Here is a 57,671-nt window from a genome sequence, read left to right on the forward strand (position 1 = left end):
AGCGGATGGCTGATACATCGAATGCTTTCACCAAATAAAATTCGGCACTGACATTCATCGACACACTGTTGAGTTCTCAAAGAACACGCACACACCATTCACGTCCGAGATGATCTCGTCGGTGTCCGGGGCAACCGTTCCAGCTTAGATCGGATGTTCAGGCTCAGTCAAACTGGCCTTCGATCCGCGGTTAAGACACAACCGAAGTAGTGTCCGAACCAGATTGTGTAGCGCGCGTCCGCTTCGCTCAGGCCTTGCGGTCTGGGCTGGCGTCCGTGTCGCTCTGACTTGGACAAAGTTACGCCCCGGATAACAACGCGTCAAATCCCCAGGTCGTTCGGACACAATCGGTGTGAACAGCCTGGTCGCGCTCGATGGATTGCCCCTCGAGCGGATGTCCAAACCAAATTACATCAATGTGACTCCGGCCACTGGCCGATCCTGGATTCAGCGAGCCACGCGTGCTCCCGCAAAGTTCCGCTTCCCGCGCCGGACCACCAACCATTGTCCGTGCAAGAGGTCGTCGCTCGACGGTGTCCAGTTCTCGTCGGCGATCTTGACGTTGTTCACCGCTGCCCCGCCCTCTTTGACCGCCCGTCGCGCAGCACCCTTGCTCTCGCTCAACCCTGTCGCGACAAGGAGGTCGACGATCGTGTTCGGAGCACCCACCTCGATGTCGGCCACAGATGCCTCGTGCAACGCCGCTGCCAGAGTGCTCTCGTCGAGGTCGGTGAGCTCGGCCCGCCCGAACAGTGCTTGGCTGGCGAGTTCGACCGAGCGAGTCGCCTCTTCGCCGTGAACTAGAGTCGTCATCTCTGCTGCCAGTCGCTTCTGAGCTTCTCGCGCGTGCGGTCGCTCCTCGGTTGCTGTCTCCAATTCGGCCAGTTCGTCCTGGGACAGGAAGGTGAACCAGCGCAGGTACTTGACCACATCGGCGTCACCGGTGTTCACGAAGTACTGGTACCAGGCGTACGGGCTGGTCATCTCGGGGTCCAACCAGAGACTGCCACCACCGGTGGACTTACCGAACTTCTTGCCGTCCGACGACGTGACCAGGGGAACGGTCAGCGCGTGAACCTGTTCGGCGTCCTGCCGACGGTTCAGTTCCACGCCGGCGATGATGTTGCCCCACTGATCCGAGCCACCGATCTGCAGACTGCAGCCGTACTCCCGGCGCAGCTGGACGTAGTCGTTGGCCTGCAACAGCATGTAGCTGAACTCGGTGTACGACATGCCGTCGCCCTCGAGCCGAGTCTTGACCGTCTCCCGCGCGAGCATGACGTTGATCGAGAAGTGTTTGCCGACGTCTCGGAGGAAGTCGATGGTGGACAGCTCCCCTGTCCAGGACAGGTTGTTGACCACCACGCCACCGGTAGGGCCGTCGTCCAGGTCTACGAACCGTTCGAGCTGCCCCCGGATACGCGACGCCCATTCGGTGACCACCTCACGGGAGTTCATGGTCCGCTCCCCCACATCGCGAGGATCACCGATCAGTCCGGTTGCGCCGCCCGCCAGAATGATCGGCCGATGACCGGCCCGCTGGAACCGCTTCAAGGCGAGCAGCGGAACGAGGTGGCCGGCGTGGAGCGAGGGTCCGGTCGGGTCGAAACCGGAGTACAACGTGATCGGCCCGTCCGAGGTGGCCTTCTTCAGTGCTTCCACGTCGGTGGACTGCGCGATCAGTCCGCGCCAGGTCAATTCGTCGATGATGTTCTCGCTCACGACGTCGATCTTCCCGCATGCACTTGCCGCCGCCTCGTTCAGCCCTCACGCAAGCCGGGCTGGGGAGCGCGGGGACTGCGCCGGTAGTTCGACACTGCAGGCGAGGCCGGTAGCCAGAAACGCCACGGTCTGTCTGCTGCCACGCTCACACCCACGCGTGGACCGACTTTCAACGCCTCGTCGCCCAGCGGATGTTCGAGCAGCTCGAGGGTGATCGGTGACGACGCGTCGAACAGATCGGTCCCGTTGTCGGCAAGTCCCACTCCGAGTGCTCGTCCGAGATTGCCGGGCCCTCGAGCCCACCCGGCCTCGACCCGCGCTGTTCGCGACTTTCCGCCACCGCGCCTGCCGTCGACGAGGTCGTGACCTGCAACTACCTGACCGGCTCGAAGCAGGACGGCAGCGGCCGTCCCGTCCGGCCCGCAACTGACGTTCATGCACAGGTGCATGCCGTAACTCAGGTAGACGTACAGCCGACCCGCCGGACCGAACATCACGGCATTTCGGGGTGTCGGACCACGGAAAGAATGCGCAGCGGGATCGGGCCACGGACCGTCGACCGGACCGCCGTATGCCTCGACCTCCACGATGCGTACCGACACCGCGCCTGCATGGACGGTGGCCCCGAGGACACGTCGGGCTGCGTCGTCCGGCTCTCCGATTTCCAAGTCAGCAGCGTTCACCCGTCCCATGATGCTGAACCCTTGACCTCGAGGCATCGACGGGGCTATGACTGCATCGATCGATGAAAGTCTGGAGGCCGACATGGCGTTCACCGGGCAACATGCCGTCGAGATCACAGGGTTGACGGTTCGCCGCGGCAACCGAACGGTGCTGCACAATCTGTCCCTGACGATTCCGCGGGCTGCCATCACCGGCCTCCTCGGCCCATCGGGCTGCGGAAAGACCACGTTGATGCGCGCCATCGTCGGCACGCAGATCGTTGCCGGCGGAACCGTGACAGTGCTCGGATGCCCAGCCGGCTCCACCTCCCTGCGCCGCACCGTCGGGTACGTGACGCAGGCACCGAGCGTGTACCGAGACCTCACCGTTCGCGAGAACGTGCAGTACTTCGGGTCGCTCTACGGTCGCCGCCACTCCGAGGTGGCGTCCGCCATCGCGGCTGTCGGACTCACCGACCATGCGGCGTCGCGGGCGGGTGAGCTCTCCGGTGGCCAACTGAGCCGGGTCTCCCTGGCCAGCGCGCTGGTCGCCGAACCCGAACTCATCGTCCTCGACGAGCCGACGGTCGGGTTGGATCCCGTCCTTCGCTCGGAACTGTGGTCACGATTCGCCGCAATCGCAGCGGTAGGTACGACAGTGCTGGTCTCGAGCCACGTGATGGAGGAGGCAGAACACTGCAGCCAGCTCGTACTGATGCGCGACGGTGCCGTCCTGGACCGATCGAGCCCCGAAGCGCTACTGGCGCGGACGAAGGAAACGAACCTCGACCGCGCATTCCTCTCGCTCATCAGATCCACGGAACAGACATCGTGAACGCACGAATCTACGCAGCGGGTACGGGTCGAATCCTGCGCCAGCTCAGAGCCGATCACCGATCGGTGGCCATGGTCCTGCTCGTGCCGTCTCTACTGATTGTGTTGCTGTATTTCCTGTACCGAGACGTCCCGGCTCCGCCGAACCAACAATCGTCGTTCGATCGAATTGCGATCACGATGCTCGGCATTCTGCCGTTCGTCGTCATGTTTCTGCTCACGTCGATCTCGATGCAGCGTGAACGCAGCACGGGAACACTCGAACGCCTGCTGACCACACCGATGTCCAAGATGGACCTGCTTGCGAGTTACGGCTCGGCGTTCTCGCTCGCCGCTGTAGGGCAGGCGCTGCTCGCGTGCGCACTCGCATTCGGATTGCTCGGGCTCGACATCGAAGGCTCGATCGGGTGGGTTCTGGTGATCGCGGTACTCGGGGCGATGCTCGGAGTGGCGATCGGGCTGTTGTGCAGCGCTTTCGCACGTACCGAATTTCAAGCGGTCCAGTTCATGCCGGTCGTCGTGATCCCGCAGCTCTTCCTCTGCGGGCTCCTGGTGGCCCGCGATCAGATGCCGAGTTGGCTCGGTGCAGTCAGCAACCTTCTGCCGCTGAGCTACCTGGTGGACGCCCTGCAGGAGATATCCGTCCACCCCGATGCAACCAAGCGCATGGGGGCCGACATCGCCGTGGTCGTGATGTTCACCGTGGCAGCGCTGACCGGTGCGGCCGCGACATTGCGTCGGCGTACACCATGAACGAGGTGGTCTAGGACGTGGCGCGCGCCAGAATCGACTCGTGCTCGGCGTCGTCGACATCGCGCGCATCGTCGGCGAGCAACACCGGAATGCCGTTCTCTATCGGATATGCGCGACGCAGTCGCGGGTTGTAGAGCAATTCGTCCTCGACGAGCAGGAGCGGGCCCTTGTCCACAGGGCACGCGAGGATGGAGAGCAGTGTCGAGTCGATTGCCACAGGTGTCCTTCTGTCTGCTCCGACCGAGTCGGAGTGATGGTCTTCGTTCACGCTACCGAACGCCGATTGTTTCCGTCGTCGGGGCCGCCGGCCGTTCCTTCATGTCAGGAAGACTTCTCGGCGGTGGCCTGACGTCCCACGAAGCGTTCTGCCACAACAGCTTTCGTCAGTCGTCGGTAGCTGTTCGACTCCGGATCGTAGTACCACGATCGTGCGCTCGGAGTAGGAATTCCTGCCTGTTTCAATGCAGACGCGTTGGGTCGATAGGCGCGACCGACCGGGATGTCGGACACAACGTGGACGATCGCCGGACGCTCGTCCGGCAGAAGAACTCCCAGAGCATCGGTGAGAGCGCGAGCGGTGATCACCGCTTCCGGCTGCAGGGACACAGCGCACACTGCGACCTCGATAGCCGACGCTTCCATGCGGATCGACCGTGGCCCGTCGACGGCAACACGAACCCCGTAGACCACGGCCGAACCGACCTGGTCGAGATCGCCGACGGCGTCGACGATCGGCTGGGTGTACACCGGCCCCCGCGCCGAGCGCACCACAGTGTCCTTACGATCGATGAGCCAGTAATCGCCGTCGGAATCACGCCGGAACAGGTTCTCGGTGGGTATCCACGCGTCGGTGGGCTCGAAGACCCCACGCATGACATGGCTGGTCGCCTCTCCGTCACCGCTCGGGCGGCCCAGGAGCAGTCCGATCTCGTTGTCGCGGCACTGCCGCACGAATCCGTCGTCGTCCTCTTCGAGTCGACCGGTGATCGGGTCGTACGCCGCCAGAGCCACTCGCGCACTGCCGGGCAGAGGACGTCCCTTCGATCCGATCTTCGTCCCGGCGACATTGGCCAGAATGACATCGTTCTCGGTGGAGGCATAGAACTCGAGGACTCGCGCCGGGGTGAACTTCGCCAGCGTGCGACGCCACAATCCCACCGGCATACCGGAGCCGATGAACAGCCGAACCGGGTGACCGGTGTCGACCGGGAAGCGCCCCTCGTCGACGATCTGCTGCATCATCGTCCACGTGTAGCTGACGACGGTAACGCCGTAGCGGTACACCTCTTCCCTGAAGCGCTCGGGATCGAGACCACGGGAAAGAGCGATCCTCGATCCGCCGGCAAGCGCGCCGCCGATGGTCACGAGTATGCCCGCCGAATGATGCAGCGGTGCAAGGCAATACACGGTATCGCCGGGACCGAGAGCGGCCGTTGTCGCGGTACCGAAGGCGGACAGCGCCCAGCGGTGGTTGGTGATGTATCGCGGTTCGAGACCACGATCGGTCGTAGTGAACAGAATCATCGCCAGTTCGCGAGCGCGACCGGGATCCGGCTCGAACCAGGCGGGGAGTCGGACGGCGTCGGGGTCGATGGCTTCGAGGTCGATCACCTCGTAGCCGTCCGGAACCTCGAGTCGCCGCGTCTCACCACCGCCGAGCACTAGCACGTTGGGCGCAACCGGAACGGCCGCTGCGGCATTCTCCGGATCGGCGATCACAGTGTCGACGTCCACGGTGCGTAACGCGGCAGTGAGGTCGCTACCCGGCTGCAGCAACACCGGAACAGCGCCGATGCGCGACAGAGCCGCGATGGCGGCGAGGGCACTCGGCCTGGTCTCCATCAGCACACCGATGCGCGATGCCGGCCGTACACCGACACTGATCAGACCTCGAACCACGTTGTCGATACGCACGTTGACGGCGTCGTAGGTGTGCACACGGTCGTCGAAGAGGAAGCACTCGCCGAGCGGGGACTTTCTTCCCTGCTCAGCGATCAAGCGGCCCAACGAGACCCGACTGTGCGGCTGCATCTGCCCCAGCCGCGCCAGTCGCGGAAGGGTGCGCACGGCCTCGGTCGAGATCTCACGAGTGCCGCGCACAGCACCGGTCGCAGCCGAGGCCAATCCGCGTCCCACACCGACTCCCACTTCGGCGATGGAGGCAGCGGTATGGATGAGCCTGTTGGTGATCGACACTCCGCTGTCGCTGTCCGAGTGCTCCTCGTGTTCCATGACGCGAACTGCCTCGGGCTTCGGTCCGAGGTTCTCGCGCCACCGAATCCAGTTTCCGGTGGTCGGCCATGTCTGCGCAGCTGCCGTACTACCCACCACGAGACCGAAATGACCTGCACGCAAAGTGGTTTCGAATACCTGAGCACGAGGTGCGGCACGCCGGATTCCGCGGACCGCCAACGGCTGTCCGATGTCGTCCACCTCGCCGACGAACGCCAGCACCGGCACCGTCAACTCGGCAAGCGTCAACAGCCTGTCCTTGATGACGAAGCCGCCGGTCATCATGCGGTTGTGCACGACGAATTGCTTGAGCAACTCGGCCACGGCGGGCCCGGACCACGCCACCCAGCCGTCCATCGCCAGGAAGCGGCGCTGCGGCTCCCGAGGCAACAGTGCTTCCCGATCGTGCAACTGTCGCAGGAAATCCAAACGAGACCGCACGGTCTTCGCCGGGTCGAGTAGCTGGAATCCCGTCCGCGCCATCCACCCCGACACGGCCAAGCGCGTGAATACATGATCGGCGAGAAACTCCGCGCCCCGAGTGGCGACACCCGCCGGGATACCCAACGGCAAGCCGGCCAAGGTGTCGACCGGAGCCCCGAACGTGATGAGGCTGGCCAGGTTTCGTCCACCTCGATAGGCGGCAGCTTGGTAGCAGAACATGCCTCCCTGCGAGTATCCGCCGAGGTGAACGTCGCGGCCGGTGTGCTCGTGCACCTTGTCCACGACCTCGCTGATGGCGACGACGTGATCGGCCAGAGTACGGCTCCACCCGCCCTCTTCGGTATCGGGCGAACCGAAATCGACCACCCACGGGTCCATGCCCATGCCGTGCAGGATGCCGGCCGCACCTTGATCGGTGGTGACGTCGTACACGTCCGCGGAGACCATCATCGGCGGAATCAGCACCACCGGAGGACTGTCCACGGGAACGTCGTCGGGGAAGTAACGCCGCAACCGATACATCGGTTCACGGTCCATCACCCGAAAAGGTGACGGATCCACCTCGGTCTCGAGACCACCCAGTCGGATGACCTCGAGCCCGTTCTGGGCCGTTGCGATAGCACGCCGCAGTGGACCACGTACCGCGTCTGCATTCAGTCCCACAAATACACTCCTGCGTTCGGCCCCGACGGAACGACCGACATCGGTCTTCGCGTGACGAAAGCTTCTCACATCACACTCGTGGAATACGGCGAGGATGTCGACTAGTGCCGCAACACCGGCACCTCGGCCCACGCGCGCAACGTCGACGCAGTCGCCCGCACACCACCGAGTTGATGCGCCACCTGAACTGCCGCGGTGCCGCCGCGAGCATCACGCGACGAAATGGAACCCTCCACGGTGAGCACCTCGCGTACTGCCGGAGTGAGCGCCGGATCGATCGACGCGAGCTCGTCGTCGGTCAGATCCACCAGCCCCACGCCCCGCGCTTCTGCCGCGCGCACGCAGGCTCCCGCTGCCTCGTGGGCGACCCGGAACGCAATCCCTTGCCGCACCATCCATTCGGCGATATCGGTCGCGAGTGTGAACCCGGCCGGCGCGAGCTCGGCCATGCGATCGGTGTGGAACTCCAATGTCGCCGTCAAACCGGTGAGAGCCGGGAGCAGCAACTCGAGCTGTGCAACCGAATCGAAGACCGGCTCCTTATCTTCCTGAAGATCTCGGTTGTACGCCAACGGTTGTGCCTTGAGGGTGGCCAACAGGCCGGTCAGATTTCCGATCAGGCGGCCCGTCTTGCCACGAGTCAATTCGGCGACGTCGGGATTCTTCTTCTGCGGCATGATCGAGCTGCCCGTCGACCATGCATCTGCAAGAGTCACGTAACCGTATTCGGGTGTGCTCCACGAGATGACCTCCTCGGCGAACCGAGACAGGTCCACCGCCGTCATCGCCAACACGAACGCGGCTTCCGCCGCGAAATCACGCGAGGACGTGGCGTCGATCGAGTTCTCGGCGGACGAATCGAAGCCGAGTTCGGCGGCGATCTTCTCGGGGCTCAGACCGAGCGAGGAGCCGGCCAGAGCGCCGGAACCGTAGGGCGACACCGCCGCTCGCCTGTCGAAGTCCGCGAACCGCTGGACATCACGCAGCAGCGGATGAGTATGTGCGAGCAGATGATGCGCCAACAACACCGGCTGCGCCGCCTGCGAATGAGTCTTGCCTGGCATGACCGCGGTGGGGTGAGCCGCGGCCTGGGTCGCCAGTGCGTCCACGACGTCGAGAACACCGACCGCCACCCGACGGACGGCGTCGCGCAACCACATTCGAAACAGAGTCGCGACCTGGTCGTTGCGTGAGCGGCCGGCACGCAGGCGGCCACCCACCTCGGGTCCGACCCGATCGATCAATCCGCGTTCGAGAGCGCCGTGCACATCCTCGTCCGACTCGGCCGCGACGAACTCACCGGACGCCACGTCGTCGGCCAGCCGCTGCAAACCGTCGAGCATGGTCTCGAGATCCTGCGGGGTCAACAGTCCGGCACCGTTCAGAACCCGGGCGTGGGCCATGGACGCGCGAATGTCGTAGGGCGCGAGAACCCAGTCGAAGTGTGTCGATTTGCTCAGGGCTGCCATGGCAGCCGCCGGTCCGGAGGCGAAGCGCCCGCCCCACAGCGAGCCTTCGTTGGTTCCGTGTGCGTTGCTCGACGTGGTCACAGGCCCAGGTCCCGCTTCGCTGCGATCTTGGAGGAGAGCCCGTGCAGCTGCACGAATCCCTTGGCCGCGGACTGGTCGAACGTGTCGCCCTCGTCGTAGGTGGCGAGATTGAAGTCGTACAACGACTCCCCGCTGCGACGGCCGTTGACGATGATTCCGCCCGCGTGCAGGACCAGGCGAATTTCGCCCGAGACGTGTTCCTGCGTGTGCTGAACGAACGTGTCGAGCGCACCCTTGAGCGGCGAGTACCACAGGCCGTCGTAGACCAGCTCGGCCCACTTCTGGTCGGTATGACGCTTGTAGCGGCCGAGTTCGCGCTCGAGGGTCACGTGCTCGAGTTCTTCGTGCGCACGGATCAGCACCATCGCACCGGGGGCCTCGTAGATCTCACGGCTCTTGATGCCGACGAGGCGATCCTCGACGACGTCCAATCGGCCGACACCCTGAGCGCCCGCACGGGTGTTGAGTTCTTGGATCGCACCGAGCACCGACACCGGACGGCCGTCGATGGCGACCGGGCGACCCTTGTCGAACGTGAGGATCAGTTCGTCGGGCGCCTGGAAGTTGACCGTCGGATCCTCGGTGTAGTCGTACACATCCTTCGTCGGCGCGTTCCACAGATCTTCCAGGAAGCCGGTCTCCACTGCCCGTCCCCACACGTTCTGGTCGATGGAGAACGGCGACTTGGTGGTGACGTTGATCGGAATGTCGTTCTCCTCGGCGAACGCGATCGCCTTCTCCCGGGTCCACGCGTAATCGCGTACCGGTGCCAGCACTTCGAGCTCCGGAGCGAGCGTGTTGAAGCCGACCTCGAACCGGACCTGGTCGTTGCCCTTGCCCGTGCACCCGTGCGCGACGACGGTTCCGCCGTGCGCACGTGCGTTCTCCACCAGATGCTTGACGATCAGCGGGCGGCTGATGGCCGAGACCAACGGATACCGATCCATGTACAGCGCGTTGGATTGCACCGTCGGCAGGCAGTACTCGTCGGCGAACTCGTCCCTGGCGTCGACGACGACCGATTCGACTGCGCCGCAGTCCAATGCGCGCTGGCGGACGACATTCATGTCCTCACCGCCCTGGCCGAGGTCGATGGCAACAGCGACGACCTCCTTGCCGGTCTCCCGTCCGATCCAGCTGATGGCGACAGAGGTGTCGAGTCCGCCGGAGTAGGCGAGGATGACGCGTTCGGCCATGGTGATGACGCTCCTTCGTGGTTCGTGTGGTGCAGTGCGGAGTGACCGGATCTCAGTTTCCGCGTCGAGCGAGCTTTTCTATCTTGTCGGCGATCTCGCCGCCGGTGGTCGGTTCACGAGCGATGAGCAGAATCGTGTCATCACCGGCGATCGTTCCCACGACTTCCGGCAATGCAGCACGATCGAGCGCGCTGGCCAGGTAATGCGCAGCTCCGGGCGGTGTCCGCAGAACTGCCTGGTTTCCGCTGTGATCGGTAGACACCAACAGCTCCCCCAACAGCCGCAGGAGACGGTCGGTTCCGCCCGACACCCCGCGCACCGGGCTGCCGTCCTCGGGGACCACGTACACCCCGACGCCGCCGTCGGGAGCGCGCAACTTCACCGCACCCAACTCTTCGAGGTCACGCGACAGCGTCGCCTGGGTGGTGTCGATCCCCTCGGCGGCGAGCAACGACGCCAACTGCGGTTGACTGCGCACCTGATGCGTGGCCAGCAACGCGATGATCCGCGCCTGTCTGCCCGCGCGGGTCGACGCGGTCAGCGGAACCGCAGTGACGTCGTCACTCACGGTCGCCGAGCCTGCTCGAGGAGCCAGACCAGCAGTGCTTTCTGCGCGTGCAGACGGTTCTCGGCCTCGTCCCAGACGACACTGTGCGGACCGTCGAGCACCTCGTCGGTGATTTCCTCGCCGCGGTGGGCAGGAAGGCAATGCAGCACGACGGCGTCGGATTTCGCCTTCGACAGCAGCTCGGAGTCGATGCGGTAGGGCCGGAACGGAGCGACTCGATCGAGTCCGTCGTTCTCCTGACCCATCGATGTCCATGTATCGGTGACGAGAGCATCGGCACCGTCGGCGGCCTCGTCGGGGTCTTCGGTGACCGTGATGGACGCTCCGGTCTCCTCGGCGCGCGCACGTGCGGCATCGAGGACGTAACCGAGAGGTGCGAATTCCTTCGGAGCGGCAATTCTGACATCGAGTCCCGCGGTCACTCCGCCGATGAGAAGCGAATGTGCCATGTTGTTGGCACCGTCGCCGAAGTACGCCAGCGTCCGTCCGGTCAGGTTTCCCTTGTGCTCGATCAGCGTCTGCAGATCGGCGAGGACCTGGCAGGGATGGAATTCGTTGGACAGTGCATTGACGATGGGAATCGTTGCACCTGTTGCCATCTGCTCCAGCCGCTTCTGCCCGAACGTACGCCAGACGACTGCCTCGACGTAGCGGGAGAGCACGCGGCCGGTGTCCTGCAGAGTCTCCTCGCGTCCCAGTTGAGTGTCGCTTCCGGTGACCACAACGGCGTGGCCGCCCAACTGCGCAATGCCCAACTCGAACGAGAACCGAGTTCTGGTGGAGTTCTTCTCGAAGATCACACCGACACCCTTCGGCCCCTCGAGCGGCCGCTTGGAGAACGGAGCCCGCTTGATCTCGGCCGCGAGCGCCAGAATTTCGCCCTGCTGCTGCGGGGTGATGTCGTCGTCGCGAAGGAAGTGCTGAACGGTCATGGCTGGTGTGCCTCCTGTGCTGCGTCGAGAATTGCCGGTAGTGCCGAGACGAACGACGCGGCCTGCTCTTCGGTGATGATCAGCGGCGGTGCGAGCCGCAATACGTCTGGTTGCGCTGCATTGATCAGGAAGCCTGCGTCACGGGCCGCTGCCTCGGCTGCAGGCGCAACCGCGGCCGTGAGCACCACTCCGAGCAGAAGCCCGGAGCCCCGAACATGGCTGACGAGAGGGTGTTCGAGAGCCTCGATGGAATGAGCGATGGTCTTGCCGAGGCTGTCGGCGTGCGAAACGAGGTCGTCGGCGGCAATGGTCCGCAACACCGCCAACGCAGCAGCGGCGCAGACCGGGTTGCCGCCGAAGGTGGTGCCGTGCTTGCCCGGATGCAACAACTCTCCCGCCGCCCCGATGCCGATGCAGGCTCCGATGGGCAGACCCCCGCCCAGCCCCTTGGCCAAGGTGATCACGTCGGGCACGATGCCGACCGACTGGTGGGAGTAGAACCAGCCCGTGCGGCCGATACCGGTCTGCACCTCGTCGAGGACCAACAGCGCGCCGTGCTTCGCCGTGATCTCACGTGCGGCAACGAGATACCCGTCCGGAGGAACGACCACGCCGCCCTCCCCCATGATGGGTTCGAGAAACACTGCGGCGGTGTCGGAATCGACGGCTGCCTCGAGCGCGGCGATGTCTCCGTAGGGCACGTGCTGGACACCGGCAGGCATGGGTTCGAACGGAATTCGCTTGTCGGCTTGTCCGGTGAGCGCCAGTGCACCCATCGTCCGTCCGTGAAAGGCCTTCTCGGCGGCAATGATGTGGGGACGACCGGTCAGACGCGCGATCTTGAACGCCGCCTCGTTGGCCTCGGTACCCGAGTTGCAGAAGAACACTCGTCCCGTCGCACCCGCACCCAGGTGTGCGAGCAATTGCTCGGCCAGTTCGATACCCGGTTCCGTCGCATACAGATTCGACGTATGACCCAGAGTGGAGAGCTGAGCAGTGACCGCCTCGATCACCGCAGGATGAGCGTGGCCCAGGATATTGACGGCGATACCGGCCAGCAGGTCGAGGTACTGCTTGCCGTCGGCGTCGGTCACCACAGCGCCTTCGCCTCGAACGAGCGCTACTCGCGGCACACCGTAGTTGTCCATCAGCGACGTGGACCACCGCTGCTGTAGATCGACCGTGGACTGCGTGCCGGTCATGACGTGACTCCTGACGTAGACGAGTGATCGGGGGTGACCATGGTGCCGATCCCCTCACCGGTGAACAGCTCCACGAGAACCGAATGTTCGACGCGACCGTCGATGACGTGCGCCGACGGCACGCCGGTACGAACGACCCGCAGGCACGCTTCCATCTTCGGAACCATCCCGGCATCGAGCGTGGGCAGCAAGGCGTCGAGTTCCGACGCGTCGATTCGAGAGGTCAGCGAGCTGCGATCGGGCCACGCCGTGTAGAGACCCTCGACATCGGTGAGCACGACCAACTTCTCGGCCCCGATCGCACTGGCGAGAGCAGCAGCAGCGGTATCGGCGTTGATGTTGTGCACCACGCCGTCACTGTCGGGTGCGATGGTGGAGACCACCGGAATGCGTCCTGCGGCAATCAGATCGAAGATCGCCTTCGGATCTACCGAGGTGACGTCGCCCACCAGACCGATATCGGTATCGACGCCGTCGACCAGGACCGAACGACGCGTCGCGGTGAACAGGTGCGCGTCCTCCCCCGAGATTCCGACGGCATAGGGCCCGTGACTGTTGATCAAGCCGACGAGTTCACGGCCGACCTGCCCGAACAGCACCATCCGAACGATGTCCATGACTTCCGGTGTGGTGACCCGGAATCCGCCGCGGAACTCACCCGTCAGGCCGAGTCGGGTGAGCATGGCCGAAATCTGCGGGCCTCCGCCATGTACGACGACGGGGTGAATTCCGACGGTGCGGAGAAACACCATGTCGGCGGCGAATGCTCGTTTGAGATCGTCGTCGATCATGGCGTTCCCGCCATACTTCACCACGACGATCTTGCCCGAGAAACGCTGGAGCCAGGGCAGTGCCTCGGCGAGCGTGAACGCCTTCTGCGCTGCGGTCAATGGTGTTGCGGCAGCGGTCATGACGAGTACGCCGAATTCTCTTCGACGTAGGCGTGGGACAGATCCGTCGTTCTGATCGTGGCCGTACCGGACCCGAGTCCGAGGTCGATGGTCACGGCAATATCGACTCCGGACAGGTCGACCTCGCGCGCACCCGGAGCGCCGACGCCGTCGATGCACACCGGATTGCCGTTGAACGACACGGCAATCCGATCCGGATCGAGTTCGATCGGTGCGATACCGATTGCCGCCAGTACACGACCCCAGTTGGGATCCGAACCGAACAGAGCTGTCTTGGTGAGACTGTCCCTGGCGACCGTCCTCGCACCGACGAGAGCCTCGTCCTCGGACACTGCACCGGAGACGGTGATCTTCACTCGCTTGGTGACGCCCTCGGCATCGGCCATCATCTGGTCGGCGAGGTCGTCACACACCGCCAGAACAGCAGCGTCGAGGTCCTCCTGCGAAGGGCTCACACCGCTCGCCCCAGAGGAGAGCAGCAGTACCGTGTCGTTGGTGGAGGACGCACCGTCGACGTCGAGCCGGTCGTACGACAGCCGGGTCGCCGCACGCAACGCCTTGTCCAGCTGTTCCGAAGTGGCGACGGCGTCGGTGGTGATGACACTGAGCATCGTGGCCAACGACGGTGCGAGCATGCCCGCGCCCTTGGCCATCCCACCCACATTCCACTTGTCTGCGTGATGAACCGCGGCCTGCTTCGGCACGGTATCGGTGGTCATGATCGCGTAGGCGGCATCGGTGCCTCCGGAGATACCGCCGGCCAGTTCGTGCACCACCTCGGTCACCCCGGGCAGCAGCTTGTCCATCGGCAACCGGTCGCCGATGAGACCCGTCGAGCACACGGCAACGTCGATCGCCCCTGTTTCCGAACCCCAGTTGCTCAACACGGACGCGACCTCCTCCGCCGTCCGATGCGCGTCCTGGAAACCGGGTGCACCGGTACAAGCGTTGGCACCGCCCGAGTTCAACACCACCGCGCGAAGCCGACCGGTGGTGAGCACCTGCTGCGACCACAGCACCGGCGCGGCCTTGACCTTGTTGCGGGTGAAGACGCCCGCTGCCGTGAAGTCCGGGCCCTCGTTGAACACCAGAGCCAGATCGGACCTGCCACTTGCCTTGATACCCGCGGGAATCCCGGCCGCACGGAATCCGGCGGGAGACGTCACGCCCTGGGAACGCACCAGCTTCCCCGCGATCGAGGCGACCGCGTCCGTCTCGCTCTTCAGGCCGGTCATGGAGCAACTCCTACGGTAGAGAGACCGTCGGTCTCGTCGATTCCCAACGCCAGATTCATCGATTGCACTGCTGCACCGGCTGTTCCCTTGGCCAGGTTGTCGATGGCCGCGATGACGACCAGCAAACCGGCGTCTGCATCGACGGACACACTCATCTGCACAGCGTTCGATCCGATGACCGAACCGGTCTGCGGCAGCCGCCCGGCCGGAAGAACATGAACGAAGGGCTCCGCGGCATAGGCCTTCTCGTACACCTCGACGGCCTGAGCCTCGGTAGCGGTGGTCACGGCCGTACAGGTGGCCAGAATGCCACGCGGCATCGGCGCGAGTACCGGAGTGAACGACACCGACACGTCGGTACCGGCCACCGCCGACAGATTCTGCACGATCTCCGGAGTGTGCCGGTGCGCGCCTGCTACCGCGTATGCGCGAACCGAGCCCATCACCTCGGAGCCCAGCAGGTCGGCCTTGGGTGCCCGGCCCGCACCGGACGTGCCGGTGACCGCAACGATGTTGACCCGTGGCTCGATGATTCCGGCGGCAACTGCCGGGGCCAGGGCAAGACTCGACACCGTCGGATAGCACCCGGGCACGGCGATACGCGTGGCCCCGACCAGGAGCTCGCGGTGCCCCGGTAGCTCTGGGAGCCCGTACGGCCAAGTCCCCGCATGCGGAGACTTGTAGTACTTCTCCCAGGCTGCCGAGTCGTTGAGGCGAAAATCGGCACCGCAGTCGATGATCACCACGGATTCGGGCAACCGAAGCGCGAGTTCGGCGGATTTACCGTGCGGCAACCCGAGGAAGATCACGTCGTGCCCGGCAAGTTCGTCGACCGTCGTGGGGCCGAGAACACGGTCGGCAAGCGGCAACAGGTGGGGATGGAACTCACCCAGTGTCGCGCCTGCATTGCCGCCCGCAGTCAGCGCTCCGATGACCAACGAGCCGTCGCGTACGGCCGGGTGGCCGAGCAGCAGGCGAAGGATCTCACCACCGGCGTAGCCACTGGCACCTGCCACCGCGATGCGCTTCGGCGTTGCCTCCGAAATAGTCATGCGGTTTATTATGCAGCATCATGCAAGCTCATTCATCGGCGGGCCGGAAACGCTAGCTGTTGCCCATCGATCTACGGATTTCGTCGAGCTTCTTTCGGCCGGCTTCCTGCCGATCGTTCCACTGTTTGTCCAGGTCCTGACCGGCTCTCGATTCCCGGTCCAGCTCCTCCGCCCCGACAGCCGTACCCGAGCGGTGCTCCACCTTTTCTCGCACCCCGTCCCAGGTCGGCACCCCGGAGTCGGTGAAGTCGCCCGTAATAGCACCGCCGACATAACCCCCACCCCCGCCGACTGGCAGGTCGTCGACCAATTCCGCATCGATGACGCCCGGCACCGTTCCGCCCAACGGAGCTCCCGGTGGTGGATCGCCGAGCGGCTGGTCGATACGAGGTTTCGTCACCTGCGGAACATCCACATCGGGAACGGTTCCCGGCGGGACGCCGCGATCCGGCCCGGCGGGCTCGGGTTCCGCCGTCCCCAACTCGGCCGCCAGAGCAGATGCCGCCGCTGCCACCGGAGCCAACCGAGGTCGGCCGACAACCGCCGCGAGAACCTCGTTCAACACCTGCAGATCCGAGGCCGTGCCCTGCGTGTCGGATTCACTCATCGGCCGCTCCCGTCGTCGTACCCGTCATGACACCACGCTACGCACAACACCGGCCGCGCCGTCGACGGTTCAGCTACGCAGCTGGGCACCGACCGCTGTGGACGCCGCAGCCACGGCTGCGTCGCGAGCCGCCGTCGCCTGATCCTCGGTCAGGGTGCCGTCCGTACCGCGGAACCGGAGGGCGAACGCCAACGACTTACGCCCCTCGCCGACCTGCTCACCCTCGTAGACGTCGAACAGTCGGATGGACTCGAGCAGTTCTCCACCGCCGATCGTCAGCGCAGCCTCGACGGACGCAGCGGGCACGGACGCGTCGACCACGACAGCGACGTCCTGCAACACGGCCGGGTACGGCGATACCTCGGGGGCCGGAAGCGATTCGACGACGGGCAGAGCACTCAAACTCAGCTCCACCGCGCACGTACGCGGCGGCAAACCGGCTCGCTCGAGCACGGCCGGATGCAGTTCGCCTGCATGCCCGACGACCTCACCGTCGAGAAGAACCTCGGCGCACCGGCCCGGATGCCAGGGAAGGTGTTGTGCGGCACGAAGATCGACGTGCACACCGGACGCCGCGGCAACCGTGCGCACAGCGGCGAACGCGTCCGCGGCCTCGGCTGCTCGGCCCGGACCCCAGGGCCCAGAGGGCTCACGCTGACCGGCGAGCACCACGCCCACGTGTACCGGCTGTGCGGGGAGGGACCCACGGAGCATCGCGATCTGATCGTCGGTCGGTCGCCGATCGACCGGCAACGCGTCCACTGCAGCGGTGGCGTCGTGCCGGAGAACGACCTGGGCGATTCCGAACAAAGACACGTCCCGCTGACCGCGGGCGATATTCCTGCTCAGCATTTCGAGCAGACCGGGAAGCACGGTCGTCGCAAGCTCGGGGCGGTCGGCCTCGAGCGGGTTCAACACCGACGTCGTCGCTCGGCGCGGGTCGTCCGCGTCGAGGCCCCACGTGTCGAAGATTCCCTTGGGCAGGAACACCGGCGGAAGAACCTCGACGTAGCCGGCGAACGCAAGGGCCTTGCCGACTGCCCGCCGACGCTTCTGCTCGACGGTGAGGCCGCGCCCACCGGGAGCGGACGGCAGAATCGACGGGATCTTCTCGAGCCCTTCGAGCCGCAGCACCTCTTCGACCAGATCGGCGCGCTGCACCAAGTCGGGTCGCCACGAGGGAGGATCGACGACCAGTTGTCCGTGGCCGCCACCGTCGACATCCACCTCGACGGTGCAGCCGATCTGAGCGAGCCGTCGAGCAGCGGTCCCGTCGGGGTACTGCACACCCGCGATCCGATCGGGCAGGTCGAAGTCCATCGTCACCGACGGGAACCGGGCAGCCTCGCCGATGTCGGTCAGCACCGGCTCGATACGGCCACCGGCGATCTCGACGAGCAACTGTGCGGCCCGATCGAGCGCCGCAACCGGGAGCGCCGAATCCACAGTCCGCTCGAATCGCTTGCTCGCCTCGCTCGACAGCTTGTGGCGACGGCCGGTTCGGAACACCGCGAGCGGATCGAACGATGCTGCTTCGAGAACGACGTCGCTGGTCGAGTCGTCGACCTCGGTGGACGCCCCGCCCATGACGCCGGCCAACGAGATGGCTCCCGTTCCGTCGGCGATGACCACGTCTTCCGCATCGAGCGAGCGCTCGACGCCGTCGAGCGTCGTGAGCGTCTCCCCCGCATTCGCGCGCCGCACGACGAGATCACCGTCGAGCTTGCTCGCGTCGAAAGCATGCAACGGCTGGCCGAGCTCGTGGAGCACGTAGTTGGTCACGTCCACGGCCACCGAGATCGGTCGCACCCCGGCCAGCAGCAGTCTCCGCTGCATCCACCAGGGAGTGACGGCAGCAGAATCGATACCCACGACCTTCCGCAGAGCGAACCGAGAAGTACCGGACTCGGGCTCGACAGTCACGGGCCAGGCGTCGCCGGTGACCTCGGTGGGCATCGTGCGCGCCGGATCCACATACGGAAGATCGAAGCTGCACGCCAACTCACGGGCCAGGCCGCGCACCGAGAAGGCGTATCCGCGATCCGGTGTCACGTTCAGCTCGATCACCGAGTCATCCAGGCCCAGAACGACTTTGGCATCGTCTCCGGGCTGCGCAGTACCTTCAGGTAGTACCAGGATCCCGGAGTGGTCCCGGCCGAGACCGAGCTCGAGCGTCGAGCAGATCATTCCGTTGGAGTTGCGGCCGTACGTCTTGCGCGACGCGATGGCGAATCCACCGGGCAGAACGCTGCCGGGCAGAGCCGCGACGATCAGGTCCCCCTCGGCGAAATTGCGTGCTCCACAGACGATCTCCTGAGGCTCGTCGGCCCCCACGTTCACGAGGCAGAACCGAATGGGCTTCTTGAATTCGGTCAGTTCCTCGATCGACTCGACCCGACCCACCACGAGTGGCCCCGTCACGTTGTCCAACGAGACCAGCTCCTCGACCTCGAAACCGACGCGTACGAAACCCTCGTCGAGCTCGTCGGGCGAGACGGACCAGTCGGGAGTACCCGCGTGCAGGACCTCGGTCAACCAGGAATGTGGGACTCGCACGTGTGCTCAGCTCTTTCTTGTATCCGAGATGAAGTGGGGCTGGAGAGTAGCGGCGTCAGGCCTGAACACCGAAGGGCAGAGTGAACCTGATGTCCCCCTCGACGATGTCCCGCATGTCCGGGATGTCGTTGCGGAACTGCAGAGTTCGCTCGAGACCCATGCCGAACGCGAAACCGGTGTACACCTCCGGGTCGATGCCGCTGGCCTGCAACACCTTCGGGTTGACCATTCCGCAGCCACCCCATTCGACCCAACCGGCTCCACCCTTCTTCTTGGGGAACCACACATCGACCTCCGCAGAGGGTTCGGTGAACGGAAAGTAGTTGGGCCGCATCCGAGTACGCGTATCGCTGCCGAACAGAGCCTGCGCGAACGCGTCCAGCGTTCCGCGCAGATGCGCCATCGTCAGGCCCTTGTCGATCGCGAGCCCCTCGACCTGATGAAAGACCGGAGTGTGCGTCGTGTCGAGCTCGTCGGTACGGAACGTTCGGCCAGGACAGACGACGTAGATCGGCACCTCGCGAGAGAGCATCGATCGCACCTGCACCGGCGACGTGTGCGTACGCAGTACCTGCCGCGAGCCCTCCGGCGCGATGTGGAACGTGTCCTGCATCGTGCGAGCCGGGTGATCGGGCAGGAAGTTCAACGCGTCGAAGTTGAAGTGCTCGGTTTCCACCTCGGGGCCCTCTTCGACCTCCCAGCCCATTCCGACGAAGACGTCGGCAACCTGCTCGGAGATGATCGTGATGGGATGGCGCGCTCCGACGGGTGCCCGGTCGGTCGGCAGCGTCACGTCGATCGTCTCGGCCACGAGAATTGCCGCATCGCGCTCCGCCGACAGCACTGCGCGGCGCTCGTCGAAGGACTTCTGCACCCGGTCTCGTGCCACCTTGACGCGCTTGCCCGCGTCCGCCTTCTGGTCACCGGGAAGAGCTCCGAGGGCGCGCTGAGCCAACGCCAGTGGCGCCTTTCCACCCACGTGATCGATTTTGACCTTCGTGAGCGCATCGAGGTCCGACGCGTCGGCGAACGCCTGCTCGGCCGAGTCCACCGCAGCGTCGAGTGCGGACCCTTCGAGAACGCTCGGATCTACCGGCTCGGGCCCGGACTCTTTCTTCGCCACGACAGATGCACTCCTCGAATAATGGTCGGTCTGCACGAGGCAGAGTGGTAACGATCCTAGGCGACCGTATTCACGGGTTCGCCGACCGTCGTCGAACACGGGCGCTCGCGTAGAGACACAGTGCCGCGGCGGTCGCCAGGTTCAGACTCTCCGCCCGACCGTGGATGGGAATTCTGATCCGGTGATCGGCAGCTTGGGCAACGGGGAGGGACAAACCGTGGGCCTCGTTGCCGAACAACCACGCAGTCGGCTGCTGGAGCAGCTCGTCTGCGTCGTCCAGGTCGACTTCGCCGTCGGCGGCGGTCGCCACGACCGTCAGTCCTGCACGGCGCAGTGCGTCGACGCCGCCCTCGATCGAGCGCTCCCGCGCGATGGGGAGATGGAAGACGCTGCCGGCCGAGGCCCGCACGCATTTGCCGTTGTGAGGATCGACGGAGTCGCCGAGCAGGACCACAGAATCGGCCCCCGCGGCGTCGGCAACACGAATGATCGTGCCGGCATTACCAGGCTCGGCCATTTCCACAGGAACGGCCACCAGCCGCGGTGTCCCGGCCAACGCACGGCCGATCGGGACGTCGACCAACTCGGTGACTGCGATCAGGCCCTGCGGAGTGACAGTGTCGGACAACGCCTTCGCGGCCCGATCGGTGATCGGAAACACCCGTGCTCCAGCGGCCTCGACGGAGGCGATGAGGCTCTCGTGTCGGTCGAAGGCGTCCGCGGTGAAGAACAGCTCTCGGACCGAACCGAACCGCGCAGCCTCGGACACAGCATTGAAGCCCTCGGCAAGGAACAGTCCCGCCTTCTTGCGCTCTGCAGCGCGAGCGAGCTTTACGGCCGAAACGACCCGCGGAGTTCGCTCGGTCAGCGAATCCACGGGTCGTTTCGGAGTTGAATCGTCGTGCGGCGACTCGCTCAGGCTGCTTCTCCAGCAGGAGCGTTGACATCGGCAGGCAATGCAGCCTTGGCGATGGCGACCAAGCCGGCGAATGCCTCGGCATCGGACACAGCGAGCTCGGCGAGGATCTTGCGGTCCACCTCGACGCCCGCGGCCTTCAGGCCCTGGACGAATCGGTTGTAGGTGATGTCGTTGGCCCGCGCTGCAGCGTTGATTCGCGTGATCCACAGCTTGCGGAAGTCACCCTTGCGCGCGCGGCGGTCCCGGTACGCGTAGGTGAGCGAGTGGAGCTGCTGCTCCTTGGCCTTGGTGTACAGACGTGAGCGCTGTCCGCGGTAGCCCTTGGACGCTTCGAGAATCGAACGGCGCTTCTTCTGGGCGTTGACGGCCCTTTTTACGCGTGCCACTGGTGAATCCTGTCGATCTGGGGGCGTGTGAAACCCCGAATGGTAATGGGATGAAGCCGACCGAAATCAGTCGGCGGCGGGCCGGATCAGATGCCGAGCAGGCGCTTGATCCGAGGCACGTCGGCCTTCTTGACAACGGCGACGCCATCGAGGCGACGAGTCACCTTGGTGGGCTTGTGCTCGAGCAGGTGGCGACGGCCGGCCTTCTGGCGCAGGATCTTGCCGCTGCCGGACACCTTGAATCGCTTCTTGGCACCACTGTGCGTCTTCTGCTTGGGCATGAAATCCTCTGTTCTGTATTAGCTCTTCGGTGATGCATGGCACAGACACGCAGCGCCTCGGCACGGACTGCGCACCGAGGCGGGTGCGGGACTGTCTTACTGGTAGAGCGCGAAGCTCAGTTGGTCTGGGCCGGAGTAGCCGGAGCTGCTGCGGCCGGTGCTTCGGCAGCCGGAGCTGCAGCGGCGGGCTGTTCCGGCGCGGGGGCCGGTGCGCGTTGCGCAGGCGGCGCGGCAGCGCTTTCCTGAGCCTTCACGCGAGTCTTGGCACCCTTGTGCGGAGCCAGGACCATGGTCATGTTGCGGCCGTCCTGCTTGGCCGACGTCTCCACGAAACCGAGTTCCGCGACGTCGGCACCCAGGCGCTGCAACAAACGGAAACCGAGCTCGGGACGCGACTGCTCGCGACCACGGAACATGATGGTGACCTTGACCTTCGAGCCGGCTTCGAGGAAGCGAACCACGTTGCGCTTCTTGGTCTCGTAGTCGTGCGCGTCGATCTTGGGGCGGAGCTTCTGCTCCTTGATGACGGTGAGCGTTTGGTTCTTGCGCGATTCGCGCGCCTTCTGCGCAGCCTCGTACTTGAACTTCCCGTAGTCCATGATCTTGCAGACCGGCGGACGTGCGTCGGGAGCTACTTCGACAAGATCGAGGTCGGCTTCGAGAGCCAAGCGGAGTGCATCTTCAACACGCACGATCCCCACCTGTTCACCGCCTGGTCCGACAAGACGGACCTCGGGAACTCGGATGCGATCGTTGATGCGGGTCTCAGTGCTGATGGGGCCTCCTAGGTAGTGCGGTGTGGTGTGTAACCCGACCGCCTGCCACTTACACAGCCCGTCGCCCTCGAACCTCGACATCACGCTCGGCGAACCAACACCGAAAACGAAAAAACCCTGCAGCCGGTCTGTACCGACAGCAGGGCCCGATGTCGACCGGTCGATCCGTACGACATAGCGCGTCGTACAGTCTCCTCACGAGGAGGAAGCACTGGGGAATCCCAACTGGGAGACCGTCGTGCGACCGGACCGGAAGCCATCCTTTCGGATCACATACCGGTGGGAGTCGGGCTCCACTTGCTGCCTTCATGCGGTGAACTCCATCGAGGAGCGCACGCCGAAGACGGTCGTCGAGTCAGACTACCAGCAGAAGCCCGAAACCGACAATCGCGTCGATCGATCGCGCCGAGTCGACACCCGATCCCACTGACAACACCCGCGGCGTGGGATTCTCGTAGGTATGACCAGTTCATCCACGCCCGCCGAACCCGCAGGCACCGACCCCACCGGTATCGAGCAAGAAGTCCGGGAACTCGCCGAGGTTCCCGCGGTCGAGGTCATCAGCCGCGCAGCGGTGATGCTGATGAGTTCTGCGGCCGAGAAGCTGGGTCTGTCCGAGCCCGATCGCGCGGAGAGCCCCTACCTCGATCTCGATGAGGCCCGACGCGTCATCACCGCACTCGCCGGCTTGGTCACCGCGTCGGTCGAGTATCTCGGTCCGCACGCCGGACCGATTCGCGACGGCCTGCAGGCATTGCAACGCGCGTTCCGGGAAGCCTCCGCACACCCGGACGAGCCGGGACTCGGCCCCGGTGAGAAGTACACCGGCCCGGTGCACTGAACGAGCGCACCCCACCCCCACCGACAGACGACGAAGCCGCATCCGGCAATCCGGATGCGGCTTCGTCGTCGACGTGTTCGCGTCAGACCGCAGCGACCTTACGAGCCCGACGCTTCTTCGGGGCCGCCTTCGGCGTGGACGCCACTACCTCACGGGAGAGCGCCTCCTGCAGGAATTTTCCGGTGTAGCTTTCGGGCACCGCTGCTACGGCTTCCGGATTACCCTGTGCCACAACCGTTCCGCCGCCCGAACCGCCTTCGGGCCCCATGTCGATTACCCAGTCGGAGACCTTGATGACATCGAGATTGTGCTCGATGACGATGACGGTGTTCCCCTTGTCGACCAGTCCGTTCACCACGCCGAGCAATTTCCGGATGTCCTCGAAGTGCAGGCCCGTGGTCGGCTCGTCGAGGATGTAGACCGTGCGGCCGGTCGATCGCTTCTGCAACTCGGCTGCGAGTTTCACACGCTGAGCTTCGCCGCCGGACAAGGTCGTTGCCGGTTGCCCCAGGCGGACGTAGCCGAGGCCGACCTCGACGAGGGTCTTGAGATACCGGTGAATCGACGTGATGGCCTCGAAGAAGTCGGCAGCCTCCTCGATCGGCATGTCCAGAACCTCGGCGATGGTCTTGCCCTTGTAATGCACCTCGAGCGTCTCACGGTTGTAGCGAGCGCCCTCGCACACCTCGCACGGGACGTAGACGTCGGGCAGGAAGTTCATCTCGATCTTCAACGTGCCGTCTCCCGAGCACGCCTCGCACCGACCACCCTTGACGTTGAACGAGAATCGTCCGGGTTGATACCCACGAACCTTGGCCTCGGTGGTGGCCGCGAACAACGTACGGATCTTGTCGAAGACCCCGGTGTACGTCGCAGCATTGGACCGGGGCGTGCGGCCGATCGGCGACTGGTCGACGCGAACCAGCTTGTCCAGTTGGTCCAGACCGTTGATCCGGGTGTGCCGACCGGGAACCTGCCGGGCACCGTTGAGCTTGTTGGCCATCACGGTCGCAAGGATGTCGTTGACCAGAGTCGACTTGCCCGAGCCGGAGACACCGGTGACCGACGTCAGAACACCGAGGGGGAAGCTGACGTCGATTCCCTGGAGGTTGTGTTCACGGGCACCCACGACGGTGACCTGTCGCTTCTTGTCGACCACCCGACGGGTGTCCGGCAGCGGGATCTCCATGCGACCCGACAGATACGCACCCGTGAGCGATTCGTCGTTGGTGAGGAGGTCCGCGTAGGAACCGCTGTGCACGACGCGTCCGCCGTGCTCACCGGCCAACGGTCCGATATCGACGACCCAGTCCGAGGTACGGATGGTGTCCTCGTCGTGCTCGACGACGATCAATGTGTTGCCGAGATCGCGCAGTCTCGTCAGCGTGTCGATGAGCCGGCGGTTGTCCCGTTGATGCAGTCCGATGGACGGCTCGTCCAGTACGTAGAGCACGCCGACGAGGCCGGAGCCGATCTGCGTGGCGAGCCGGATACGTTGCGCCTCGCCGCCGGACAGCGAGCCCGCGGTGCGCGCCAACGACAGGTATTCGAGACCCACGTCCAGCAGGAAGCCGAGTCGAGCCTGAACCTCCTTGAGGACCTGGCCTGCAATCGCTTCCTCGCGTCGCCCCAGAGTGAGGCTGTTGAGGAAGTCGGCCGTGTCGGCGATGGACAGTTCACACACCTCGGCGATCGACTTCGGCCCGAAATCACCTGCCGCGATGGTGACCGACAGAATTTCTGGACGCAGCCTGGCTCCGTTGCAGGTAGGACACGGAACGTCGCGCATGTAGCCGTCGTACCGTTCCTTCATCTGTTCGGATTCGGTCTGCTCGAGGCGGCGGTGCAGGAAGGGCATGACGCCCTCGAACTCGGCGTAGTACGACCGGGTGCGGCCGTACCGGTTCTTGTACTTCACGTGCACCTGGTGGTCGCTGCCCTCCAGGACAGCTCGCTTGACCTTTGCCGGCAGCTTGTTCCACGGAGCGTGCAGATCGAAGCCCATGGCGTCGGCGAGTCCGGACAGCAAGCGGCCGAAGTACTCCGACGTCTGGCCCATGGACCACGGCGCGATGGCCCCGTCGGCCAGACTCAGATCACCGTCGGGCACCACCAGCTCGGGATCGACCTCCTTGCGCACGCCGAGCCCGACACAGTCGGGGCAGGCACCGTAAGGCGAGTTGAACGAGAACGATCGCGGTTCGAGGTCGTCGATGGACAGCGGGTGGCCGTTGGGACACGCGAGCTTCTCCGAGAAACGACGCTCCCGATCGGGGGCGTTCTCCTCACGGTCGACGAAGTCGAGAACCACGATCCCGTCTGCCAGCCGCAGTGCGGTTTCCACCGAGTCGGTGAGCCGCTGCTTCGAACTGGACTTGACGGTGAGCCGGTCGACGACGACCTCGATGTCGTGCTTTTCCTGCTTCTTCAACACCGGTGGGCTACTGAGCTGGTGGACGACACCGTCGACGCGCACACGTGAGTAGCCCTGAGTGTTGAGCGAGTCGAACAGGTCGACGAACTCGCCCTTACGGGTTCGGACCACCGGCGCTAGGACCTGGAATTTCAGGCCCTCCTCCATGTCGAGAACCTGATCGACGATCTGCTGTGGAGTCTGCTTGGCGATCTGCTCGCCGCACACCGGGCAGTGCGCAGTGCCCGCCCTGGCGTAAAGCAACCGTAGGTAGTCGTAGACCTCGGTGATGGTGCCCACGGTCGAGCGTGGGTTGCGGTTGGTCGACTTCTGGTCGATCGAGACCGCGGGCGACAGGCCTTCGATGAAGTCGACGTCGGGCTTGTCCATCTGACCGAGGAACTGCCGTGCGTATGCGGACAGCGACTCCACGTAGCGACGCTGGCCTTCGGCGAAGATCGTGTCGAAGGCGAGAGACGACTTGCCCGAACCGGACAAACCGGTGAACACGATCAGCGCGTCCCGGGGCAGGTCGATATCGACCCCCCTCAAGTTGTGCTCCCGTGCACCTCGCACTATCAGGCGATCCGCCACTGTGTTCCCTTCTTTTCTCACGAGCACGTCGAGCCGTGTTGCTGCTCGACGCAGCATTGTCCGACGTCGAGTCGATGATGACGCGTGGTGCCGATGCACCGATCACATGCCGTGTAGCCGAGGACTCCACGTCGAAAACCTGTCGAGGTGAGCGACGAACCTCACCTCGTAGCAATGGTAGGTCCAGGTACCGACACACTTTTCCACGAGCGTGACCCCGGCGCTCCCGTCGTTGCTGCCGACGGTAGCGTCCTCGAAATGGACGAGCACCTCATGGTCATCGACGACAATTACACCGGCGTCGTTGCACAGGGTTCACCCCCGCAGCGGCGGACGATCCCCGGAGCCACGATCACCAAGATGTCGGTCGGCCCCATGGACAACAACACTTACCTGGTCGTCTGTTCCGCAACGGGCCATTCCCTGCTGATAGACGCCGCCAACGAGGCGGACCGCATCTCACTGCTTCTCGACGAGAACGCACCGACCCTGTCTCTGATCGTCACCACCCATCAGCATGCCGACCACTGGCAGGCGCTGGCCGATATCGCCGGTGGCACCGACTCGCCCACCGCGGCCCACGAGCTGGACGCAGAACCGCTGCCGGTAGCTCCGGACCGTCTTCTGGCCGACCACGACACGGTGTCGGTGGGTGAGCTCACCTTCGATGTGGTGCATCTGACCGGTCACACTCCGGGCTCGATAGCACTCGCGCTGACCGATGCCGAGGGCAAGACGACGCACCTCTTCACCGGCGATTCTCTGTTCCCCGGCGGCGTCGGCAAAACCAACGGCCCCGAGGACTTCACCCACCTCCTCGACGACGTGAGCGCCAAATTGTTCGACCGCTACGCCGACGACACCATCGTCTACCCCGGGCACGGCAAGGACACCACCCTCGGTGACGAGCGGCCGCACCTGGCGGAATGGCGCGAACGCGGCTGGTGACGCCGCGCGTGCTTGAGACCGTGAAACACGGGGTATGAAGAGTGTGACAAAAGTGCACGCACCGGTGACTTCGAACTATTTTCGGTGCGAGTCCGCACGTACAACCGCCATGACACGAGAAACTACGCAGGAGGCTGTCAATGCTGGTCCGCCGTATCGCCCGTCCGCTGATGTCTACGATTTTCATCTCCGGGGGCGTCGATGCACTTCGTAATCCCGCCGGCAGGGCGAAGGCAGCCGCTCCGCTGATCGAGCAGAGCAAGGATGCTCTGCCGAACGAGGTCACCGCGAACGTGCCGACCGATCCCGAGACGTTGGTTCGGATCAACGGCGGTATCCAGGTCGCCGGCGGCATTCTGTTGGCCACCGGCAAGGCACCGCGCATCGCATCGCTCGCTCTGGCCGGAAGCCTCGTTCCGACGACACTGGCCGGACACGCGTTCTGGAACGAAACCGACCCGGAGACCAAGGCTGCGCAACGCATCCACTTCTTCAAGAACCTCAGCCTGCTCGGCGGATTGCTGATCGCGGCCGTCGACACCGAGGGCAAGCCCTCCGTCGCGTGGCGCAGCAAGCGGGCGGCACGCCGCGCACAGGAATCTGTGGTCTCAGCGCTGCCCGGTCACACCACTCACGACACCGGCGAACGCGTCAAGGAAATTGCCTCGATCGCAGCGAGCCGCGGTGCCGACCTGGCCGACGCCGCACAGCCGAAGCTGGCCAAGCTCGCCGACGCTGCACAGCCGAAGCTGGCCAAGTTCGCCGACATCGCCGGCGAGAAGGGCTCGGAGCTGGCAGAGGTCGCGCAGCCCGCTCTGAACCGGTGGGCTCACATCGCCGCCGACAAGGGTTCGGAGCTGGCCGAGGAAGCCGAGAAGCGGGGCTCGAAGCTGGCCGAGCTTGCTGCCGACCGCGGAAGCGATCTGGCCGAAGAAGCGCAGAAGCGTGGATCGAAGCTCGCCGACAAGGCCGCGCACCGCAGCTCGGATTGGGCCGAGCTCGCTCAGAAGCGGGGCTCGAAGTTGGTCGACGTCGCTGCCGACCGTCGCAGTGAACTGGCCGAGGTGGCACAGAAGCGCGGAGCAAAGCTCGCCGATCTCGCTGCCGAGAAGGGATCCGTTCTGGCCGAAGAGGCTCAGAAGCGCGGCGCCACGTGGGCCGACATCGCGTCGGATCGGGTCGACACCCTCGGCAAGCGCGCTCGTAAGCGGGCCGAGAAGCAGAACAAGGAACTCGAAAAGGCAACCGAGCAGGCTCGGGCCAAGCTCGAGAATCGAGTTGCCAAGGCGCAGAAGAACTTGGACAAGAAGCTCCAGCAGTACGCGAAGTAGGTCTACCCACGACGCTCGACGTCGTTCGCGCACGGCCCTGTCCCAGAACTCGCGGTTCTGCGACAGGGCCGTTCTGCGGCGTAGACTGCTCTGGCTGATTTCGAGGCGATATTTTCGCCTCGGCCGAACTCCCGAGGAGAACCTTTGCCGGACGACGGCCACCCATCGAACGATCCCGGTGCACCCATCGAGGAAGACCTCGAACAGGCGCATCTGACGCGGTTGTACACGCAGCTCGATGCACTGCGCGAGTATGCCGCAAACCGACTTCGCGCCGTGCTGCTCGAGACCGGCGGAACACCGCAGGCCCGAAGCGAGCGCGAATCCTTCAACCAGATGTACACCGAGGACATCGCCAAGTACGACGCAGCCGAGAACGGACTCTGCTTCGGACGCATCGACCTCGATCCGGACACCCTCGATCCGAAAGTCGACGACCGCCCCGAGCGTTACATCGGCCGTGTCGGAATCCTCGACGACAAGAACGATTACGAGACACTACTGCTGGACTGGCGAGCTCCCATGGCCCGTCCGTTCTATCTGGCGACACCGGCAGCTCCCGAAAACGTGTTGCGCCGCAGGCACATCCGTACCCGCGGACGCAAGGTGACCGCCATCGCCGACGAGTTCCTGGACCTCGATTCCGCGCAGTCGTCCAACGATGCCGCTGTTGCGGGTGGCGTCGCCAGCGAGGGTGCGCTGCTGTCCGCGCTCGATGCGGCGCGAACCGGTCAGATGAACGACATCGTCGAAACGATCCAGAGCGAGCAGGACGCGATCATCCGCTCACAGCATCGCAGTGTGCTGGTGGTGCAGGGCGGACCGGGCACCGGCAAGACGGCCGTGGCACTGCACCGAGCAGCGTATCTGCTGTACACGTACCGTCAACAGCTCGGCAAGAGCGGTGTCCTGATCATCGGGCCCAACGCCACGTTCCTCGACTACATCGGCCAGGTGCTGCCGTCGCTGGGCGAAACCGGGGTACTGCTGTCGACGATCGGCGATCTGTACCCCGGAGTCCGTGCGCAGCGCGAGGATTCGGCTCTGGCCACCGAGGTCAAGGGCAGACTGTCGATGGTCGACGTACTGACGCAGGCAGTGCGTGATCGCCAGGAGGTGCCCGCACAGCCGCGCCGGCTGAAGTTCGACACCTACGACATCACCCTCGATCGAAAGATAGTCACGCGTGCCCGCGGCCGCGCCCGGTCCTCCCGGCGACCACACAACTTGGCTCGACCTCTGTTCGTGTCCTCGGTCATCGACCAGTTGGCCAATCAGCTGGCCGCGAAATTCGGCCAGAACGTGGTGGACGGATCGAGCTTGCTCAGCGCCGACGACATTGCGGACATGCGGGACGAGATGCGCGAGGACCACGACGTGATGGCTGCGATAGACGAGTTGTGGCCGGATCTGTCACCCCAGCAGGTTCTTCGAGACCTGTTCGCATCGCCGGAGAAGATCGCATCGGCCGCACCTGCGCTCGGCGAGTCGGAGCGCGAGTCGCTGCTGCGCCGCGGCCACGGCTTCTCGTCCGCGGATGCCCCGCTGCTCGACGAGCTCGCCGAGCTGCTCGGCGTCGACGATGCTGCCGAACGTGAGCAGGCCCAGCGTCAATGGCGTGGCCAGATCGCCGATGCCCAGGGCGCGCTGGACATCCTGACCGGGTCTGCACCACAGGACCTCGAAGACGAACTGGACCCGGAGATTCTGATGGCCTACGACCTGATCGACGCCGATCAGCTTGCGCGACGCCAGAATTCGGGTCAGCGACTCACCACCGCCGAACGCGCAGCCGGCGACCGTACCTGGACCTACGGGCACGTGATCGTGGACGAGGCACAAGAGCTGTCGGCGATGGCGTGGCGAATGGTGATGCGGCGCATCCCCAATCGGTGGATGACACTGGTGGGTGACACCGCGCAGACCGGTGACCCGGCCGGAACCACGTCCTGGGGATCGGTGCTCGAACCCTATGTGGCTCAACGCTGGAAGCTCACCGAACTGACGGTCAACTACCGAACGCCGTCGGAGATCATGACGGTGGCGCACGACGTGCTCGCGGCGATCGATCCGGAGCAGTCCGAACCGCGATCCATTCGCAGCACCGGCGTCGAGCCGTGGGCTCAACGCGTAGCCGCAGCAGATCTGGTGACGACGGTCGAGAAGCGAGTGGCCGACCACCCTCGTCCCGGCCTGAGCGCAGTGCTCGTTCCCTCCGAACTGGTCTCCCAACTGCAGCACCTGGCGTCGGATGTGGTGACCGTGTCGACGGTCAAGGACGCGAAAGGGCTCGAGTTCGACTCGGTGCTCATCGTCGAGCCGAGCGCGATCGTTGCGGAGTCCGTCAAGGGTATGAACGACCTCTACGTGGCCCTGACCCGAGCAACCCAGCGACTCGGCGTCGTCCATGTGGATCCTCTGCCCCAGGAGCTCGGGGCCCTGCAGCCCTTCGACGCCGAGGTCTGACGAGAACAGTCCGACGAGAACAATCGGCCCGCCCCGTCATCGTCGACGGGGCGGGCCGATTGTCGTACTACGAGAAAATCAGCGGACGGTATGGACGATCAGCACGTCACAGGTCGACTTGCGGGCCGCGTCGGACGGAACCGAACCGAGCAAGCGACCGGTCAGCGAGTTCAGCCCACGGTTGCCGACGACGAGTAGATCGCCCTTGACCTCGTCCACGAGTGCCAGGAGGGACTCGACGGGCGCTCCGACGATCGGCTTCTCCTCGATGTTCTTCGCGCCGGCCTTGGTGGCGTGCTCTCGGGCGGTGCGCAGGATTTCGCGCGTCGGTGCCGAACCGGTGATCTGGTAGGCGTCCTCGCGGAGTGCGTCGGCGGCGGCAGAGGTGTCTTTCGGATCGGCCGGGTAGTAAGCACACGCGATCACCAGGGTGGCATCGGCATCTCCCGCCAGAGCCGCGGCCTTCTCCACTGCCCGCAGTGACGATTCGGAGCCATCGGTTCCGACGACGACGGTGCGGTAGGCGCTCATTCATTCCTCCATTTGTCGGTCACACACAGATGTGACACTTCTGGTCGAACTGGATTGGTGCAAGTCACAGGACCGAAAGACGTGGTCCGGGGACTAATGCGCTGACAGTAGCCGGAAGTCGACGATCGGCACGTGAACTTGGGGAACAACACGATCCGCGCCACTCACATACATTGGTTTGCATGCCGATCCCCCGCCCGCCGTTGTCGAGACGGGCCCTCGCTCTCGGTGCCGTCGCGATCTCGATCGTGATCGTGGCCGCCCTCGCATTCGCATTCCTCCCCCAGGGACGCGAAGCCGACACTGCTACGCGTGACGCGCGCATCACGCTACCGGACAGCCCCGGTTCGACGGAGACCGTCGACCTCGACACCCGGCTCTACATTCCCGAGTCCACCCCCGCTCCGGCTGTGTTGCTCGCGCACGGCTTCGGCGGCAGCAAGGACTCGGTCGACGGCGAAGCTCGTGATCTCGCCGCGCGCGGATACGTGGTTCTCGCCTACACCGCGCGCGGCTTCGGTGACAGCACGGGTTCCATCTCCATCAACGACCCCGATCGCGAGGTCGCCGATGCCCGCGGCCTGATCGACTGGCTGGCCGAACAGCCCGAAGTACAGCTCGACGCTCCTGGTGATCCCCACGTCGGCGTGGCAGGCGGGTCGTACGGCGGGGCACTGGCCCTCAGCGCAGGCGGAACAGACCCGCGTGTGGACTCGGTGGCCGCTGCCATCACCTGGAACGACCTGGGCCAGGCCCTGTTCCCCAACTTCGGCGTCACCTCGTCCGCAGGTCGAGAAGCGCTCGGAAACATCGATTCCCCGGCCGGTGCCGAATACGGCGGACCCGGCGTCCTCAAACGTGGATGGGCCGGGGTCTTCTTCGGAGCGGGGGCCTCCAGCGCTGCGCCCGGCAGTTCCACGGACGGTAACGGTGGTGGTAACGATGGCGGTGGCGCATCCGCATGCGGCAGATTCGCCCAGGAATTCTGCGACGCCTACGCACAATCCGCAGTGACCGGCATCCCCAGCCAGCCGCTGCTCGATCTGCTGACTGCCCACTCGCCCGTCGCGGTCGCGTCGAACATCACGGCTCCGACGCTTCTCCTACAGGGCACCCAAGACACTCTGTTCGGTCTCGACCAGGCCGACGCGACGGCTCGGCAGATCGCAGCCGCAGGCGGTGACGTGACCGTTCGGTGGTTCGACGGTGGGCACGATGCCGGTGGAACGAACGGTGCGTCGGATCGAGCCGTCGCGGACTTCTTCGACCGGACTCTGCGCGGCACCCCCGATCCCGCGACCTCCGAGAGCGCGCCGTTCGTGTATTCGACGCAGCGCGCAGCCGATGAGCGAGGAGGAGAACGCAATCGTCGGATGACGGCTCCCGACTACCCAGGCCTGACCCCGAACTCCGAACCCACACAGACGAATACGGTGACCTTCACCCCCGCCTCGGACGACGGGACGATCATTCGTCCGCCCGGCGCGTCACCGTCCGCCATCTCGACGGTCCCCGGTCTGGGTTCGGTGTTGTCGACACTCGGATCGACCGGAGCCGGTGCAGCGCTGACTGCGGACCTTCCGGGCCAGTCCGCGATTTTCACCAGCGAGCCCGTCGACTCGTCACTGACCATCACCGGCGCGCCGAGAGTCGATCTCCGGGTGGCGTCCCTCGCCGGGCCCGGCCAGGCTGTGCTGTTCGCGAAACTGTACGACGTCGCCCCGAACGGCACACGGACCCTTCCCGGCGGCGCAGTGTCGGCCATCCGACTGCCCGACACCGGGAGCATCGATCCCGTCGACGTCACCGTCGCCCTCCCTGGAATCAGCTATACCGTCCAGCAAGGTCATCGTCTCGAACTGAGCGTCTCCACCACCGATCAGGCCTACGCCGTCCCGCTGGAGCCCGCACAGTTCAGCGTGACCATGGCGAACACGTCCGTCGCGTTGCCGACGGTTCCCGCGGTGGCGAGCGCGAACAGCACGGTACCCGTCGCTCCACTGATCGGAATCGGCGTGGTCGTCCTGGTGGTCGGATGCATCGTCGTGGCGACGATCGTGCGAACCAGACGCCGCACGGTGGCCGAGGTCGACGAGGCTCTGGTCGACACTCCCCTGGTGATCACCGATCTGGCCAAGACGTACTCGAACGGGTTCCGCGCCGTGGACGGCGTCAGCTTCGAGGTGAAACAGGGTCAGGTACTCGGACTGCTAGGACCGAACGGTGCCGGAAAGACCACCACGTTGCGCATGCTGATGGGCCTGATCACCCCCACCGGCGGCGACATCCGAGTCTTCGGTCACAAGGTCACACCCGGTGCCCCGGTGTTGTCGCGGCTCGGCTCCTTCGTCGAGGGTTCCGGCTTCCTTCCGCATCTGACCGGCACCCAGAACCTGCGGCTGTACTGGGAGGCGACTGGGCGACCGATCGAAGACGCTCACCTCGACGAGGCACTCGAGATCGCAGACCTCGGCGCAGCGATCGAACGCAAGGTCAAGTCCTACAGCCAAGGCATGCGTCAGCGCCTCGCCATTGCACAGGCCATGCTGGGTCTACCCGATCTCATGGTGTTGGACGAACCGACCAACGGCCTCGACCCGCCACAGATCCGAACCATGCGTGACGTGCTGATCAACTACGCGAAGACGGGGCGCACCGTGTTGGTCTCGAGCCACCTCCTCGCCGAAGTGGAACAGACGTGCACGCACGTCGTGGTCATGAACCGTGGCTCCGTGATCAGCTCGGGCACCGTCCGCGAGCTGACAGCGGCCGGTGGGCAGACCGAGATCAGGGTCGACGACGCCGGCCGCGCCCAGTCGGTACTCGACGCCGCCGGCCATGACGGCGCGGTGATCGTCGACGACGGCACGGTGACCGTCGACCTGACCGACGCCGATTCCGCCGTCGTCATCAGAGAACTCGTTACGGCGGGGGTGTCGGTCCGCGGCTTTTCCCAGTCCACCCGACTCGAGGACGTGTTCCTCGACCTCGTTCATCGAGATACCCCAGGCACAGTCGTTCACGAGACCGACTCCAGCGAGGATCGCTCATGAGTACAACGCACGCAGACGGCCGCGCAGCGGGCTACAGCGGCGGCCGCACCCTGCCGTTTCGTACCGAACTGCGTCGACAGTTGGGCCGGCGACGCACTCAGCTCGCCATCGGTTTCCTTGCCCTGCTACCGGTGATCCTTGTCGTCGCCTTCACCGTGGGCAGCTCCAGCGCCGACTCCGACGCCGGCGGACTCATCGAGCTCGGCACGCGAGGCGGCATGAACTTCACCGTCTTCGCACTGTTCATGTCCGTCGGATTTCTGCTCATCGTCGTGGTGGCGCTGTTCTTCGGCGACTCCGTTGCGAGCGAGGCCTCGTGGTCGAGCCTGCGCTACCTGCTCGCCATCCCGGTTCCTCGAAGCCGACTGTTGACCCAGAAGGCACTCGTCTCGGCCACGCTGTCCAGCGCCGCCATTCTGGTGCTGGTCGGAGTGTCCCTGCTGATCGGGACGGTGATGTACGGCGCCGAATCACTGGTCACGCCGCTGGGTGAAGGACTGTCGTACGGCACTTCCCTGGTGCGACTACTGATTGCGGTCGCCTACATCGGCATCAATCTGCTGTGGGTAGCGGGTCTCGCCATGTTGCTGTCGGTGCTCACCGACGCCCCTCTCGGGGCCGTCGGCGGCGCGGTGATGACGTCGATTCTGATGCAGATCCTCGATCAGATCACGGCATTGGGGTCGCTGCGCAACTATCTGCCCGGGCACTACGCGAACTCGTGGATCGACGCCTTCGGCACGAACATCGACTGGAACGACATGGTGGTCGGATCGTTCTCGGCCATCACCTACGCGGCGGTCTTCGGGCTGATCGCGTGGAGACGATTCGCCACCAAGGACATCACCAGCTGAGGCGGCCTACTTCTTTTTGATCGCTGGCCCGAAGACGCCCTCGGGAATGGTGCCCTGGCCGACGATCGACTCACGCCACGGCGTCGCGAGCGAAACCAACCGAGCTGCACCGTCCTCGCCGAGGGCGGCCCACGGCGCGACGGCGAGGTCGTTGGTGATGTCCTCGACCAACGTGCGGAGATCTTTCCCGTCCTGAGTCAAAGCGCCGTCGGCCGTCAACAATTCACGATCGGCCAAGGACGCCACGGCTTCGTTCCACTGCTCGGTCGACCATCCACGACGCTTGCGCGCGAATTCCTTCTCGAAGCCGTACCCGGTGGCGGTGTGGGTGATCAGCGCGTCCAGGCCGTTCAACCCCGCCGTCTGCAGCGCGGCAATGTGACCGTCGCCGCGGTACTCACGGATCAGGGTGAGCGCGTGCCACAACACGAGGTGCGGCGCTTGAGGCCAGTCGAGTTCGGCGTAGGCGGCGTACAGCGGCCGACCGTCGTCTCCTGGGATTCCACGCGCAGCGATCGATGCGAGGTCGGCAGCTTCGGCCATATCCGGGGACGCCAACGTCTCGGAGCCCAACAGACGCTCGAATGCGGTGTCGAGTGTGGCGTAACGGATTGCCATGATCTCGTCGGGAGAGGCGATGGCCCAGGCTGCCGGAACCAGCGGGCTGATCAGATCGCGGTTGAAGTTGTAGAACGTGGCTGTCACGACACCTGCACCGACCGGCCCGAGAGGTGCTGCACGACCGGCGAAATAGCAGGCCCGTGGCGGTAACCCAGCGGCAACGAGAGCGTCCTGCGTCTCCGGCAGGAAGTAGGTCATCGAGTGGATCAGTTCGAGTGCACGAGAGGTGCGGCCGGCGGTGGTTGCGTCCATCACTGAACCGTAACCGAACCATTTCGGATCGTTCCGCAGGCTCGACTCGCACCACCCGCTCGACCTATTTGAGGCCGGCCGCGTCCATGCCGCGGAGCTCCTTCTTCAGGTCCTGGATCTCGTCGCGCAGTCGACCGGCCAGCTCGAACTTCAACTCGCGGGCAGCGTTCATCATCTGATCGGTCATGTTCTTGATCAGGTCCGCCAACTCGGCGCGCGGCATCGACGAGACATCCTGCCCCTCGTACACGCCGGAGCTGACCGACCTGCCTGCTTCGCCCTGCGCTCGCCGACCACGGCTGGCGTTCCGACCCGAGCCACCCACTTCGACGGCCGTGTCGGTGTCCTCTGCCTCCTGATACACCTGATCGAGAATGTCGGCGATCTTCTTGCGCAGCGGTTGCGGATCGACTCCCCGCTCCTTGTTGTAGGCGATCTGCTTCTCGCGCCGACGTTCGGTCTCTTCGATCGCGTACGTCATGGAGTCGGTCATCTTGTCGGCGTACATGTGCACTTCACCGGACACGTTTCGAGCGGCGCGGCCGATCGTCTGAATGAGGCTGGTGCCGCTGCGAAGGAATCCCTCCTTGTCCGCGTCGAGAATGGCGACCAATGACACCTCGGGAAGGTCGAGGCCCTCCCGGAGGAGGTTGATGCCGACCAGGACGTCGTACTCACCCAGCCGAAGCTGCCGCAGCAGCTCGACTCGGCGCAAGGTATCGATGTCGGAGTGCAGGTACCGGACGCGGATGCCCAGCTCGAGCAGATAGTCGGTCAGGTCCTCCGACATCTTCTTGGTCAAAGTGGTGACGAGAACTCGTTCGTCCTTCTCGGCACGCTCGCGAATTTGGTGGACGAGGTCGTCGATCTGCCCCTTGGTCGGTTTTATGACGACCTTCGGATCGACGAGGCCGGTAGGACGGATGACCTGCTCGACGAATTCGCCGCCGGTCTGCCCCAGTTCGTACTTGCCGGGAGTAGCGGACAGGTAGACGGTCTGGCCGATCCTCTGTGTGAACTCTTCCCACGTCAGCGGCCGGTTGTCCGTCGCAGACGGCAACCGGAACCCGAAATCGACCAGGTTCCGCTTGCGCGACATGTCGCCTTCGTACATCGCGCCGATCTGTGGGACGGTGACGTGGGATTCGTCGATGACGAGTAGGAAGTCCTCGGGGAAGTAGTCGATCAGGGTCGCGGGTGCGGTGCCGGCCCCGCGACCGTCTATGTGCCGCGAGTAGTTCTCGATGCCGGAGCAGAAGCCGACCTGCTTGATCATTTCCAGGTCGTATTGCGTGCGCATCCGAAGCCGCTGCGCCTCGAGCAGCTTTCCCTTGCCTTCGAGCTCCGCCAGGCGCGCCTCGAGCTCGGCCTCGATGTCCTTGACCGCCCGTTCCATGCGCTCCGGCCCGGCGACGTAATGGGTGGCCGGGAAGATGCGTACCGAATCGACTTGGCGAACGATGTCGCCCGTCAGCGGATGCAGGTAGTACAGCGCCTCGATCTCGTCTCCGAAGAACTCGATGCGAATAGCGAGCTCCTCGTACGACGGAATGATCTCCACGGTATCGCCGCGGACTCGGAACGATCCGCGGGTGAACGCCATGTCGTTGCGCGTGTACTGCACGTCGACCAGAAGCCGGAGCAGCGCATCACGCTGGACCTCGACGTTGACCTCGAGCTCGATCGACCGATCGACGTACGACTGCGGGGTACCGAGACCGTAGATGCACGACACCGACGCCACCACGACCACGTCTCGGCGAGAGAGCAGGGATGCCGTCGCCGAGTGCCGCAGACGCTCGACGTCGTCGTTGATGGACGAGTCCTTTTCGATATAAGTATCGGTCTGCGCGATGTACGCCTCGGGCTGGTAGTAGTCGTAGTACGACACGAAGTACTCGACTGCGTTGTTGGGCAACATGTCTCGTAGCTCGTTCGCCAACTGCGCTGCGAGAGTTTTGTTCGGTGCCATCACCAGGGTGGGGCGCTGCAGTTTCTCGATCAGCCAGGCGGTGGTGGCAGATTTACCGGTACCGGTGGCACCGAGAAGCACGACGTCCTTCTCGTCCGCCTTGATCCGACGTTCGAGTTCGGCGATGGCGGTCGGCTGATCACCGGCCGGAACGTGTTCGCTGACGACCTCGAACGCCGGTCCGGTGCGCTCGATCGCTCCCACCGGACGGTGTTCGGAGTGCGCGACAACGGGATGTTCGGATGCAAACGCCATTACACAAGCGTAGACGCGACCACCGACAAGTTCCGTCGGAGAGACCTCGGAGGTCTGTTCCCGGTAGCTTCTACAGGCATGGTCGCTCACACGTCAGCCGGTGCGCACACCGTCGTTCATGCCCCGAAACACGAAACGTTCGACCTGGTCGCGAAGACCAACGTCGACCCCAAAGGGTTCGTTCGCGTGGTCGACGAATACCGCGTCGAGCCGTGGGGGCTGTACATGGCCCGGCCATCCGACCATGCCCACTTCGACTACCTGGAGTCCTGGCTACTGCCTGCTCTCGGGCTCCGGGCCTCGGTGTTCCATTATCTGCCCGCGCACGCCAGAGACCAGGACTACTACGTCGACATCGGCGAGTACACGGCCGGGGCCAGCCGATGGACCTCGGTCGATCACTATCTCGACCTCAGTGTTCGCACCGGCCGCGACTACGACCTGCTGGACGTCGACGAGCTGTTCGACGCGCGCGTGGCGCAGCATCTGGACACCCCGACGGCCGAGCGGGCGCTGTCCCGATCGATCGCGGCCATCGAAGGACTGACGCGGCACGATTACGACCTGAACGCCTGGCTCGCGTCCGTCGGCATGCCGACGGAATGGAACGGCAAACCGGCCTGAACCGCGCAGCTCTGCCTCAGGCAGTCCAGTTCGTCTCCTCCGCCCACTGCCACGCCCGCCGATACGCCACGTCGAACCACGGTGCCTTTGCGTTCTCGTATGCCTCGATCGCCGAGCGGTAGTCGGTGATTCCGGCGGCGGCTTCGGAAGCACGCCGCTTGATCGCGGCGTATTCCGTCGCGACAGCCGCGTCCGCCCGGAGCCAGTCACGGAACAACAGGGCGAACGTCTGGTTTGGCCAACCGTCGACTCGAACATGGACGTTGGCCGGTCGGCCGGGGTCTGCGTTGCCGTGAAAACGCTTGCCCCACACGGCCGGATCGGCCTCACCACCCACTCCGTACGCGGGCTTCGGATCGTCGAAGTCACTGGACTCGACTCCGGGGAACCCGGCGACGCGCAACTGTTCGCCGACCGAATCTGCGTCGGCCAGCGAGCGCACCGTGATCTGGATGTCGAGCACGTCCTTGGCATCGAGTCCGGGTACCGCCGTCGATCCGACGTGGTCGATCCGAACAGCCTTGTCCCCACACGCGAGAGCAAGGCGCGCGATCATTCGCCGCGCCTGGGATTCCCAGGCCGGGTCTGCAGTCACGAGTTCCGGATGCGTCCGGGCGACAATGCCCTCTCTGAGGTTGCGCTCGAAGGGAATCACGCGCTCGTTCCACAAGTTTCGTACCTGATCGTCGACGCTGCCGGGCGCACCCGTGTTGTCTATCCACACATCTGCCGCCGCTCGGCGCGCATCGTCGGTCGCCTGCGCGGCGATGCGCGCGCGGGCATCGGCCTCGGGCATGTTTCGTTGGCCGGTCAGCCGACGTACTCGTTCCTCGGCGTCGACCCAGACGACGACGACCAGATGGAAGAACGGAGCCATCGAGCCTTCGACGAGAAGTGGAATATCGTGCACCACCACGGCATCCGCTGCCGCACCCTCGATGATCTCGGTAGTGCGCTGTCCGACCAATGGATGCACGATGGCGTTGAGCTTCTTTCGCGACTCCTCGTCGCCGAAAGCCTTGGCGGCCAAGGCCGGCCGATCGAGTGACCCGTCGGGTGCCAGTATCTCGGTACCGAAGGTGTCCGTCAGTTGTTGCAGCCCAGGCGTTCCCGGCTCCACCACTTCGCGGGCAAGTACGTCCGAGTCGACGAGCACTCCCCCGAGTTCGGTCAGCACTTTCGCCACGGTCGATTTGCCGGCACCAATTCCGCCGGTCAGTCCCAGTCTCAGCATGCGTCCAGTCTGACACTCGAACACGCCGAAGCCCACCAGCCCCAAATGCACCGGTTTTGCAAGCCTGTCGGTTATCTTCGACGAGCGCGACCTCGATGTGCCGACCCACCGCCAGCGAAAAGGACACCCATGCAAAGCAATCAGATCCAACCGGGTCGGCACCGCCTCGGCATGGATGCAGGCGTTCATTGCATTCTCATTCCAGAAGTTGCCTCGGCGCTGGCCGACCACCGGCGTAACTGGTTCACCAACCTCCTGACCCCTGCCCGCCACAGCTTCGCCACGATGCGTAAGCGCACGGCGAGCGTCGGCCAGTGGAGTCCAGCCACCGCCGCGTAGTTCGCACTCCCCCTCAACCTTGGACCCGGTTCACCAGAACCGGGTCCATTGTCGTTCCCGTTGCACCTGCGTATTCGAACGAGAAAGCCCCGGTTCTCACAGGGAGAACCGGGGCCGAGGTCACACCCTCACGGGTGGACTACTTCTATCAGGCGTTGCCCGACAGCTTCTCGCGAAGTGCAGCGAGCTGCGCATCGCTGGCCAGCGATCCACCGGTCGAGGCGGGAGCCGACGCTGCGGGAGCATCGCCTTCTGCATCGGCGGGAGCCTGACCCGACTCGGAGGAGTAGTTGGTGTTGGCGGCTTCGGCAGCTTCGTCCTTGGCCGTCTTCTCCATCTGAGCGGTGTGCATCTTGTGGCGACGCTCGGCCTCGGCGTAGCGACCTTCCCACTCTTCACGCTGCTTCTCGTAACCTTCGAGCCATTCGTTGGTCTCGGAGTCGAAGCCCTCGGGGAAGATGTAGTTGCCACCCTCGTCGTACGAGTCGGCCATGCCGTACTTGGACGGATCGAACTCTTCTGCGTAGTCCTCGTTGGCCTGCTTGAGGCTCAACGAAATCCGGCGACGCTCGAGATCGATGTCGATGACCTTGACGAGTGCGTCGTCGCCGACACCCACGACCTGGTCCGGAACCTCCACGTGGCGCTCGGCCAGCTCGGAGATGTGCACGAGGCCCTCGATGCCCTCTTCGACGCGAACGAACGCACCGAACGGAACGAGCTTGGTGACCTTGCCGGGCACGATCTGGCCGATCGCGTGGGTGCGAGCGAACTGGCGCCACGGATCTTCCTGCGTTGCCTTGAGCGACAGCGACACACGCTCGCGGTCCAGGTCGACGTCGAGAACCTCGACGGTGACCTCGGTGCCGACCTCGACAACCTCGGACGGGTGATCGATGTGCTTCCAGGACAGCTCGGAGACGTGCACCAGGCCGTCGACGCCACCCAGGTCCACGAAGGCACCGAAGTTGACGATGGAGGACACGACGCCCTTGCGGACCTGGCCCTTCTGCAGCTGGTGCAGGAACTCGCTGCGGACCTCGGACTGGGTCTGCTCGAGCCATGCGCGACGCGACAGGACCACGTTGTTGCGGTTCTTGTCGAGCTCGATGATCTTGGCCTCGATCTCCTTGCCGACGTACGGCTGGAGGTCGCGGACGCGACGCATCTCGACGAGCGAGGCGGGGAGGAAGCCACGGAGACCGATGTCGAGGATGAGTCCACCCTTGACGACCTCGATGACGGTGCCCTTGACGGCCTCGTCCTTCTCCTTGAGCTCCTCGATCGTGCCCCAAGCGCGCTCGTACTGAGCTCGCTTCTTGGACAGGATCAGACGGCCTTCCTTGTCCTCCTTGGTGAGGACGAGTGCTTCGATCTCATCTCCCACGGAGACGACCTCGTTGGGGTCGACATCGTGCTTGATGGAGAGCTCGCGGGAAGGGATGACGCCTTCGGTCTTGTAACCGATGTCGAGTAGAACCTCGTCACGATCGACCTTGACGATGGTGCCCTCGACGATGTCACCATCGTTGAAGTACTTGATCGTGGCGTCGATGGCGGCGAGAAAATCCTCTGCGGAGCCGATATCGTTGACGGCTACCTGCGGTGAGGTTGTGGTTGAGGGCATGTGTTGAGTTGCTCCGGACGGGTTGGGTATCGGTTGATGGATGTTCGGTCGGACTTGTGAAACGTGTGCAGCACGAGCATCTTCCGCGGATCCGTTGCCGGCTCCGCACGCGTCGACGCCGGGCAAACCCGACCTGGGCGCAGCATGAACACACTCGCGTTGAACAGGGTACGCGATGCCGCAGTACCAGCACAAACCCGGTTAGAGTCGGCGTGTGACCAATCCTTCCGCACCGCTGTCCACCCCCGGCCGCGGCCGAATCGATTCGGTCGCGAGCGACCGCGCGAGTCGAACCTGGTGGGATTCGGATGCCGACAACTATCACCGTACGCACGGCGCGTTTCTGGGCGCGTCGACCGAATCCGGAGAGTTCGTCTGGTGCCCGGAGGGACTGCACGAGGGCGACGCGCATCTGCTGGGTGACGTCGCGGGCAAGGACATTCTCGAGGTGGGCTGCGGGAGCGCACCCTGCGCCCGCTGGCTCGGGACTCAGGGGGCGCGCGCCATCGGCCTCGACATCTCGATGGGCATGTTGCAGCGCGGCGTCGACGCGATGACCGCGGGCGGGTCGACGGTTCCGCTGGTGCAGGCCAGTGCCGAGTCCCTACCGTTCGCCGACGAGGGGTTCGACATCGTGTGCTCGGCCTTCGGTGCGGTTCCGTTCGTCGCGGACTCCGCCAACGTGATGAAGGAAGTGGCGCGGGTACTGCGGCCGGGCGGCATCTGGGTGTTCGCGGTCAACCATCCGATGCGCTGGGTGTTCCCCGACGATCCCGGGGTGGGCGGCCTGACCGCGACGATTCCGTACTTCGATCGAACCCCGTACGTCGAGTACGACGCCGACGGGACCCCCAACTACGTCGAGCATCACCGCACGATCGGTGATCGCGTGCGCGAGCTGGTCGCCGCAGGTCTCGAGGTTCGCGACATCGTCGAACCGGATTGGCCGGAGTGGCTCGACCGCGAGTGGGGTCAGTGGAGCCCACTGCGCGGCCAGCTGTTTCCCGGCACCGCGATCTTCAGTAGTCGAAAACCGCGGTGAGTCCGTAGTCGATCAGCGCCGGTGCACCCTGGCTTCGACGGTCTCGGTGAAGGCGCTGGTCGACGCCTGACCGCCGAGGTCCGCTGTCGCGACCCCGGATTCGACGGTGTCGTCTACGGCGTGCCGAATCCGGCCGGCTGCGGCGGCGAGCCGTACGTCCCCGTGCCGATCGGCGAGCCACTCGAGCAGCATCGCGGCCGACAGGAACAGTGCCGTCGGGTTGGCGCGATTCCTGCCTGCGATATCCGGGGCGGATCCATGGGAGGCCTGCGCCATGGCCTGGGTACGCGAAGAGTTGATCGACGGTGCCGTGCCGAGTGACCCGGACAACTCTCCGGTCAGGTCGGAGAGGATGTCCCCGAACATGTTCTCGGCCACGATGACGTCGTAGTCCTCACCGCGTCGAACCAGATGCGCCGCGAGGGCGTCCACGTGCTCTTCGGTGACGTCTACCTGCGGAAACTCCTCGCCGACGGACCGGCAGGCATCGCGAAACAACCCCGTCGTCAACGACAGCACGTTGGTCTTGTGCACGATCGTCACTTTCTTCCGCCGCCGGTCTGCGAGCGAGAAGGCCTCACGAGCGATGCGTTCGCACGCCGAACGGGTGAACACTCCCACCGCGAGCGCTACATCGGGCGTGGGCATGAACTCGCCACTGCCGACGAACATGTTGCGGTCGGCGTAGAAGCCCTCGGTGTTCTCCCGCACCACCACCAGGTCCATCTGCGGCGACATCGCGCGCACTCCAGGAAGTGCCTTGGCCGGACGGATGTTGGCGAACAGATCGAAATGCTTGCGAATTCGTCCGCCCGGAGTCAGCTGAGATCGGAACGGCTCAGGGTACGACGCGCTGTCGTGAGGCCCGAGAATCCACGCCTCGAGCCTGCCGAGCTCGTTCAACGTGTGCTCGGGCATCGGCGTTCCGTGCTCGTCGAGAGCACCCAACCCCAGCGGCAAGTGCTGCCAGTCGACGACGGGACCGTGCACTGCGGCCAGAGCTGCGTCCACCACCCGGATCGTCGCAGGGACGATCTCGTGACCGATGCCGTCGCCGGTCATGGCCCCAATTCGTAAAGTCGGTGCATCTCGTCCGTCCGTCTGCGCCATCATGACTACATGGTGCAGTCCGCCGAACTCCTCCTCGACTCGGGGCTCGATACTGCGGTTCGCCGCGAGTGGGCGGCACTCTCCGATGCCGGCCTGCCGAGCCAGAACCGTCATCGGGGCGAGTCGAATCGACCGCACATCACCGTCTCGGTGGCGTCGTCCATGCCCGCGTCCGTCGATTCCGGTACGGCCGTGCGTTTCGACCCGTTCGATGTTCGTCTCGGCGGCCTCGTCGTATTCGGTGGCCGGACCGCCACCCTGGCCCGTCTGGTCGTGCCGAGCGTCGAACTGCTCGACCTGCATGCTCGGATGCATGCCGCCGTAGGCCCGGGCTCGTTCGACAATGTCGCCATCGGGCATTGGACGCCGCACGTGACGCTGGCCCGGCGGTTGACACCCGACGAAGCCGGTGCCGCGACGCGCCTGCTGTGCCCGCACCTGGACGACCTGATCGGCTCTGCCGTTGCCTTGCGTCGGTGGGACGGCGACAACAAGTGCGAATGGCGCATCGGCTGACCGCCAGGCCTGTCAGAACCGGAAGTCTCCGAATTGGGTCACCTCCGCATGTGTATCCGGCGTGCGGCCGACAGCAACCCACGCATCGAGGGCGAGAAACATCAACACAACCACCAGTACAATTGTCATGCCACCAGCGTCCTACCTGCGCCGACCCAACACGAGTGGCAGTAATGACATGTATCGTCGATTTTCTGCCATACTGCTGTCATGCTGAAGAAGGTGGTCGCAGTACTGCTGCCGTTGACCGAGCAGTTCGAGCTCGGCGTGGCCTGCGAGGTGTTCGGATTCGACCGCTCCGACGAGGGACTGCCCACCTACGACTTCTCGTTGATCGCCGGGGTCCCCGACACGATTCGCACCCGGGTGGGTTACACGATCGATGTGCCCCACGATCTCGACCGGCTCGACAGCGCCGATCTGATCATCGTTCCGGCCGGCGGCACCGAATCGGCCGACGACGGAAGCTACGTGTGCGGCAGTACGTACAGCCCCTCGATCGAGCCACTACTCGACAAACTCCGTGCGGCGGTGGACCGAGGCGCGCTGGTCGCCAGCCTGTGCAACGGCGCGTTCGTACTCGGCGCCGCGGGCCTGCTCGACGGCAGGCGGTGTACGACCCATTGGCGACACTCGGCCTCCCTGGCCGCGAAATACCCGTTGGCCCAGGTCGACCCAAACGTTCTCTACGTGGACGACGGGAATGTACTGACCAGTGCGGGCACCGCGGCCGGTATCGACCTGTGCCTGCACATCGTCCGCAAATACCAAGGCAGTGTCGTGGCCAACGGAATCGCGCGCAGAATGGTCGTTCCGCCACACCGTGACGGCGGCCAGGCGCAGTTCGTCACCAGTCCACTACCGGCGATCCGAACCGAAACGTTGGCACCGTTGCTCGATTGGATGACCGAGAACCTCGATTCGGAACTCACGATCGGCCGACTGGCTGCGCGGGTGAACATGTCGGCTCGTACATTCGCCCGCAAGTTCGCCGCCGAGACCGGCACGACGCCCGCGCGGTGGCTCAACGATCAACGCGTACTGGCTGCGCAGCAGCTCCTCGAGAACTCCGACCTGCCGATGGATTCGATCGCCGAAGTCGTCGGTTTCGGGAATGCTGCAGCCCTGCGCCAGCATTTCGTCAGACTTCGCTGCACGACGCCCAACTCGTACCGCCGAACATTCCGGGCCGCGCCGCAACCCGTGTGACGGACCACGGAGAGGAGTGGGTCCGGGAAGATTCCGGAGAACCTCTGCGTTGAGACGAACAAGAAGCGCAATCAATCGAAAGGGTACGCGTGGCCACTCAGACTTTGACTCAGCAGAATTTCGACGAGATCGTCACCAGCAACGACGTGGTGTTGGTCGACTTCTGGGCCTCCTGGTGCGGTCCGTGCCGCCAGTTCGCGCCGACGTTCGAGAAGTCTTCCGACGCGCACCCGGACATCGTGCACGCCAAGGTCGACACCGAAGCCGAACAGGGCTTGGCCGCTGCAGCGCAGATCCAGTCGATCCCGACGATCATGGCCTTCCGCGAGGGCATCCTGGTCTACGCCCAGCCCGGCGCATTGCCCGCTCCGGCGCTCGAAGACCTCGTCGGCCAGATCAAGGCACTCGACATGGACGTCGTCCGTCAGCAGATCGCCGAGCAGGCACCCGCAGCGGAGTAATTCCCTCACAGCACAAAAACGAAGGGCCGTTCACCGAATCCGGTGAGCGGCCCTTCGCTGTGCCATGGCCCGATTCAGTGAGCTGCGGCATCCCAGCTGCGACCGGTACCGACCGACACCTCGAGGGGCACCGACAATTCGATGGCCGACGACATCTTGTTACGCACCAACGCCTCGACTTCCTCGCGCTCGGAGTCGACGACCTCGAGTACCAGTTCGTCGTGCACCTGCAACAGCATGCGCGACTTCAAGGTCGACTCCGCCAGAGACTTGTGCACGTCGATCATCGCTACCTTGATGATGTCTGCGGCAGTGCCCTGAATCGGAGCGTTGAGTGCCGCGCGCTCGGCGACCTCGCGACGCTGACGATTGTCGCTGTTGAGATCTGGGAGGTAACGACGACGGCCGTACAGCGTCGAGGTGTAGCCCACCTTTCGGGCTTCCTCGACCGCGTTGCGCAGGTAGTCGCGCACGCCGCCGAAGCGAGCGAAGTACGCCTCCATCTGCTGCTTGGCTTCGTCGGTGGAGATCTTCAACTGCGCGGCGAGGCCGAACGCGCTGAGTCCGTAGGCGAGGCCGTACGACATGGCCTTGACTCGACGGCGTAGTTCCGGGGTGACCTCGTCGATCGGTACGCCGAACGCGCGCGAACCGACGAAGCTGTGCAGGTCCTCACCGGTGTTGAACGCTTCGATCAGCCCCTCGTCACCGGATACGTGCGCCATGATGCGCATCTCGATCTGGCTGTAATCGGCGGTGAGCAGGGTGTCGTAGCCGGCACCGACCACAAAGCCGTCGCGGATGTGGCGACCCGCCTCGTTCCGCACCGGGATGTTCTGCAGGTTCGGTTCGGTCGACGACAGTCGTCCGGTGGCCGCGACGGTCTGATTGAACGTGGTGTGAATGCGGCCGTCGTCGGCGACAGACTTGAGCAGGCCGTCCACCGTCACCTTCATCCGTGTGGCATCACGGTGATCGAGCAGGAACTTCAGGAACGGATGCTCGGTCTTCTCGAACAGCCCCTGAAGAGCATCGGCGTCGGTGGTGTACCCGGTCTTGGTCTTCTTGGTCTTGGGCATGTCGAGTTCCTCGAACAGCACCACCTGCAGCTGTTTGGGCGATCCGAGATTTATCTGCTTGTCGATCACGCCGTACGCGGAGTTCGCGGCCTCGTCGACCTGCGCAGCAAAACCCGATTGCAGCGAGCGCAGGTGATCGCCGTCCACTGCGATGCCCGTCGCTTCGATATCGGCAAGCACTGTCAGCAGCGGCAGTTCCATCTCCGAGAGCAGAGTGGTCGACTCGATTGCCGCGAGTTCCGCGTCCAGGGCGTCGGCGAGATCGATGACCGCCCTTGCCTTGAGAATTTCGCCCTCGGCGAATGCCGCGTCAGCGGTGTCCTCGGCGTCGAGAAGCGACATCTGCCCCTCGCCGGCATCTTCGACGCGTAGTTCGCGCTTGAGGTAGCGCAGCGACAAGTCGTCGAGGTTGAAAGACCGCTGACCGGGCCGGACGAGATACGCCGCGAGCGCGGTATCGGTCGTCAACCCACCGAGCGTCCATCCTCGACCACGAACAGCGTGCAGTGCCCACTTCGCCTCGTGCAGAGCTTTGGGTCGATCCGCATCGGCGAACCACGCGGCCAGAGCGCGTTCGTCGGATTCGTCGAGAGCCGTCGTGGTGACGAAGGCGCCCTCGCCGTCTGCTGCCGCGATGGCCACCGAGGTCGCGTCGCTGTCGTACGGCCTGCGCGGTCCGAGGATGGATACCCCGCTACGCCGACCGTCGGACGCGTGCTCGTCCAGCCACGCCGCCAACTCCCCTGGCGCGACGATGCCGCCCCGAACGTCGAACCCTTCTTCTGCCTCGGGCTCGACCGAGGCGAGTGTCTCGAACAGTCGATCCCGCAGGATGCGAAACTCCAGATCGTCGAACAGGGCGTGGATCTTCTCGCGATCCCACGGGGCCAGCTCGAGTTGATCGGGCGTGAAGGGCAACGGCACGTCGCGCACCATCTCGGTGAGCTCGCGGTTGAGCACCACACTCGACAGGTTGGCCCGCAATGCGTCGCCCACCTTGCCCTTAACCTTGTCGACATTGTCGACGAGGGCGGTGAGCGACCCGTATTCGATGATCCACTTGGTCGCCGTCTTCTCCCCGACGCCGGGAATGCCGGGAAGGTTGTCGCTCGGATCTCCGCGCAGAGCTGCGAAGTCCGGGTACTGCGACGGCGTCAGACCGTATTTGGTGGCGACCTCGTCCGGGGTGAATCGCGTCAGGTCCGAGACACCCTTGCGGGGATAGAGCACCGTGACGTTGTCGGTGACCAGCTGCAGTGCGTCACGATCGCCGGTGACCACGAGGACGCGATAGCCCAGCGCCTCGGCTTGCGTGACCAGAGTGGCGATGATGTCGTCGGCTTCGAACCCTGCCTCGGCCATCACGGGAATGCCCATGGCACCGAGCACATCCTTGGTGATGTCCACCTGGCCCGCGAACTCGTCCGGCGTCTTGCTGCGGTTCGCCTTGTATTCGGGGAAGCGCTCGGCCCGGAACGTTTGCCGTGACACGTCGAAGGCGGCGGCGATGTGCGTCGGCTTCTCGTCCCGCAACAGGTTGATCAGCATCGAGGTGAACCCGTACACGGCATTGGTGGACTGACCGCTCGTGGTCTTGAAATTGTCCGCCGGCAACGCGAAGAAGGCACGGAAGGCCATCGAGTGACCGTCGATGAGGAGCAGCGTCGGACGCTCTTCGGCTGACTTCGCATCGGTCCGGGCTGCGGGTGCTGCACTTTTGTCGGTTACTGGGCTCACGGTTGACCAGTCTAGGTAGCGGGTCCGACATCACGTAGCCGGATGCGGGCACCGCGACGCAATCGCCGCGGCACCGATCTCCCGCAGCGCGAAACACAACCGATACTTTCCGGAAATCTCAGTTGCCGATTTTGCGTCGTTTCAACGGATAGAGTCCGACAATTGCAGTAAATCCCCATCCCGTGACTCAACGACAACCGTCCGGAGGACGTGCGTGGCTCCAAATGTTCGATGGACCAGAAAGGTGCAACCACCGAGGTTGCGCGCAAGATCTGCAGTTCGCGTCTTCCAGCGAACACTCCTACTCGCCATCCTGAGTTCCATTGCGGCGCTGCTGTTCAGTGCGCCTGCGTTGGCGCAGGAACCTACCCCCACTCCCCCGGCGGCGCCGGGAACCAGTGCCGAACAGGCATCGCCCGCAGACGCCGTCAGCGTCGCGGGATCGCTCAACAACGGTGGAGAACGCCTCGAAGGTGTCGACGTTGCGGCGCTCGACGCGTCGGGCAGCGAAGTGGCCCGCACCACCAGCGAGACCGGCGGACGCTGGACTCTCGAATTGTCGCCTGGCACATACACATTCCAGGTGGTCCAGGAAACGCTCCCCGACGGGGTGAGCGTGCAGGGCGAGGTCGAGCGCGACGTGCAGGCCGGTCGCTCGAACACCGTCATCTTCTCCTTCGGTGAGGCCAGGACCGCGACCAGCACCCCGTTCTACGAGAAGTTCGTGCGCACCACGGTCGACGGCTTCCGCTTCGGTCTGGTCATCGCGCTCGCGGCGGTCGGTCTGAGCTTGATCTTCGGAACGACGGGCTTGACCAACTTCGCACACGGCGAACTCGTGACGCTCGGAGCCGTCGCGGCGTGGTTCTTCAATGTGAGCCTCGGGATACAACTGATCCCGGCCACCGTGCTGGCGATCATCGTCGGAGTCGCGATCGGCTGGCTCAACAACGCCCTGATCTGGCGGCCGTTGCGTAAACGTCGAACCGGCCTGATCGCTCAGCTGGTGGTCACGATCGGACTCGCCATTGCGCTGCGCTACCTCATCCTGATCTTCTTCTCCGACCGCTCGGAGCCATTCGACGACTACCAGGCTCAGACCGAGAACGACTGGGGCCCGCTGTCGATCACCAACGTCAACCTCGCCTGCATCGTCATCAGCGTCGTCGTCCTCATCGGCGTCGCACTGATGTTGCAGCGCACCAAGATCGGTAAAGCCATGCGTGCGGTGGCCGACAACCGTGATCTGGCTGCCTCGTCGGGTATCAACGTCGAGCGCGTCGTGACGTTCGTGTGGTGCCTCGGTGGCGGCCTGGCCGCCCTCGGCGGCGTGCTGTTCGGGCTCTCCGAACTCGGCGGCCGCGTGCAATGGGAGATGGGCTTCAAACTCCTACTGCTCATGTTCGCCGGAATCACGCTCGGCGGACTCGGCACGGCCTACGGCGCATTCCTCGGTTGCGTCATCGTGGGTCTGCTCGTGCAGTGGTCGACGTTGGTCATCAATCCCGACCTCAAATACATCGGAGGGTTGCTCGTCTTGATTCTCATCCTCGTCGTCCGTCCTCAGGGCATCCTCGGCTCGCGACAAAGGATCGGGTGATCTGCACATGGATATCATCGGCGCACTTCAGATCTCTCTTGCTCAGCTGGTCGGCCCGTCGGCCATCTTCTACGCACTGCTCGCCATCGGCCTGAACCTGCACTTCGGCTACGCCGGCCTGCTCAACTTCGGCCAGATCGGCTTCGCCCTGCTCGGCGGCTACGGCGTCGGCATCACCACGATCACCTACGAGCAGCCACTGTGGCTCGGCATTCTGGTCGGTCTCGCTGCGGCCGGCCTGCTGGCTCTGGTGCTCGGCATTCCGACCCTGCGATTGCGAGCGGATTATCTCGCCATCGTGACGATCGCCGCATCGGAAATCCTGCGACTGGTATTCCGCTCCACGGCAACCGATTCGGTGACCAAATCCACCAACGGCATCACCGGATTCGCAGCTCCGTTCACCAACCTCAGCCCGTTCGAGGGTGGAAAGACGTACAGCTTCATCGGCGTTCGGTTCCTGGGTAACGACCTGTGGGCCATGCTCGTCGGCTGGACGTTGGTACTGCTGCTGTGCGGGGTCGTATACCTGCTGACACACAGCCCGTGGGGTCGCGTTCTCAAGGCGGTTCGTGAAGACGAGGACGCTGCCCGGTCGCTGGGTAAGAACGTGTTCGTCTACAAGATGCAGGCACTCGTTCTCGGCGGCGTGATCGGCGGTATGGGCGGGGTGTTCAACGCACTGCAGACGCAGTCGATCAACCCCGACTTCTATTCGACCGCGCAGACGTTCTTCGCGTTCGGCGCTCTCATTCTCGGTGGTGCCGCAACGGTGTTCGGCCCCGTGATCGGCGCAATGCTGTTCTGGTTCCTGCTGTCCATTCCCGACGCGATTCTGCGGCAACTGATCTCGGGCGACGATCCGGTGCTCAACCTCACCGGTGCCCAGGTCGGTGCCACCCGATTCGTACTCCTGGGAATTCTGATCGCCGTGCTGATGGTGTTCAGACCCCAGGGCATTCTCGGCAACAAGCGAGAGGTTCAACTCAATGCCTGACCCGAGCACCGGTGCCGCCGCAGATGCGACACCGAGCAAGAAAGCCAGCACACCCGAAGCACGTGCGGCCAAAGCACTGTCGAGCGATCAGCGTGCCAGTCTGTTCGCCGGCGTCGCCAACGAGCCCGGGGCAGCCAAACCCGACGCGACATTGGTGGTCGACGGGGTCTCGCGTACCTTCGGCGGCCTCAAGGCCGTCGACGTGGCGCACCTCGAGATCCAGCGCGGATGCATCACCGGTCTGATCGGACCGAACGGCGCGGGTAAGACCACACTGTTCAACCTGCTCACCGGATTCGACCGACCCGACACCGGAACGTGGTCGATGGACGGTCAGGAACTCGGCCGGATGCACCCACATCAGGTGGCACGCAAAGGCGTCGTGCGCACCTTCCAGTTGACGAAGGCACTGTCGAAACTGACTGTGCTGGACAACGTTCGACTGGGGGCGACGGGCCAACGCGGCGAGCGCATGATCAACACGTTCATGCCGTGGACGTGGAAAGCACAGGAGCGTCAGATCACCGAACGCGCCTATGAACTGCTGGGGCGCTTCAAACTCGACGCCAAGGCCGACGATCTGGCCGGCTCGTTGTCGGGTGGCCAGCGCAAACTCCTGGAGATGGCGCGAGCGTTGATGACCGATCCGTCGGTCGTCATGCTCGACGAGCCGATGGCCGGAGTCAATCCCGCTCTCACGCAATCGCTTCTGGGCCACATCAAATCGCTGCGCGACGACGGCATGACAGTGGTGTTCGTCGAACACGACATGGATGTCATCCGCGACATCAGCGACTGGGTGGTGGTAATGGCTCAGGGCAGCATCATCGCCGAGTCCACCCCGGAAGAGCTCTCCAACAACGGTGCCGTCGTCGATGCCTATCTCGGTAGCCATCACGATCAAGCACTCGAATTCGATGCCGACGGCAATCCCGTCGGAGCTACCGCCGAACTGGCCGAGGCATTGAAGCAAGCCGAGGTGGAGGAACTGCAAGCAGGAGGCGATCTTTCGGAACCGGAGTTCGTCAGCCCCGCAGCCACCGACACTGCTGCGGGCGGCTCGCACCGAGCCAAGGAGGACAACTGATGAGCGAACGAACTCTGACGCCGGCCGAGTTCGCGGCCACGCCGGGCGAGCATGCGCGTCTGGCCGAAGGAGCGTTGCTGCGCGCCGACGGTCTGGTTGCCGGGTACATCCCCGGTGTGAACATCCTCAGTGAGTGCAACTTCTTTCTGAACGACGGTGAGATCGTTGGCATCATCGGACCCAACGGTGCCGGTAAGTCGACTCTGCTCAAGACGTTGTTCGGCCTCGTGGCGGTCCGCGAGGGCAGTGTGAAGCTGCGCGGTGACAACATCACCTCCGCCGAGGCGCACGTTCTGGTGACCAAGGGCGTCGGATACGTGCCCCAGACGCAGAACGTGTTCCCATCGCTCACGATCGAGGAAAACCTCGAGATGGGAATCTATCTGCGGCCCAAGAAGTTCGGTGAGCGGTTCGACTTCGTCAGCGAGTTGTTCCCACTGCTCGGCGAACGCAAGAAGGTCAAGGCAGGTGCACTGTCGGGCGGTGAGCGCCAGATGGTGGCGATGGGGCGGGCCCTGATGATGGAACCGTCGGTGCTGCTGCTCGACGAACCGTCGGCAGGCTTGTCGCCGATGTTCCAGGACGAGGTCTTCATCCGCTGCAAGAAGATCAACGCGGCGGGCGTCTCGATCATCATGGTCGAGCAGAATGCCCGCCGCTGCCTGCAGATCTGCGACCGCGGCTATGTTCTCGATCAAGGTCGCAACGCCTACACCGATACCGGGCCGGCGTTGATGAACGATCCCAAGGTGATCGAGCTCTACCTCGGCACTCTCGCGGGAAGCAAAGAAAAGAAGGCCTGACCTTCTCGGCAGGAAGCCCCGACTCGACATAGTTCGAGTCGGGGCTTTCTCGTACCTGCGCCATAGGTACCCAACGTGGTGTATTCGAACGACTCCGGGCCCGAGTCCTGATGTCAGGACTCGGGCCCGGAGGCTGTGCAGCAGCTACAGATCACTCACCGACGACGATGTATCCGTCCGTCGTCAGCTTGTTGTCCGGTCCGAAGACCAGGTTGCCGTAGGAACCGGTGGCGGGCTCGCCTGCGTCACTGAAGTTCAGCGCGCCGGTGACTCCGTCGTAGTCGATATCGGTGCCGGCCTTGACGAGTGGGAGGCACTCGGCGAAGGTCGTGCACTTCGTGCCGTCCTTGGTGATGCTGTTGATGTTGGCAGCGATGTCGGTGCCTGCCGTCGACTTCGCCTGCTCGGCTGCCAGCGCCGAGATGACGACCGCGTCGTAGGACTCACCGGCGTAGTTGAAGTCGACCAATGCCGGATCCACGCCCTTGAGTCGGTCCTGGAACGCGGTGCCGACGTCGGTCAGCGGGGTGGTGCCGCGCATCTTGTCGAGCAGGCCTGCAGCGACCGACTCACCGAGTGCGTTGCCCATGTTGCCGTCGACGCCGTAGACCAACGTGCCGTCGGACGGTCCGATGCCGATCTCGTGCATACGGGTGATGATCTTCGCGGACTCCTCGAAGCCGATGATGGCGACGGCATCCGGGTTGAAGTTCTTCACGCCGTCGACCTCGGCGTTGAACGACTGTGCGTTCGGGTCGTAGATCGTGGTCTGGATCTGGTCTGCCGCGATGCCGGCCTCTTCGAGGTTGTCGGCGGTGTTCTTGGCCAGGCCCGTTCCATAGGGGTCGTTGAGAGCCAGGATGGCCACGCGCTGCGCGCCGTCCTCGGCGATCAGCTGCGAGAGTGCCTGTGCCTGCAGCACATCGGTGGGCGCGGTACGGAAGTACTGGCCCTTGTCCGGGTAGCAGACGAACTGGTCGGAGGTGTTGGCAGGCGAGAACTGCACGACACCCGCGCTGGCGATCTTGTCGATGACCTTGAGCGACACCGAGGACGACGCCGCACCGACGATGACGTTCGAGCCGCCGGCGAGCAGACGGTCGACCGTGGTGTTGGCGGTGTCGGTGGTGGTGTCGCCCGAGTCACCGGGGATGAGCGTGACGGGCTGGTCGAGGACGCCGCCCGCACCGTTGACATCGTTGACGGCCAGCTGGACACCGGCGACCTCGGGTGGTCCGAGGAAGGCCAGGGTGCCGGTCTCGGGAAGGAGGGTTCCTACCACCAGCGGCGACGTGTCGGGAGTGGATCCGGCGGTGGCCTGCTCAGGAGTGCAGTCGGTGGAGACGGTCGTTTCCGCGGCCGACGTGCCGCCGCTGGCGCTGGTGGAGTCGGTCGAGCCCGAGTCGACGCTCGACGAACAGCCGAACAGTGCGAGCGAGGTGACGCTCAGCACTGCAGCCGTGCGGACATAGGTCCGAATTGCCATCTAGGTTCTCCTTGAAATTGCTCGTCGTTGAAGCTCACCTGAGTTACATGTGGCTCACGTGTGAACCAGACGCTAATGCTCGAAACCGGTTCGCAAGGCCTAGAACGACGCTCGTGACCTGACTGTGACCTAAGAGGTCGAAGTTTTACGTGGCCGTAGCTTTCCGCGGGCCGATCAGCTCTCTGCCACAGGGTTGTTCGCCGGAGTACCGAGTGTTTCGATCACGACCTCGGCTACCGCCTTCATCGTCGTGCGTCGGTCCATCGCGGCACGCTGAATCCACTTGAACGCCTGCGGTTCCGTCAGCGATTGCGACTCCATCAGGACGCCCTTGGCCTTCTCGATCAACTTGCGGGTCTCGAGTCGATCCTGAAGATCGGCGATCTCCGATTCGAGCGCAGAGATCTCGCCGAACCGGCTCGCGGCCAACTCGACTGCAGGCATCAGATCGGCCTTGGTGAACGGTTTGACCAGATAGGCCATGGCACCCGCATCGCGCGCCTTCTCCACGAGCTCTCGCTGACTGAACGCTGTGAGAATCACCACCGGCGCGATCCGCTTCTCCGCGATCTCGGAGGCCGCGTCGATGCCGTCACGACGCGGCATCTTCACGTCCATGATCACCAGATCCGGTCGAAGTTCGACAGCCAGTTCCACAGCCTGCTGACCGTCCGCGGCCTCACCGACCACGTCGTAACCCTCTTCGCGGAGCATCTCCACCAGGTCGAGACGAATCAGGGATTCGTCTTCCGCGACCACCACCCGCAGCGCAGGCTTGCCAGTACCGTGCGTATCAGGAGCATTCATCTGTACCGGTCTCCTTCGACAGTCGTCGCCCCTCAGGGGCATCGAGCAACTGAAGGGTACCGGTGCACGGGGCCGAAAGCGCATCTTCTACACTCGTCAATCGTTGCTTGAAAGACGCCAGCCCTCGTATCCCAATTGGCAGAGGAAACGGATTCAAAACCCGTCCAGTGTGAGTTCGAGTCTCACCGAGGGCACCACAGCACGATCGACCGGCCGCGACAGCGGTCGGGTCCACCCCCGATCACGCCTACAGTGGGGTGATGTACATACCCAGCAGTCTTCGTTGCCATGACACCAGCGCGGGCAAATTGTGCGCGCAGAAGGTCGACCACCGTTTCGGAGATTCCGCGGACCAGTCCGCTCAGTGGGTCTACTACACCTGCAGCGCCGACTCCGCCCACGAAACCGGTTACGTCGACCGCCTGGTCACCGCCTGAATCATGTTCGTAGAGCGCGCCTTTGTCCACGCCGACGATGTGGGATCGGAGTGGCCCTTCACCGTTCCCGCTGTCGCCGACCTCGCGCGCGAGGGACTCGAGTTTCTCGCACCGGTCACAATTCTGGTGGGCGACAACGGTTCCGGTAAGTCGACTCTCGTCGAGGCAATCGCAGAGCGTTTCGGCATCGACGCCCGCGGGGGTCGGGCAGCGCAGAAGTCTCGTCGACTGGACGAGGTGACGAGCGTCCTCGGCGAGGTGCTCGAACTCGAGACCACGCCACGAGGCGCGCGCATGCTGCGGGGTCCGCGCGAGCAGAAGCGGGGATTCTTCCTGCGCGCCGAGACTGCATTCGAGATGGCCGAGAACCTCGGCGGCATGCCGGGCTTCTGGGACGAGAACACCGCCGAAATGAGCCACGGTGAGGGCTTTCTCACCATGTTCGGTGCGATGTTGGCCGAACCGGGCTTCTATGTGCTGGACGAACCGGAGTCGGCCCTGTCGTTCACCGCGTGCCTGAACCTGGTCGCGCTGATGTCCCACTTGGGCGAGGAGGGGGCGCAGCTCGTCTGTGCCACGCATTCACCGATCCTGGCTTCGACACCCGGTGCGGACATCGTCGAAGTGGGTGAACACGGTCTGCGCCGAAGCACCTGGGACGAACTCGAATTGGTCCAGCACTGGCGGCGATATCTCGACGATCCGAACGTGTATCTCCGTCATCTACTCGACTGAACCGGC

Annotated in this window: 50 protein-coding genes and 1 tRNA gene (1 of these 51 running past the window's edge); 21 read left to right on the forward strand and 30 right to left on the reverse strand. The window is 64.5% G+C overall.

What is annotated here, in order from left to right; translation table 11 throughout:
- Positions 1-447: 447 nt before the first annotated feature.
- Positions 448-1,722: a tyrosine--tRNA ligase gene (gene tyrS / locus AB0P23_RS00005; protein WP_027497224.1), complete on the reverse strand. Its 1,275-nt coding sequence runs from the start codon at positions 1,720-1,722 to the stop codon at positions 448-450.
- Between the two features lie 38 nt (positions 1,723-1,760).
- The gene (locus AB0P23_RS00010) at positions 1,761-2,414 is read right to left on the reverse strand and encodes a DNA-3-methyladenine glycosylase (RefSeq protein WP_032365509.1); all 654 of its coding nucleotides are present in this window, start codon (positions 2,412-2,414) and stop codon (positions 1,761-1,763) included.
- A 37-nt stretch (positions 2,415-2,451) separates the two neighbouring features.
- On the opposite strand from AB0P23_RS00010, the gene AB0P23_RS00015 reads away from it, so the two are divergent.
- Both AB0P23_RS00015 and AB0P23_RS00020 read left to right on the forward strand, forming a co-directional pair.
- Positions 2,452-3,219, forward strand: a complete 768-nt coding sequence (locus AB0P23_RS00015; RefSeq protein ID WP_230591926.1) for an ABC transporter ATP-binding protein — start codon at positions 2,452-2,454, stop codon at positions 3,217-3,219.
- On the forward strand, positions 3,216-3,971 hold the full coding sequence (locus AB0P23_RS00020; protein ID WP_027497227.1) for an ABC transporter permease: 756 nt from the start codon (positions 3,216-3,218) through the stop codon (positions 3,969-3,971). Before AB0P23_RS00015 ends, AB0P23_RS00020 begins: the two co-directional genes overlap by 4 nt.
- Positions 3,972-3,981: 10 nt before the next feature.
- Here AB0P23_RS00020 and AB0P23_RS00025 read toward each other — a convergent pair whose 3' ends face one another.
- From AB0P23_RS00025 to infC, 17 genes are all read right to left on the reverse strand, one after another.
- The gene (locus tag AB0P23_RS00025) at positions 3,982-4,188 is read right to left on the reverse strand and encodes a Trm112 family protein (protein WP_027497228.1); all 207 of its coding nucleotides are present in this window, start codon (positions 4,186-4,188) and stop codon (positions 3,982-3,984) included.
- A 104-nt stretch (positions 4,189-4,292) separates the two neighbouring features.
- A complete protein-coding gene (locus AB0P23_RS00030) occupies positions 4,293-7,310 on the reverse strand; it encodes an AMP-binding protein (protein ID WP_206498115.1) in 3,018 nt (1,005 codons plus the stop codon).
- 101 nt (positions 7,311-7,411) lie between these two features.
- Positions 7,412-8,860 (reverse strand): argininosuccinate lyase, encoded by a 1,449-nt coding sequence (gene argH, locus AB0P23_RS00035; RefSeq protein WP_027497230.1) that lies wholly within the window; start codon positions 8,858-8,860, stop codon positions 7,412-7,414.
- Positions 8,857-10,056, reverse strand: a complete 1,200-nt coding sequence (locus AB0P23_RS00040) for an argininosuccinate synthase (RefSeq protein ID WP_048318718.1) — start codon at positions 10,054-10,056, stop codon at positions 8,857-8,859. Before AB0P23_RS00040 ends, argH begins: the two co-directional genes overlap by 4 nt.
- Before the next feature lie 52 nt (positions 10,057-10,108).
- The gene (locus AB0P23_RS00045) at positions 10,109-10,597 is read right to left on the reverse strand and encodes an arginine repressor (protein WP_027497232.1); all 489 of its coding nucleotides are present in this window, start codon (positions 10,595-10,597) and stop codon (positions 10,109-10,111) included.
- Between the two features lie 23 nt (positions 10,598-10,620).
- The gene (gene argF, locus AB0P23_RS00050; protein WP_032365513.1) at positions 10,621-11,556 is read right to left on the reverse strand and encodes an ornithine carbamoyltransferase; all 936 of its coding nucleotides are present in this window, start codon (positions 11,554-11,556) and stop codon (positions 10,621-10,623) included.
- A complete protein-coding gene (locus tag AB0P23_RS00055; protein WP_219519443.1) occupies positions 11,553-12,758 on the reverse strand; it encodes an acetylornithine transaminase in 1,206 nt (401 codons plus the stop codon). The genes argF and AB0P23_RS00055 overlap by 4 nt, the downstream gene beginning before the upstream one ends.
- On the reverse strand, positions 12,755-13,669 hold the full coding sequence (gene argB / locus AB0P23_RS00060; protein ID WP_206498117.1) for an acetylglutamate kinase: 915 nt from the start codon (positions 13,667-13,669) through the stop codon (positions 12,755-12,757). The genes AB0P23_RS00055 and argB overlap by 4 nt, the downstream gene beginning before the upstream one ends.
- A complete protein-coding gene (gene argJ / locus AB0P23_RS00065) occupies positions 13,666-14,904 on the reverse strand; it encodes a bifunctional glutamate N-acetyltransferase/amino-acid acetyltransferase ArgJ (RefSeq protein WP_206498118.1) in 1,239 nt (412 codons plus the stop codon). The genes argB and argJ overlap by 4 nt, the downstream gene beginning before the upstream one ends.
- Complete coding sequence (argC, locus tag AB0P23_RS00070) at positions 14,901-15,956, reverse strand: N-acetyl-gamma-glutamyl-phosphate reductase (RefSeq protein WP_094716024.1); 1,056 nt, start codon at positions 15,954-15,956, stop codon at positions 14,901-14,903. Before argC ends, argJ begins: the two co-directional genes overlap by 4 nt.
- Before the next feature lie 52 nt (positions 15,957-16,008).
- Positions 16,009-16,563, reverse strand: a complete 555-nt coding sequence (locus AB0P23_RS00075) for a hypothetical protein (protein ID WP_206498119.1) — start codon at positions 16,561-16,563, stop codon at positions 16,009-16,011.
- A 69-nt stretch (positions 16,564-16,632) separates the two neighbouring features.
- On the reverse strand, positions 16,633-19,119 hold the full coding sequence (gene pheT, locus AB0P23_RS00080; RefSeq protein ID WP_206498120.1) for a phenylalanine--tRNA ligase subunit beta: 2,487 nt from the start codon (positions 19,117-19,119) through the stop codon (positions 16,633-16,635).
- 55 nt (positions 19,120-19,174) lie between these two features.
- Positions 19,175-20,242, reverse strand: a complete 1,068-nt coding sequence (gene pheS, locus AB0P23_RS00085; protein WP_206498121.1) for a phenylalanine--tRNA ligase subunit alpha — start codon at positions 20,240-20,242, stop codon at positions 19,175-19,177.
- A gap of 70 nt (positions 20,243-20,312) precedes the next feature.
- On the reverse strand, positions 20,313-21,119 hold the full coding sequence (locus AB0P23_RS00090) for an RNA methyltransferase (RefSeq protein ID WP_206498122.1): 807 nt from the start codon (positions 21,117-21,119) through the stop codon (positions 20,313-20,315).
- A gap of 38 nt (positions 21,120-21,157) precedes the next feature.
- Entirely contained in the window at positions 21,158-21,547 is a 390-nt protein-coding gene (rplT, locus tag AB0P23_RS00095) for a 50S ribosomal protein L20 (protein WP_008715924.1), read from the reverse strand.
- 86 nt (positions 21,548-21,633) lie between these two features.
- The gene (gene rpmI / locus AB0P23_RS00100) at positions 21,634-21,828 is read right to left on the reverse strand and encodes a 50S ribosomal protein L35 (protein ID WP_008715923.1); all 195 of its coding nucleotides are present in this window, start codon (positions 21,826-21,828) and stop codon (positions 21,634-21,636) included.
- A 116-nt stretch (positions 21,829-21,944) separates the two neighbouring features.
- Complete coding sequence (gene infC, locus AB0P23_RS00105) at positions 21,945-22,661, reverse strand: translation initiation factor IF-3 (protein WP_032365534.1); 717 nt, start codon at positions 22,659-22,661, stop codon at positions 21,945-21,947.
- Between the two features lie 403 nt (positions 22,662-23,064).
- Between infC and AB0P23_RS00110 the strand changes: the two genes are divergently transcribed.
- The gene (locus AB0P23_RS00110) at positions 23,065-23,445 is read left to right on the forward strand and encodes a DUF1844 domain-containing protein (protein WP_363796529.1); all 381 of its coding nucleotides are present in this window, start codon (positions 23,065-23,067) and stop codon (positions 23,443-23,445) included.
- An 82-nt stretch (positions 23,446-23,527) separates the two neighbouring features.
- Here the strand turns inward: AB0P23_RS00110 and uvrA are convergent, their stop codons facing one another.
- On the reverse strand, positions 23,528-26,452 hold the full coding sequence (uvrA, locus tag AB0P23_RS00115; RefSeq protein ID WP_032374518.1) for an excinuclease ABC subunit UvrA: 2,925 nt from the start codon (positions 26,450-26,452) through the stop codon (positions 23,528-23,530).
- 258 nt (positions 26,453-26,710) lie between these two features.
- Between uvrA and AB0P23_RS00120 the strand changes: the two genes are divergently transcribed.
- The 3 genes from AB0P23_RS00120 (at position 26,711) to AB0P23_RS00130 (ending at position 31,197) form a co-directional block, all read left to right on the forward strand.
- Positions 26,711-27,400 (forward strand): MBL fold metallo-hydrolase, encoded by a 690-nt coding sequence (locus AB0P23_RS00120; protein WP_206498124.1) that lies wholly within the window; start codon positions 26,711-26,713, stop codon positions 27,398-27,400.
- Positions 27,401-27,540: 140 nt separating this feature from the next.
- Positions 27,541-28,731, forward strand: coding sequence for a DoxX family membrane protein (locus AB0P23_RS00125; RefSeq protein WP_363796531.1), 1,191 nt, complete (start codon positions 27,541-27,543; stop codon positions 28,729-28,731).
- A gap of 144 nt (positions 28,732-28,875) precedes the next feature.
- On the forward strand, positions 28,876-31,197 hold the full coding sequence (locus AB0P23_RS00130) for an ATP-binding domain-containing protein (protein WP_206498126.1): 2,322 nt from the start codon (positions 28,876-28,878) through the stop codon (positions 31,195-31,197).
- Positions 31,198-31,275: 78 nt separating this feature from the next.
- On the opposite strand, the gene AB0P23_RS00135 is transcribed toward AB0P23_RS00130, so the two are convergent.
- Complete coding sequence (locus tag AB0P23_RS00135; protein ID WP_008715916.1) at positions 31,276-31,728, reverse strand: universal stress protein; 453 nt, start codon at positions 31,726-31,728, stop codon at positions 31,276-31,278.
- A gap of 182 nt (positions 31,729-31,910) precedes the next feature.
- Here AB0P23_RS00135 and AB0P23_RS00140 point away from each other — a divergent pair, with 182 nt between their 5' ends.
- Positions 31,911-34,781 carry an alpha/beta fold hydrolase gene (locus tag AB0P23_RS00140; protein ID WP_032370339.1) on the forward strand — a complete coding sequence of 957 codons (2,871 nt, stop codon included), beginning with the start codon at positions 31,911-31,913 and terminating at the stop codon, positions 34,779-34,781.
- The gene (locus AB0P23_RS00145) at positions 34,778-35,635 is read left to right on the forward strand and encodes an ABC transporter permease subunit (protein ID WP_032400018.1); all 858 of its coding nucleotides are present in this window, start codon (positions 34,778-34,780) and stop codon (positions 35,633-35,635) included. The genes AB0P23_RS00140 and AB0P23_RS00145 overlap by 4 nt, the downstream gene beginning before the upstream one ends.
- Positions 35,636-35,641: 6 nt before the next feature.
- Here the strand turns inward: AB0P23_RS00145 and AB0P23_RS00150 are convergent, their stop codons facing one another.
- Both AB0P23_RS00150 and uvrB read right to left on the reverse strand, forming a co-directional pair.
- Positions 35,642-36,508, reverse strand: coding sequence for a hypothetical protein (locus AB0P23_RS00150; RefSeq protein WP_032391042.1), 867 nt, complete (start codon positions 36,506-36,508; stop codon positions 35,642-35,644).
- A 64-nt stretch (positions 36,509-36,572) separates the two neighbouring features.
- Positions 36,573-38,735 carry an excinuclease ABC subunit UvrB gene (gene uvrB / locus AB0P23_RS00155; RefSeq protein ID WP_027497251.1) on the reverse strand — a complete coding sequence of 721 codons (2,163 nt, stop codon included), beginning with the start codon at positions 38,733-38,735 and terminating at the stop codon, positions 36,573-36,575.
- A gap of 78 nt (positions 38,736-38,813) precedes the next feature.
- Between uvrB and AB0P23_RS00160 the strand changes: the two genes are divergently transcribed.
- On the forward strand, positions 38,814-39,359 hold the full coding sequence (locus AB0P23_RS00160) for a DUF402 domain-containing protein (RefSeq protein ID WP_032365527.1): 546 nt from the start codon (positions 38,814-38,816) through the stop codon (positions 39,357-39,359).
- A 16-nt stretch (positions 39,360-39,375) separates the two neighbouring features.
- On the opposite strand, the gene coaE is transcribed toward AB0P23_RS00160, so the two are convergent.
- Complete coding sequence (gene coaE / locus AB0P23_RS00165) at positions 39,376-40,593, reverse strand: dephospho-CoA kinase (protein ID WP_206498127.1); 1,218 nt, start codon at positions 40,591-40,593, stop codon at positions 39,376-39,378.
- A gap of 129 nt (positions 40,594-40,722) precedes the next feature.
- On the opposite strand from coaE, the gene AB0P23_RS00170 reads away from it, so the two are divergent.
- Positions 40,723-40,932 (forward strand): hypothetical protein, encoded by a 210-nt coding sequence (locus AB0P23_RS00170; protein ID WP_027497254.1) that lies wholly within the window; start codon positions 40,723-40,725, stop codon positions 40,930-40,932.
- 148 nt (positions 40,933-41,080) lie between these two features.
- Here the strand turns inward: AB0P23_RS00170 and rpsA are convergent, their stop codons facing one another.
- Positions 41,081-42,559: a 30S ribosomal protein S1 gene (rpsA, locus tag AB0P23_RS00175; RefSeq protein ID WP_027497255.1), complete on the reverse strand. Its 1,479-nt coding sequence runs from the start codon at positions 42,557-42,559 to the stop codon at positions 41,081-41,083.
- Between the two features lie 214 nt (positions 42,560-42,773).
- Between rpsA and AB0P23_RS00180 the strand changes: the two genes are divergently transcribed.
- Entirely contained in the window at positions 42,774-43,601 is an 828-nt protein-coding gene (locus tag AB0P23_RS00180) for a class I SAM-dependent methyltransferase (RefSeq protein WP_094621180.1), read from the forward strand.
- A gap of 12 nt (positions 43,602-43,613) precedes the next feature.
- Here AB0P23_RS00180 and AB0P23_RS00185 read toward each other — a convergent pair whose 3' ends face one another.
- A complete protein-coding gene (locus AB0P23_RS00185; RefSeq protein WP_094621226.1) occupies positions 43,614-44,711 on the reverse strand; it encodes an isocitrate/isopropylmalate dehydrogenase family protein in 1,098 nt (365 codons plus the stop codon).
- Positions 44,712-44,720: 9 nt separating this feature from the next.
- Between AB0P23_RS00185 and AB0P23_RS00190 the strand changes: the two genes are divergently transcribed.
- The 3 genes from AB0P23_RS00190 to trxA all read left to right on the forward strand — a co-directional run bounded on the left by AB0P23_RS00190 (position 44,721) and on the right by trxA (position 46,897).
- Positions 44,721-45,227: a 2'-5' RNA ligase family protein gene (locus tag AB0P23_RS00190; protein WP_027497258.1), complete on the forward strand. Its 507-nt coding sequence runs from the start codon at positions 44,721-44,723 to the stop codon at positions 45,225-45,227.
- A 210-nt stretch (positions 45,228-45,437) separates the two neighbouring features.
- A complete protein-coding gene (locus AB0P23_RS00195; protein ID WP_027497259.1) occupies positions 45,438-46,436 on the forward strand; it encodes a helix-turn-helix domain-containing protein in 999 nt (332 codons plus the stop codon).
- Between the two features lie 89 nt (positions 46,437-46,525).
- Positions 46,526-46,897, forward strand: coding sequence for a thioredoxin (trxA, locus tag AB0P23_RS00200; RefSeq protein WP_027497260.1), 372 nt, complete (start codon positions 46,526-46,528; stop codon positions 46,895-46,897).
- A 74-nt stretch (positions 46,898-46,971) separates the two neighbouring features.
- Here the strand turns inward: trxA and polA are convergent, their stop codons facing one another.
- Positions 46,972-49,713 carry a DNA polymerase I gene (gene polA / locus AB0P23_RS00205; protein ID WP_032374320.1) on the reverse strand — a complete coding sequence of 914 codons (2,742 nt, stop codon included), beginning with the start codon at positions 49,711-49,713 and terminating at the stop codon, positions 46,972-46,974.
- Positions 49,714-49,972: 259 nt separating this feature from the next.
- On the opposite strand from polA, the gene AB0P23_RS00210 reads away from it, so the two are divergent.
- The 4 genes from AB0P23_RS00210 to AB0P23_RS00225 are packed head-to-tail and all read left to right on the forward strand — an operon-like array spanning position 49,973 to position 54,200.
- Positions 49,973-51,313, forward strand: coding sequence for a branched-chain amino acid ABC transporter permease (locus AB0P23_RS00210; protein ID WP_206498128.1), 1,341 nt, complete (start codon positions 49,973-49,975; stop codon positions 51,311-51,313).
- A gap of 7 nt (positions 51,314-51,320) precedes the next feature.
- Entirely contained in the window at positions 51,321-52,310 is a 990-nt protein-coding gene (locus tag AB0P23_RS00215) for a branched-chain amino acid ABC transporter permease (protein WP_027497263.1), read from the forward strand.
- A complete protein-coding gene (locus AB0P23_RS00220) occupies positions 52,303-53,397 on the forward strand; it encodes an ABC transporter ATP-binding protein (RefSeq protein ID WP_032400014.1) in 1,095 nt (364 codons plus the stop codon). Before AB0P23_RS00215 ends, AB0P23_RS00220 begins: the two co-directional genes overlap by 8 nt.
- A complete protein-coding gene (locus AB0P23_RS00225) occupies positions 53,397-54,200 on the forward strand; it encodes an ABC transporter ATP-binding protein (RefSeq protein WP_094717881.1) in 804 nt (267 codons plus the stop codon). Before AB0P23_RS00220 ends, AB0P23_RS00225 begins: the two co-directional genes overlap by 1 nt.
- 151 nt (positions 54,201-54,351) lie before the next feature.
- Here AB0P23_RS00225 and AB0P23_RS00230 read toward each other — a convergent pair whose 3' ends face one another.
- Both AB0P23_RS00230 and AB0P23_RS00235 read right to left on the reverse strand, forming a co-directional pair.
- Positions 54,352-55,686, reverse strand: coding sequence for an ABC transporter substrate-binding protein (locus tag AB0P23_RS00230; RefSeq protein ID WP_363796537.1), 1,335 nt, complete (start codon positions 55,684-55,686; stop codon positions 54,352-54,354).
- Positions 55,687-55,860: 174 nt separating this feature from the next.
- Positions 55,861-56,493, reverse strand: coding sequence for an ANTAR domain-containing response regulator (locus AB0P23_RS00235; protein ID WP_027497267.1), 633 nt, complete (start codon positions 56,491-56,493; stop codon positions 55,861-55,863).
- Positions 56,494-56,613: 120 nt separating this feature from the next.
- Here AB0P23_RS00235 and AB0P23_RS00240 point away from each other — a divergent pair.
- From AB0P23_RS00240 to AB0P23_RS00250, 3 genes are all read left to right on the forward strand, one after another.
- Positions 56,614-56,690, forward strand: a tRNA-Leu gene (locus tag AB0P23_RS00240).
- A gap of 63 nt (positions 56,691-56,753) precedes the next feature.
- Complete coding sequence (locus AB0P23_RS00245; protein WP_165430221.1) at positions 56,754-56,930, forward strand: hypothetical protein; 177 nt, start codon at positions 56,754-56,756, stop codon at positions 56,928-56,930.
- Positions 56,931-56,933: 3 nt separating this feature from the next.
- Positions 56,934-57,665: an AAA family ATPase gene (locus AB0P23_RS00250; protein WP_032400010.1), complete on the forward strand. Its 732-nt coding sequence runs from the start codon at positions 56,934-56,936 to the stop codon at positions 57,663-57,665.
- On the opposite strand, the gene AB0P23_RS00255 is transcribed toward AB0P23_RS00250, so the two are convergent.
- Positions 57,650-57,671 carry the 3' portion of an AraC family transcriptional regulator gene (locus AB0P23_RS00255; protein WP_206498129.1) on the reverse strand. The gene runs 968 nt beyond the window's last position, so only the last 22 of its 990 coding nucleotides appear in the window; its start codon lies beyond the right edge, outside the window; the stop codon is at positions 57,650-57,652. The genes AB0P23_RS00250 and AB0P23_RS00255 overlap by 16 nt on opposite strands.

Source organism: Rhodococcus sp. NPDC077669 (genome assembly GCF_040686915.1).
Classification (GTDB): domain Bacteria; phylum Actinomycetota; class Actinomycetes; order Mycobacteriales; family Mycobacteriaceae; genus Rhodococcoides; species Rhodococcoides fascians.

Coding starts and splice junctions, on each gene's coding strand:
- AB0P23_RS00010 (WP_032365509.1), bottom strand. CDS start 2,414: ATGGGACGGGTGAACGCTGCTGACTTGGAAATCGGAGAGCCGGACGAC.
- AB0P23_RS00015 (WP_230591926.1), top strand. CDS start 2,452: ATGACTGCATCGATCGATGAAAGTCTGGAGGCCGACATGGCGTTCACC.
- AB0P23_RS00040 (WP_048318718.1), bottom strand. CDS start 10,056: ATGGCCGAACGCGTCATCCTCGCCTACTCCGGCGGACTCGACACCTCT.
- argF (WP_032365513.1), bottom strand. CDS start 11,556: ATGACCGTTCAGCACTTCCTTCGCGACGACGACATCACCCCGCAGCAG.
- AB0P23_RS00055 (WP_219519443.1), bottom strand. CDS start 12,758: ATGACCGGCACGCAGTCCACGGTCGATCTACAGCAGCGGTGGTCCACG.
- argB (WP_206498117.1), bottom strand. CDS start 13,669: ATGACCGCTGCCGCAACACCATTGACCGCAGCGCAGAAGGCGTTCACG.
- argJ (WP_206498118.1), bottom strand. CDS start 14,904: ATGACCGGCCTGAAGAGCGAGACGGACGCGGTCGCCTCGATCGCGGGG.
- argC (WP_094716024.1), bottom strand. CDS start 15,956: ATGACTATTTCGGAGGCAACGCCGAAGCGCATCGCGGTGGCAGGTGCC.
- AB0P23_RS00075 (WP_206498119.1), bottom strand. CDS start 16,563: ATGAGTGAATCCGACACGCAGGGCACGGCCTCGGATCTGCAGGTGTTG.
- rpmI (WP_008715923.1), bottom strand. CDS start 21,828: ATGCCCAAGCAGAAGACGCACAGTGGTGCCAAGAAGCGATTCAAGGTG.
- AB0P23_RS00110 (WP_363796529.1), top strand. CDS start 23,065: ATGACCAGTTCATCCACGCCCGCCGAACCCGCAGGCACCGACCCCACC.
- AB0P23_RS00120 (WP_206498124.1), top strand. CDS start 26,711: ATGGACGAGCACCTCATGGTCATCGACGACAATTACACCGGCGTCGTT.
- AB0P23_RS00125 (WP_363796531.1), top strand. CDS start 27,541: ATGCTGGTCCGCCGTATCGCCCGTCCGCTGATGTCTACGATTTTCATC.
- AB0P23_RS00135 (WP_008715916.1), bottom strand. CDS start 31,728: ATGAGCGCCTACCGCACCGTCGTCGTCGGAACCGATGGCTCCGAATCG.
- AB0P23_RS00140 (WP_032370339.1), top strand. CDS start 31,911: ATGCCGATCCCCCGCCCGCCGTTGTCGAGACGGGCCCTCGCTCTCGGT.
- AB0P23_RS00145 (WP_032400018.1), top strand. CDS start 34,778: ATGAGTACAACGCACGCAGACGGCCGCGCAGCGGGCTACAGCGGCGGC.
- AB0P23_RS00150 (WP_032391042.1), bottom strand. CDS start 36,508: ATGGACGCAACCACCGCCGGCCGCACCTCTCGTGCACTCGAACTGATC.
- uvrB (WP_027497251.1), bottom strand. CDS start 38,735: ATGGCGTTTGCATCCGAACATCCCGTTGTCGCGCACTCCGAACACCGT.
- AB0P23_RS00160 (WP_032365527.1), top strand. CDS start 38,814: ATGGTCGCTCACACGTCAGCCGGTGCGCACACCGTCGTTCATGCCCCG.
- coaE (WP_206498127.1), bottom strand. CDS start 40,593: ATGCTGAGACTGGGACTGACCGGCGGAATTGGTGCCGGCAAATCGACC.
- AB0P23_RS00170 (WP_027497254.1), top strand. CDS start 40,723: ATGCAAAGCAATCAGATCCAACCGGGTCGGCACCGCCTCGGCATGGAT.
- rpsA (WP_027497255.1), bottom strand. CDS start 42,559: ATGCCCTCAACCACAACCTCACCGCAGGTAGCCGTCAACGATATCGGC.
- AB0P23_RS00185 (WP_094621226.1), bottom strand. CDS start 44,711: ATGGCGCAGACGGACGGACGAGATGCACCGACTTTACGAATTGGGGCC.
- AB0P23_RS00190 (WP_027497258.1), top strand. CDS start 44,721: ATGGTGCAGTCCGCCGAACTCCTCCTCGACTCGGGGCTCGATACTGCG.
- AB0P23_RS00195 (WP_027497259.1), top strand. CDS start 45,438: ATGCTGAAGAAGGTGGTCGCAGTACTGCTGCCGTTGACCGAGCAGTTC.
- AB0P23_RS00215 (WP_027497263.1), top strand. CDS start 51,321: ATGGATATCATCGGCGCACTTCAGATCTCTCTTGCTCAGCTGGTCGGC.
- AB0P23_RS00220 (WP_032400014.1), top strand. CDS start 52,303: ATGCCTGACCCGAGCACCGGTGCCGCCGCAGATGCGACACCGAGCAAG.
- AB0P23_RS00225 (WP_094717881.1), top strand. CDS start 53,397: ATGAGCGAACGAACTCTGACGCCGGCCGAGTTCGCGGCCACGCCGGGC.
- AB0P23_RS00230 (WP_363796537.1), bottom strand. CDS start 55,686: ATGGCAATTCGGACCTATGTCCGCACGGCTGCAGTGCTGAGCGTCACC.
- AB0P23_RS00235 (WP_027497267.1), bottom strand. CDS start 56,493: ATGAATGCTCCTGATACGCACGGTACTGGCAAGCCTGCGCTGCGGGTG.
- AB0P23_RS00245 (WP_165430221.1), top strand. CDS start 56,754: ATGTACATACCCAGCAGTCTTCGTTGCCATGACACCAGCGCGGGCAAA.
- AB0P23_RS00250 (WP_032400010.1), top strand. CDS start 56,934: ATGTTCGTAGAGCGCGCCTTTGTCCACGCCGACGATGTGGGATCGGAG.